46 protein-coding genes are annotated in these 47,493 nt (G+C 45.7%); 42 read left to right on the top strand and 4 right to left on the bottom strand.

The annotated features are described in order from the left end of the window. Nucleotides 1-120 precede the first annotated feature (120 nt). Nucleotides 121-1,323 (bottom strand): cardiolipin synthase, encoded by a 1,203-nt coding sequence (gene cls / locus CU633_RS13860; RefSeq protein WP_180954970.1) that lies wholly within the window; start codon nt 1,321-1,323, stop codon nt 121-123. Nucleotides 1,324-1,575: 252 nt separating this feature from the next. On the opposite strand from cls, the gene CU633_RS13855 reads away from it, so the two are divergent. The 10 genes from CU633_RS13855 (at nt 1,576) to CU633_RS13810 (ending at nt 15,390) form a co-directional block, all read left to right on the top strand. Then, complete coding sequence (locus CU633_RS13855; RefSeq protein ID WP_101661188.1) at nt 1,576-3,687, top strand: 4Fe-4S dicluster domain-containing protein; 2,112 nt, start codon at nt 1,576-1,578, stop codon at nt 3,685-3,687. Between the two features lie 268 nt (nt 3,688-3,955). Next, nucleotides 3,956-5,143 (top strand): acetyl-CoA C-acetyltransferase, encoded by a 1,188-nt coding sequence (locus CU633_RS13850; RefSeq protein WP_101661187.1) that lies wholly within the window; start codon nt 3,956-3,958, stop codon nt 5,141-5,143. Between the two features lie 29 nt (nt 5,144-5,172). Continuing rightward, nucleotides 5,173-6,024 (top strand): 3-hydroxybutyryl-CoA dehydrogenase, encoded by an 852-nt coding sequence (locus CU633_RS13845; RefSeq protein ID WP_101661186.1) that lies wholly within the window; start codon nt 5,173-5,175, stop codon nt 6,022-6,024. Nucleotides 6,025-6,069: 45 nt separating this feature from the next. Continuing rightward, the gene (locus CU633_RS13840; RefSeq protein ID WP_101661185.1) at nt 6,070-7,200 is read left to right on the top strand and encodes an acyl-CoA dehydrogenase; all 1,131 of its coding nucleotides are present in this window, start codon (nt 6,070-6,072) and stop codon (nt 7,198-7,200) included. Nucleotides 7,201-7,215: 15 nt separating this feature from the next. Then, nucleotides 7,216-8,355, top strand: a complete 1,140-nt coding sequence (locus tag CU633_RS13835) for an acyl-CoA dehydrogenase (RefSeq protein ID WP_101661184.1) — start codon at nt 7,216-7,218, stop codon at nt 8,353-8,355. A gap of 114 nt (nt 8,356-8,469) precedes the next feature. After that, on the top strand, nt 8,470-9,093 hold the full coding sequence (locus CU633_RS13830; protein WP_101661192.1) for a TetR/AcrR family transcriptional regulator: 624 nt from the start codon (nt 8,470-8,472) through the stop codon (nt 9,091-9,093). A gap of 2 nt (nt 9,094-9,095) precedes the next feature. Next, nucleotides 9,096-12,359, top strand: a complete 3,264-nt coding sequence (gene icmF / locus CU633_RS13825; RefSeq protein WP_101661183.1) for a fused isobutyryl-CoA mutase/GTPase IcmF — start codon at nt 9,096-9,098, stop codon at nt 12,357-12,359. A gap of 277 nt (nt 12,360-12,636) precedes the next feature. Continuing rightward, on the top strand, nt 12,637-12,852 hold the full coding sequence (locus CU633_RS13820; protein WP_101661182.1) for a hypothetical protein: 216 nt from the start codon (nt 12,637-12,639) through the stop codon (nt 12,850-12,852). Between the two features lie 122 nt (nt 12,853-12,974). After that, nucleotides 12,975-13,559 (top strand): DNA-directed RNA polymerase subunit delta, encoded by a 585-nt coding sequence (gene rpoE / locus CU633_RS13815; RefSeq protein WP_101661181.1) that lies wholly within the window; start codon nt 12,975-12,977, stop codon nt 13,557-13,559. A 238-nt stretch (nt 13,560-13,797) separates the two neighbouring features. Then, on the top strand, nt 13,798-15,390 hold the full coding sequence (locus CU633_RS13810) for a CTP synthase (RefSeq protein ID WP_101661180.1): 1,593 nt from the start codon (nt 13,798-13,800) through the stop codon (nt 15,388-15,390). A gap of 383 nt (nt 15,391-15,773) precedes the next feature. Here CU633_RS13810 and CU633_RS13805 read toward each other — a convergent pair whose 3' ends face one another. Next, a complete protein-coding gene (locus CU633_RS13805) occupies nt 15,774-16,307 on the bottom strand; it encodes a DUF2529 domain-containing protein (protein ID WP_101661179.1) in 534 nt (177 codons plus the stop codon). Nucleotides 16,308-16,548: 241 nt separating this feature from the next. On the opposite strand from CU633_RS13805, the gene CU633_RS13800 reads away from it, so the two are divergent. The 21 genes from CU633_RS13800 (at nt 16,549) to wecB (ending at nt 36,394) form a co-directional block, all read left to right on the top strand. Next, nucleotides 16,549-16,920: a response regulator gene (locus tag CU633_RS13800; protein WP_101661178.1), complete on the top strand. Its 372-nt coding sequence runs from the start codon at nt 16,549-16,551 to the stop codon at nt 16,918-16,920. 265 nt (nt 16,921-17,185) lie between these two features. Then, a complete protein-coding gene (locus CU633_RS13795; protein WP_101661177.1) occupies nt 17,186-18,043 on the top strand; it encodes a class II fructose-bisphosphate aldolase in 858 nt (285 codons plus the stop codon). A gap of 109 nt (nt 18,044-18,152) precedes the next feature. Beyond that, entirely contained in the window at nt 18,153-18,797 is a 645-nt protein-coding gene (gene fsa / locus CU633_RS13790; RefSeq protein ID WP_101661176.1) for a fructose-6-phosphate aldolase, read from the top strand. 348 nt (nt 18,798-19,145) lie between these two features. Further along, nucleotides 19,146-20,432, top strand: coding sequence for a UDP-N-acetylglucosamine 1-carboxyvinyltransferase (locus CU633_RS13785; RefSeq protein WP_101661191.1), 1,287 nt, complete (start codon nt 19,146-19,148; stop codon nt 20,430-20,432). A gap of 41 nt (nt 20,433-20,473) precedes the next feature. Then, nucleotides 20,474-21,439, top strand: a complete 966-nt coding sequence (gene glpX, locus CU633_RS13780; protein ID WP_101661175.1) for a class II fructose-bisphosphatase — start codon at nt 20,474-20,476, stop codon at nt 21,437-21,439. A gap of 412 nt (nt 21,440-21,851) precedes the next feature. Then, entirely contained in the window at nt 21,852-23,117 is a 1,266-nt protein-coding gene (rho, locus tag CU633_RS13775; protein WP_101661174.1) for a transcription termination factor Rho, read from the top strand. Nucleotides 23,118-23,297: 180 nt separating this feature from the next. Continuing rightward, nucleotides 23,298-23,507 (top strand): 50S ribosomal protein L31, encoded by a 210-nt coding sequence (gene rpmE / locus CU633_RS13770; RefSeq protein ID WP_101661173.1) that lies wholly within the window; start codon nt 23,298-23,300, stop codon nt 23,505-23,507. A gap of 162 nt (nt 23,508-23,669) precedes the next feature. After that, nucleotides 23,670-24,290: a thymidine kinase gene (locus CU633_RS13765; RefSeq protein ID WP_101661172.1), complete on the top strand. Its 621-nt coding sequence runs from the start codon at nt 23,670-23,672 to the stop codon at nt 24,288-24,290. Between the two features lie 194 nt (nt 24,291-24,484). Beyond that, nucleotides 24,485-25,558: a peptide chain release factor 1 gene (gene prfA / locus CU633_RS13760; protein ID WP_101661171.1), complete on the top strand. Its 1,074-nt coding sequence runs from the start codon at nt 24,485-24,487 to the stop codon at nt 25,556-25,558. A gap of 1 nt (nt 25,559) precedes the next feature. Continuing rightward, a complete protein-coding gene (gene prmC, locus CU633_RS13755) occupies nt 25,560-26,417 on the top strand; it encodes a peptide chain release factor N(5)-glutamine methyltransferase (RefSeq protein ID WP_101661170.1) in 858 nt (285 codons plus the stop codon). A gap of 191 nt (nt 26,418-26,608) precedes the next feature. Then, complete coding sequence (spoIIR, locus tag CU633_RS13750) at nt 26,609-27,292, top strand: stage II sporulation protein R (RefSeq protein ID WP_101661169.1); 684 nt, start codon at nt 26,609-26,611, stop codon at nt 27,290-27,292. A gap of 178 nt (nt 27,293-27,470) precedes the next feature. Further along, nucleotides 27,471-27,914, top strand: a complete 444-nt coding sequence (locus tag CU633_RS13745) for a hypothetical protein (RefSeq protein ID WP_101661168.1) — start codon at nt 27,471-27,473, stop codon at nt 27,912-27,914. Between the two features lie 181 nt (nt 27,915-28,095). Then, nucleotides 28,096-29,142: an L-threonylcarbamoyladenylate synthase gene (locus CU633_RS13740; RefSeq protein WP_101661167.1), complete on the top strand. Its 1,047-nt coding sequence runs from the start codon at nt 28,096-28,098 to the stop codon at nt 29,140-29,142. Between the two features lie 155 nt (nt 29,143-29,297). Then, on the top strand, nt 29,298-29,813 hold the full coding sequence (locus tag CU633_RS13735) for a manganese efflux pump MntP (protein ID WP_101661190.1): 516 nt from the start codon (nt 29,298-29,300) through the stop codon (nt 29,811-29,813). 116 nt (nt 29,814-29,929) lie between these two features. After that, nucleotides 29,930-30,373 carry a low molecular weight protein arginine phosphatase gene (locus CU633_RS13730; protein ID WP_101661166.1) on the top strand — a complete coding sequence of 148 codons (444 nt, stop codon included), beginning with the start codon at nt 29,930-29,932 and terminating at the stop codon, nt 30,371-30,373. Between the two features lie 21 nt (nt 30,374-30,394). Continuing rightward, nucleotides 30,395-31,690 (top strand): methyl-accepting chemotaxis protein, encoded by a 1,296-nt coding sequence (locus tag CU633_RS13725; RefSeq protein WP_101661165.1) that lies wholly within the window; start codon nt 30,395-30,397, stop codon nt 31,688-31,690. A 154-nt stretch (nt 31,691-31,844) separates the two neighbouring features. Continuing rightward, complete coding sequence (gene rpiB, locus CU633_RS13720) at nt 31,845-32,285, top strand: ribose 5-phosphate isomerase B (RefSeq protein ID WP_101661164.1); 441 nt, start codon at nt 31,845-31,847, stop codon at nt 32,283-32,285. Nucleotides 32,286-32,345: 60 nt separating this feature from the next. Then, nucleotides 32,346-32,915 carry a TIGR01440 family protein gene (locus tag CU633_RS13715; protein WP_101661163.1) on the top strand — a complete coding sequence of 190 codons (570 nt, stop codon included), beginning with the start codon at nt 32,346-32,348 and terminating at the stop codon, nt 32,913-32,915. Between the two features lie 233 nt (nt 32,916-33,148). Then, entirely contained in the window at nt 33,149-34,381 is a 1,233-nt protein-coding gene (gene glyA / locus CU633_RS13710) for a serine hydroxymethyltransferase (RefSeq protein WP_101661162.1), read from the top strand. Nucleotides 34,382-34,597: 216 nt separating this feature from the next. Continuing rightward, on the top strand, nt 34,598-35,227 hold the full coding sequence (upp, locus tag CU633_RS13705; RefSeq protein WP_101661161.1) for a uracil phosphoribosyltransferase: 630 nt from the start codon (nt 34,598-34,600) through the stop codon (nt 35,225-35,227). Nucleotides 35,228-35,245: 18 nt separating this feature from the next. Next, nucleotides 35,246-36,394: a non-hydrolyzing UDP-N-acetylglucosamine 2-epimerase gene (wecB, locus tag CU633_RS13700; protein WP_101661160.1), complete on the top strand. Its 1,149-nt coding sequence runs from the start codon at nt 35,246-35,248 to the stop codon at nt 36,392-36,394. A gap of 72 nt (nt 36,395-36,466) precedes the next feature. Here wecB and CU633_RS22890 read toward each other — a convergent pair whose 3' ends face one another. Both CU633_RS22890 and CU633_RS13695 read right to left on the bottom strand, forming a co-directional pair. Next, nucleotides 36,467-36,604 carry a hypothetical protein gene (locus CU633_RS22890; protein WP_180954969.1) on the bottom strand — a complete coding sequence of 46 codons (138 nt, stop codon included), beginning with the start codon at nt 36,602-36,604 and terminating at the stop codon, nt 36,467-36,469. 62 nt (nt 36,605-36,666) lie between these two features. Continuing rightward, nucleotides 36,667-37,095, bottom strand: coding sequence for a hypothetical protein (locus CU633_RS13695; protein WP_219620957.1), 429 nt, complete (start codon nt 37,093-37,095; stop codon nt 36,667-36,669). 306 nt (nt 37,096-37,401) lie between these two features. Here CU633_RS13695 and CU633_RS13690 point away from each other — a divergent pair, with 306 nt between their 5' ends. From CU633_RS13690 to CU633_RS13640, 11 genes are all read left to right on the top strand, one after another. Further along, complete coding sequence (locus tag CU633_RS13690) at nt 37,402-39,651, top strand: S8 family serine peptidase (protein ID WP_101661189.1); 2,250 nt, start codon at nt 37,402-37,404, stop codon at nt 39,649-39,651. A 251-nt stretch (nt 39,652-39,902) separates the two neighbouring features. Beyond that, on the top strand, nt 39,903-40,124 hold the full coding sequence (locus tag CU633_RS13685; protein ID WP_101661158.1) for an AtpZ/AtpI family protein: 222 nt from the start codon (nt 39,903-39,905) through the stop codon (nt 40,122-40,124). A gap of 6 nt (nt 40,125-40,130) precedes the next feature. Beyond that, nucleotides 40,131-40,520, top strand: a complete 390-nt coding sequence (locus CU633_RS13680) for an ATP synthase subunit I (protein ID WP_101661157.1) — start codon at nt 40,131-40,133, stop codon at nt 40,518-40,520. Between the two features lie 6 nt (nt 40,521-40,526). Then, nucleotides 40,527-41,237: a F0F1 ATP synthase subunit A gene (gene atpB / locus CU633_RS13675; RefSeq protein ID WP_101661156.1), complete on the top strand. Its 711-nt coding sequence runs from the start codon at nt 40,527-40,529 to the stop codon at nt 41,235-41,237. Nucleotides 41,238-41,313: 76 nt separating this feature from the next. Beyond that, entirely contained in the window at nt 41,314-41,526 is a 213-nt protein-coding gene (gene atpE, locus CU633_RS13670; protein ID WP_023613579.1) for a F0F1 ATP synthase subunit C, read from the top strand. Nucleotides 41,527-41,680: 154 nt separating this feature from the next. Beyond that, nucleotides 41,681-42,205, top strand: a complete 525-nt coding sequence (locus CU633_RS13665; protein ID WP_101661155.1) for a F0F1 ATP synthase subunit B — start codon at nt 41,681-41,683, stop codon at nt 42,203-42,205. Next, entirely contained in the window at nt 42,202-42,738 is a 537-nt protein-coding gene (locus CU633_RS13660) for a F0F1 ATP synthase subunit delta (protein ID WP_101661154.1), read from the top strand. Before CU633_RS13665 ends, CU633_RS13660 begins: the two co-directional genes overlap by 4 nt. Nucleotides 42,739-42,762: 24 nt before the next feature. Continuing rightward, nucleotides 42,763-44,271 carry a F0F1 ATP synthase subunit alpha gene (atpA, locus tag CU633_RS13655; RefSeq protein ID WP_101661153.1) on the top strand — a complete coding sequence of 503 codons (1,509 nt, stop codon included), beginning with the start codon at nt 42,763-42,765 and terminating at the stop codon, nt 44,269-44,271. A gap of 128 nt (nt 44,272-44,399) precedes the next feature. After that, entirely contained in the window at nt 44,400-45,257 is an 858-nt protein-coding gene (locus CU633_RS13650) for a F0F1 ATP synthase subunit gamma (RefSeq protein ID WP_101661152.1), read from the top strand. Between the two features lie 94 nt (nt 45,258-45,351). Then, the gene (gene atpD / locus CU633_RS13645) at nt 45,352-46,773 is read left to right on the top strand and encodes a F0F1 ATP synthase subunit beta (protein ID WP_101661151.1); all 1,422 of its coding nucleotides are present in this window, start codon (nt 45,352-45,354) and stop codon (nt 46,771-46,773) included. 22 nt (nt 46,774-46,795) lie between these two features. Further along, entirely contained in the window at nt 46,796-47,203 is a 408-nt protein-coding gene (locus tag CU633_RS13640) for a F0F1 ATP synthase subunit epsilon (protein ID WP_101661150.1), read from the top strand. Nucleotides 47,204-47,493: the final 290 nt, after the last annotated feature.

Raw genomic sequence — 47,493 nt, 5'->3', positions numbered from 1 at the left:
TGGAACACCCTGAAACCCGAGGACAAGAAGACAATATCTAATTCCTGTTTTCTACTCTACTTACTCTCATCATATGTCTGCAATAGACCTGGCATACGCGCAGGATATCAAGCTATCTCATTACAGGAAAAACGAGATCGATTTCGCGGCTTGTTCTTTCATCGACCTCAGAAGATTGGGCGTGTTGAGTTCGCTTAATGCGACTTGTTGGGAATCAAGCAAATCGATTTCAAGGATGTTGCGAACCCTTTCAATAAAAGCGCGGTCAAAGATATAGCAATTGATTTCGTGGTTCAAAAACAAGCTTCTTTGATCGAAATTTGCCGTGCCGATATCGCAAATTTTATCATCGATCATAATGACCTTTGCATGGTAAAACCCCTTCATATAATCATAGATTTCAGCACCTTCCCGGATGAGCCGCCTTAAATACCAAAAAGAAGCTTCTTTTACAAGCAAATGGTCGGTCATGTGCGGAACAATAACCTTCAGCCTTACCCCGCGTTTCAGCGCGTTCAGCAAATCAGCAAAAATCCGTTTACTTGGGATAAAGTAGGGGGTGCCGATAATAATGGTCGACTCTGCCTTATGGATTAAAGCTGAAAAAGTTTCCTCCAAAAAAAATCCTTCTGTCGGAATCACCTGATGGCGGCTTTTACCTTTTTCAAGCTCAGGAAAGTAAATCGGATTATTGAGCAGATCTGTCTTCGTTGCGATGCGCCAATCCTTTAAAAATTCCCTTTGTAAATCCGCTGCTCCCTCTCCGGAAATTTTTAGATGGTAGTCGCGCCATGGGTGCAGCTTTGGATCCTGGTCCATGTACTCTTTTCCGATATTGTAGCCGCCCATATAGCCGGTTTTGCCGTCAATAATCATGATTTTTCGGTGGTTTCGCACCTGGGTACTATAAAAAAGGAATGGCAGTCTTGGGACGTGGCAAAAGGCAAATTTCACATTTGCCCTTTCCAAATCCTGAATAACACGGCGGGAAATCGTCCTGCTTCCCATCCAGTCCAGAAGGAGCCGCACCTCTACTCCGCTCTGCGCCTTGCTTTTCAGGATCGCAAAGAATTCTTTGCTGACCAAATCGACTCTTACGATATAAAAAAGAATATGTATATGATGATTCGCTTTTTTTAGCAGCGAAAAATAATCGGAAAATAATTCGGGTCCGGTTGTAAATATTTGCAGGTTACTTTCCCTCAACGGATAATTTCGTCTCCTGATTTTCGCAAGCTGCGCCCGGCGGCCAAACTGGAAATCAAGGCAAATCCAAACGGCCAGCAAGAAAAGAGCGCCCAATACAGTCAATAAAATTTTCAACGAAATCCGCTCCCCCAGTCATTTCTTTTATATTTTCCCAAAACAAAGCTTCTATGAATGTTTCCTCGACTGGTATTTCAGGGAAATAATCCTTAAGGAATATATAAAAAATATTGACTGAATGCTCATTCATTATATAATGGAACTATAAGATAAATTCAGAAAATTTGATTGTTTAAAAATTTTCATCAAATGGTGTATTGGCGTTTTGCTGATTCCCATCAATTTTCAGGGAAGGGAGCTTATCCGACAATGAATGGGTTGTTGTGGATCAATCTGATTGTTTTCTTATTTGTAACCGCTTACGCTGTCAGTTTGTTTGTATACGTGGTGAAAACCAGGGTTGCTTTTATTAAACTGGGGAAAAAATCCGAGTTTGACAGCCGGGTTAAGGATCGCCTCGAAAACATTTGGGTCAATGTGTTCGGCCAAAAGAAGCTCTTAAAGGATAAAAAGAGCGGTGCGATTCACGTCATGTTCTTTTACGGGTTTTTACTCGTCCAATTTGGCGCGATCGATTTCATCTGGAAGGGGATCAAACCTGGCTCACACCTTCCGCTCGGCCCGCTTTATCCGGGATTTACTTTTTTCCAGGAGCTTGTCACGTTAATGGTGCTAATCGCGGTGGTTTGGGCATTCTACCGCCGTTATGTTGAAAAGCTCGTCCGCCTGAAAAGAGGTTTTAAATCCGGGCTTGTGCTCTTGTTCATTGGCGGCCTTATGCTGTCAGTGCTGATTGGAAACGGGATGAGCATGATCTGGCACGGGCATGATCCTGCCTGGACTGAACCGGTAGCTTCCGTCATTGCGTCAGGCTTCGCTGCAATCGGTAAAACGGCGTCGATCGTCATTTTTTATATTGCATGGTGGATTCATTTATTGTTCCTGCTTGCTTTTCTTGTCTATGTGCCTCAATCAAAGCATGCCCATTTAATCGCCGGACCTGCCAATGTGTACTTCGATCGTCTTGAGGATAAAGGCAAGCTCAAGAAAATTGATTTTGAGGATGAATCGCAGGAGTCATTTGGCGTTGGCAAAATCGAGGATTTCAACCAGCTCCAATTAATCGATTTGTACGCCTGTGTCGAATGCGGCCGCTGTACCAATATGTGCCCGGCAACGGGGACAGGTAAAATGCTGTCGCCGATGGACTTGATTGTCAAGCTCCGCGACCATCTCACCTTCCATGGTGCGGCGGTTACCTCGAAACAGCCATGGGTTCCGACCTTTGCTTTTGCAAATACAAAGGGAAACCAAATCGCGCTTGCTGCAGCTGGGCAGGGGGCGAAGGAGTCGGCTGCAGGACTTGCCTATCAACCAAGCCTGATCGGCGAAGTGATTACCGAAGAAGAAATCTGGGCCTGTACAACGTGCCGCAACTGCGAAGATCAGTGCCCGGTGATGAATGAACATGTCGACAAAATCATCGACCTGCGCCGCTATCTGGTGTTAACCGAGGGAAAAATGGATGCCGATGCACAGCGGGCGATGACGAATATTGAGCGCCAGGGCAACCCATGGGGACTGAACCGCAAAGAGCGCGAGGAATGGCGCGCGGTCCGGAATGATGTCCATGTTCCGACGGTGAAGGAAGTGAAAAAAGCCGGCGAAGAATTTGAATATTTATTCTGGGTCGGTTCAATGGGTTCATACGATAACCGCAGCCAAAAAATTGCCCTTTCGTTTGCGCGGCTTTTAAATGAAGCAGGCGTCAAGTTTGCGATTTTAGGAAACAAGGAGAAAAATTCAGGTGACACGCCGCGCCGTCTTGGCAATGAGTTTTTATTCCAGGAGCTGGCCGCGAAAAATATTGAAGAATTTGAAAAGAACGAAGTGAAAAAGATCGTCACGATCGATCCGCATGCGTATAACATTTTCAAAAATGAGTACCCTGCTTTCGGATTAACCGCCGAGGTTTATCACCATACCGAAGTTTTGGCAAAGCTCGTTGCAGAAGGCAAGCTTGTGCCGCGCTATGAGGTCAACGAAACGATCACCTTCCATGATTCCTGTTATTTAGGCCGTTACAATGATGTGTATGATCCGCCGCGTCAAATTCTCAAATCGATCCCGGGTGTTAAGCTTGTCGAAATGGAACGCAATCGCGAAAACGGCATGTGCTGCGGAGCCGGGGGCGGATTGATGTGGATGGAAGAAGAAACAGGACACCGGATCAATGTTGCCCGTACTGAGCAGGCATTAGCGGTAAATCCGTCCGTAATCAGTTCGGGCTGCCCGTACTGTTTAACGATGATTTCAGATGGGACAAAAGCAAAAGAGGTTGAAGATACAGTGCAGACATATGATGTGGCGGAACTGCTTGAAAAAGCAGTTTGCGGCAGCCAACAAGCACTTGTTTCTTAAAATTGGGGGTGGCCGGGCTTCTGCTGGCGCCCCTCCTTTCCCTGTGACTTTTGTGAATTTTTTATAAAGTATTTTAATTCTTACTATTTTTAAAGTATTATATATTTATAAATAAAGCGCTTACATTCTGATGCAGATGGCGTTTGGGGAGCCCCTTTTTTCTTTCTGGACGGCCTGAGCTGAGCGAGCGTTCAGTCGTTTTCGGCAGGCTCATCTTTTCCGACACCGGTTTATTTTGAAAAATTGATTCATAAAGGAGAGGTTTTGAATGGGGAAAACCGTTATTTTAAGCGGAGTGAGAACACCATTTGGCAAATTTGGCGGAGCTTTGAGCAGTTTTACTGCCTCACAGCTTGGCGGGATTGCTGTCAAGGAAGCGCTGCGGCGTGCTGATGTAAACCCTGAAGAGGTAGAAGAAGTGATTTTAGGAACGGTCCTCCAGGGCGGCCAGGGCCAGCTTCCCTCAAGGCAGGCGGCGCGGCATGCCGGGCTTCCATGGAACGTTAAGACAGAAACGATCAATAAAGTATGTGCATCGGGAATGAGAACTGTCACGCTTGCCGACCAGATGATCCGTGCTGGCGATGAAGAGGTTATCGTCGCAGGTGGAATGGAATCGATGAGCAATGCGCCATATATTTTGCCGAAAGCGCGCTGGGGACTGCGGATGGGTGATGCTTCGGTCAAGGATTTGATGGTCCATGACGGATTAAGCTGCAGCTTTACCGGAGTTCATATGGGCATATACGGAAACAGTACCGCGGAAGAGTTTGAAATTAGCCGCGAGAACCAGGATCAGTGGGCCTATCGAAGCCATCAGCGCGCCATTGCAGCGATTGAAGCAGGAAAACTGGCTGAGGAAATCGTTGCTGTTGAGGTGCCGCAGCGCAAGGGTGATCCACTCGTTATCTCCAGCGACGAGGCCCCGCGCAAGGACACTTCGCTTGAGAAACTGGCGAAACTTTCAGCTGTCTTCGATCCGAATGGCACAATTACAGCCGGTAATGCACCGGGAGTCAATGACGGCGCGGCCGCACTTGTGCTAATGAGTGAGGAGCGGGCAGAGCGGGAGGGCAGGAAAGCAGAGGCATACGTAATTGGCCATGCCGCGGTTGCTGTTGAGGCAAAGGATTTCCCGAAGACACCAGGCCTTGTCATTAATGAAATCTTGCGGAAAACAGGCAAGTCTTTAGAAGAAATCGATTTGTTTGAAATCAATGAAGCCTTTGCCGCGGTTGCGTTGGCGAGCAGCCAAATTGCTAATTTAGACGCGGATAAAGTGAATGTGAACGGCGGGGCTATTGCGCTTGGCCACCCGATCGGTGCGAGCGGAGCGAGGATCATTATCACTTTAATGCATGAACTGAAACGGCGCGGCGGCGGCATCGGAATCGCGGCGATTTGCAGCGGCGGCGGCCAGGGTGATGCTGTGATGATTGAAGTGCCAAAGCAATAATTTTTAAAAATGAACCAGGGGTGTGGCGTATGAATGTTGAAACAATCATGGTGATCGGTGCAGGACAGATGGGCTCAGGTATTGCCCAGGTCTGTGCCCAGGCTGGTTTTAATGTTATTTTGAACGATCTAAAGCGGGAGTTTACAGAGCGGGGCATGGCGGTTATTTTAAAAAATCTTTACAGGCAGGTTGAAAAAGGAAAATTGACGCCAGAGCAAAAAGACGGGATTATTGGCAGGCTTACTTTAACAACGGACCTTCAATATGCAAGCAGGGCGGATCTTATTATTGAAGCAGCCGTGGAAAATCTTGAAGTAAAAACGAAAATTTTTTCACAGCTTGACCAAATTGCTTCTCCAGGGGCGATTCTCGCCAGCAACACGTCCTCTTTGCCAATCACCGAGATTGCGGCAGCTACCAGCCGGCCTGAAAAAGTCATTGGCATGCATTTTATGAATCCTGTGCCGGTGATGAAGCTTGTCGAGATCATTCGTGGCCTGGCAACGTCAGATGAAGTCTATGAAACAATTGAAGCTGTTACGAAAAGGCTCGCCAAAGTTCCCGTTGAGGTCAACGACTTTCCGGGCTTTGTTTCAAACCGGGTATTAATGCCGATGATTAACGAAGCAATCTTCACGTTGTATGAAGGAGTTGCCTCAAAGGAGGCGATCGATGAAGTGATGAAACTTGGGATGAACCATCCGATGGGACCGCTCACCCTTGCCGACTTTATCGGTCTCGATACTTGCTTATACATTATGGAAACATTGCATGAAGGCTTTGGCGATGATAAATACCGCCCTTGCCCGCTCCTGCGCAAATATGTGAAAGCGGGCTGGCTCGGGCGTAAATCGGGCCGGGGCTTCTATATGTATGAATAAAGGCAGGGCTGGATCAGCAGCTTGATCCGGCAGGAGGAGATTAGCGTGAACCTGAGATTTACAGAAGAACAGGAAATGATCAGAAAAATGGTCCGCGATTTTGCCCGCAATGAAATCGCCCCGTTTGTTGAAAAAATGGAACAAGGTGAATTCCCGCGTGAGGTCTTAAAAAAAATGGGCGGGCTTGGCTTAATGGGAATTCCTGTCCCGGAGCAATATGGCGGTGCCGGCATGGATTTCACTTCCTATATTATTGCCATCAATGAAATTTCGAGAATTAGTGCGACGGTTGGAGTGATCTTCTCTGTGCACACTTCCGTCTGCACAAACCCGATTCTTTACTTCGGGTCGGAAGAGCAAAAGAAAAAATATGTAACGAAGCTTGCTTCAGGAGAGTATTTGGGGGCTTTTTGCCTGACTGAGCCAAGTTCGGGCTCGGACGCAAGGAGCCTAAAGTCAAAGGCCGTCAAGGACGGGGAAGATTATATTCTGAACGGCTCAAAGGCATTTATCACAAACGGCGGCGAAGCGGACGTATATATTGTTTTTGCGAGAACGGATGAGAAGGCGGGAAGCAAGGGGATTAGCGCTTTTATCGTTGAAAAGAACAGTCCGGGATTGGTTGTCGGGAAAGACGAACAGAAGATGGGATTGCACGGGTCCCGTACCGTCCAGCTGACGTTTGAGGATATGCGTATTCCAGCCGGAAATGTCCTTGGCAAGCCCGGAGAAGGTTTTAAAATCGCGATGGCCAACCTGAATGCAGGGAGAATCGGGATCGCTGCCCAGGCGCTTGGAATAGCGGAGGCCGCCCTCGAAGCAGCCGTCTCCTATGCCGGGGAACGCCGGCAATTCGGCAAGCCGATCGCCGCCCAGCAAGGGGTTGCCTTTAAACTCGCCGATATGGCGACGAATATTGAAGCGGCCAAACTATTAATCTACCGGGCGGCGCAAATGCGCTCACAAGGCCTGAACTGCGGAAAAGAAGCCTCGATGGCGAAGCTGTTTGCTTCCAAAACGGCAGTCGAAACGGCGATTGAAGCGGTGCAAATTTTTGGCGGCTACGGCTATACCGAAGACTATCCAGTCGAACGATATTTCCGCGATGCAAAAGTTACCGAAATTTACGAGGGCACCAGCGAAATTCAGCGGCTTGTGATCAGCAAAAACTTATAATTGGGGGAGTAACCAATGAATTTTCAGCTCACTGAAGAACATGAAATGATTCGAAAAATGGTCCGGGACTTTGCCAGGAATGAAGTGGCGCCCTCAGCGGCAGAACGGGATGAAGAAGAGCGTTTTGACCGGGAAATATTCGATAAAATGGCCGAGCTCGGCTTAACCGGAATCCCTTGGCCGGAAGAATACGGCGGCATCGGCAGTGACTATCTCGCTTATTGCATCGCTGTTGAAGAACTTTCCCGCGTTTGTGCTTCAACAGGTGTAACTTTATCGGCGCATACGTCACTTGCGGGCTGGCCAATATATAAGTTTGGCACTGAGCAGCAAAAACAGCAGTATTTGCGGCCGCTCGCTGAGGGAAAGAAGATCGGTGCTTACGGACTGACAGAGCCGGCAAGCGGTTCCGATGCGGGCGCTATGAAAACAACGGCCCGCCTTGACGGCGATCACTATGTTTTGAACGGATCGAAAATTTTTATCACCAATGGGGGAATTGCGGATATTTATGTCGTATTTGCGCTGACAGATCCGGCAAGTAAACATAAAGGGACGAGCGGGTTTATCATTGAAAAAGATTTTCCCGGTTTTTCCGTTGGCAAAAAAGAAAAGAAGCTTGGCATTCGCTCTTCGCCAACAACAGAAATCATTTTTGAAGATTGCCGGGTTCCAAAGGAAAACCGGTTAGGCCAGGAAGGGGAAGGCTTCAAAATTGCGATGATGACTCTTGACGGCGGCCGCAACGGGATTGCTGCCCAGGCGGTCGGGATTGCCCAGGGTGCGCTGGATGCAGCAGTTGATTATGCAAAGGAACGCGAGCAGTTTGGAAAACCAATTGCAGCCCAGCAGGGAATCGCCTTTAAGCTGGCCGACATGGCGACGGGTGTTGAAGCAGCGAGACTGTTAACCTACCAGGCAGCATGGCTTGAATCGGCAGGACTTCCATACGGGAAGGAATCTGCGATGTCAAAGCTGTTTGCCGGGGATACAGCGATGAAGGTAACAACAGAAGCGGTTCAAGTTTTTGGCGGCTACGGCTATACGAAAGACTATCCGGTTGAAAGATATATGCGCGATGCAAAAATTACGCAAATTTATGAAGGGACGCAGGAAATCCAAAGGCTGGTGATCTCGCGCCTGCTCACGAAATAACCAGGACCGATTTTAGCTTTTTTGCTTTTGCTGCTCACCAAAAAGAATGTCGGAAATACGGTCTTTCTGCTTTTTTGAAAGAAAAGGAGACAACAAAGGCGGTTGGGAAACGTGATTAACAAACGGGAAGTGCATGCTTCGGTAAAGGATGAACGCCTTGTGATCAAAAGGCGCAACCAAATGATTAAAGGGGCAGTCAGCCTTTTTAAAGAAAAAGGCTTTCATCGTACGACGACAAGGGAGATTGCGAAAGCATCCGGTTTCAGCATCGGCACGTTATACGAATACATCCGCACGAAGGAGGATGTTTTATACCTTGTCTGCGACAGCATTTATGACCAGGTGCGTGACCGGCTGCAAAAAGACCTTGATGACACCGAGGGCACACTCGAGAGCTTAAAGCTGGCAATTGCTCATTATTTCAAGGTCATGGATGAAATGCAGGATGAAGTTCTCGTCATGTACCAGGAAGCAAAATCGCTTTCAAAGGATGCCCTTCCGTATGTATTGAAAAAGGAATTTGAAATGGTTTCAATGTTTGAAGATGTGATCCGGCGGTGTGTCGACAATGGCGAACTTGCTTTATCGGAGAAACAAGTCGAATTCATTGCCCATAGCATCGTCGTCCAAGGGCAAATGTGGGGGTTTCGCCGCTGGGCACTGCAAAAGGTTTATTCTCTTGACGAATATATTGAACTGCAGACGGAGCTACTGTTTAACGGAATACGAGGGGGATGAGGATGAAAACGATTGAAAGGTATAAGCCAAAGCACCATATTCGGTTCGTAACAGCGTCAAGCTTATTTGATGGCCATGATGCTTCAATCAATATTATGCGCCGGATTCTCCAGGCCGGCGGTGCGGAAGTGATTCATCTTGGACACAATCGTTCTGTCGAAGAGGTTGTCAATGCCGCGATCCAGGAGGATGTCCAGGGCATCGCCATTTCATCTTATCAAGGCGGCCATGTCGAATATTTTAAATATATGTACGATCTTTTAAAGGAAAAAGGCTCTTCCCACATCCGCATCTATGGCGGCGGTGGCGGGGTGATTATTCCCCGCGAAATAAAGGAGCTTGAAGATTACGGAATTGCGAGGATTTTTTCTCCCGACGACGGGCGCGAGCTTGGATTGGAAGGCATGATTGATCTGATGCTGAGGGAATGCGATTTCCCGACAGTCCGCGCGGAAGCGGACATTACCGAAAAGCTTCAGGCAGGCGATGCCGCTGCCGTTGCGAAAATGATTACTTTAGCCGAACAGCAAGTCGGCTTGAACGATGAGACGGCTGCCGCTGTTGAATCATTAATGAATAAAGTGAAGTCAATTGCAAAACCGGTACCGGTAGTGGGGATTACCGGGACGGGCGGAGCGGGGAAAAGCTCGCTGACAGACGAATTGATCCGCCGTTTTATCAATGAAATTCCCGGGAAAAGAGTCGCCATCCTCTCTGTCGACCCGACCAAGCAAAAAACAGGCGGGGCCCTCCTTGGTGACCGGATCCGCATGAACGCGATTTTTTCCCCGCGCGTCTACATGAGAAGCTTGGCAACCCGGTCTTCAAAAAATGAACTTTCTTTGGCGATTCAGGATGCGATCGCGGTTGTAAAAGCTGCCGGGTTCGACCTCGTGATTGTCGAGACGAGCGGCATCGGCCAGGGAGATGCCGGGATTGCTGAAATATGCGATCTGTCGATGTATGTGATGACAAGCGAATTCGGGGCGCCGACCCAGCTTGAAAAAATTGATATGATCGATTATGCCGATCTGATTGTCATCAATAAATTTGAGCGCAAAGGTTCAGAGGATGCCCGGCGCCAGGTTCAAAAGCAATACCAGCGCAGCCATAGGCTGTTTGATAAAGAGCTTGATGACATGCCTGTGTACGGCACGATTGCGAGCCAGTTTAACGACCCGGGCACAAACGCTCTATTTGCTGCCTTAATCGACAAGATAAATGAAAAGGCAGGTACAGGATGGTCAACATCTTTTCAAAAAACCGCTCTTGTAGAAAAACAGAATGTGATCATCCCGAATGACCGCCGCTACTATTTGCGGGAAATTTCCGACAAGGTCCGCAATTATCATCAGAAAGCGCGGGAACAAGCCGGGCATGCCCGCAGGCTGTTTCAGCTCGAAGGCGCGATTGCCGCTGTAAAAGAACAGGAACTGAACGAGGAAGTTCTCGCTTCCCTCGAAGCTTTAAGGGCCGATGTAAAAAGGAAGCTGACAGCTGAATCAACAAAAATTCTCGATGGCTGGGAACAGTTAAAACAAAAGTATGCGGCTGACCAATTCGTAACGAAAATCCGCGATAAGGAAATTGTCACTGAATTAAAGACAACGAGCCTCTCCGGACTGGCGATTCCAAAAGTGTCGCTTCCGAAATACAAGGATTATGGCGAGATTTTAAGCTGGGTTTACAGAGAAAATGTTCCCGGATTCTTTCCGTATACCGCCGGTGTTTTTCCTTTCAAGCGGCAGGGGGAGGATCCAAAGCGGCAATTTGCCGGAGAAGGCACACCGGAACGAACAAACCGGCGTTTTCATTATCTTTCAAAGGATGATCCCGCAAAACGATTAAGCACCGCCTTTGATTCGGTGACTCTTTACGGAGAGGATCCGGACTACCGCCCCGATATTTACGGCAAAGTCGGCGAGAGCGGCGTCAGTATTTGCACCCTTGATGATATGAAAAAGCTCTATGCAGGCTTCGACCTGTGTGATCCGTCAACCTCTGTTTCGACGACGATTAACGGTCCGGCCCCGATCATTCTCGCAATGTTCATGAACACAGCGATCGATCAGCAGGTTCAGATGCGCGAGGAAAAGCTCGGGCGCAGCTTGAACGAGGAAGAATATCAGCAAGTAAAGGAATTTGCCTTACAGACAGTCCGGGGAACGGTGCAGGCCGATATTTTAAAAGAAGACCAGGGCCAGAACACGTGCATCTTCTCAACTGAATTTGCCTTAAGGATGATGGGAGACATCCAGCAATATTTTATTGACCATAAAGTCCGCAACTACTATTCCGTGTCGATTTCCGGCTATCATATTGCCGAAGCAGGAGCCAACCCGATTTCACAGCTGGCGTTTACGCTTGCCAACGGCTTTACGTATGTAGAGTACTATTTAAGCCGCGGCATGCATATTGATGATTTTGCACCGAATCTGTCCTTCTTCTTCTCGAACGGGCTCGATCCGGAGTATACCGTGATTGGCCGCGTCGCCCGCCGCATTTGGGCAACCGTGATGCGCGATAAGTATGGAGCAAATGAGAGAAGCCAGAAGCTCAAATACCATATTCAAACGTCGGGCAGGTCTCTCCATGCACAGGAGATTGATTTCAATGACATCCGTACCACATTGCAGGCGTTAATGGCCCTTCATGACAACTGTAATTCGTTGCATACAAATGCTTATGACGAAGCAATTACGACTCCAACTGAAGAATCTGTACGCCGCGCGATGGCGATTCAAATGATTATTACGAAAGAGCATGGCTTAACGAAAAATGAAAATCCGCTCCAGGGTTCGTTTATTATTGAAGAGCTGACAGACCTTGTTGAGGAAGCCGTCTTGCAGGAGTTTGAACGGATCGATGACCGCGGCGGCGTCCTCGGCGCGATGGAAACCCAGTATCAACGCGGAAAGATTCAGGAAGAGTCAATGTATTATGAAATGAAAAAACATTCGGGAGAGCTGCCGATTATCGGGGTCAACACATATTTAAACCCGAATCCACCTTCTGAAGATGAGGTAAACAGCATGGAGCTTGCCAGGGCCACAAAGGAAGAGAAGGAACTGCAAATCCATAATTTGCTGGAGTTCCAGGAACGAAACAGAGCTCATGCTGAAGAGGCCCTTGCCAGGCTGAAAAAGGCCGCTGTCACCGGCGGCAATGTCTTTGCTGAATTGATGGAAACGGTAAAATCAGCGAGTCTCGGCCAAATCACCCACGCTTTATACGAAGTAGGAGGCCAATATCGCCGCAATATGTAACATTCCTTTATAATGGCTTATAGTCCCAGGCTATAAGCCATTTTGTCTGGACGATACGGGCTTGTATTGTGTAACTGCTTTTCCTGCAAAAATTTGGCTCGAAAAATACTTCTATTTATGCTATTCTTTCCGTAAATATCAATATCAAAAAAAGAAATATCATGCCCGCACAACGGAGCTTCGAAAAAATGAATATAAATGATTGCACGATCCTTTATAATCCAGATTGGAGAAATCCGGGAGCCTTCAAAGATGAGATGCAGGATGTGAAAAGATTTTGAGACAGTTCTTTTTAATTGCTTCATTTATTGGTGCACTCGCCGCGTTATATTACCTTTATCAGCGCCAGCTTGGGGCAATTTCTTTTTTCCTTTTATCCATCTTTTTCTTCAGTCTTGCCGTAAATCAGCTTTCAAGGCAGCCGGATCAAAAAAAGGATAACCGGGAAAGAAGAAAGCCGGCCGGTGAAAAAAGTGATGGGAACGGAAGATAGAACTAGCATAAACGTTAAGAATTTGTTTATAATGAAGAATATGTATTTTGGGGAGATCCCATTTCCAATTGCCGTGATCGCTTATATAAGCGTGGGAAATAGAGAAAGGAAGTGTGCGGAAGTTGAGCTTACAACAATACTCAAAAGAACAATTAAAAGAAATGTCATTAATCGAAGCTGCTTACGAGTGGCTGCGTGATCAAAAACAAGCGGTTCCTTTTCAAGATATGATGAAAGAATTGGCTTCCCGTCTTGAGCTTAGTCAAGACGAAGTAAAGACAAGGATTTCACAGTTTTATACCGACTTAAATATAGATGGACGTTTTCTAAGTCTTGGTGACAACCTTTGGGGCCTGCGTATTTGGTATCCTATCGATCAAAGTGAAGAAGAAACAGTCACAACCATTAAGCCTAAAAAGAAAAAGGCTAAAAAGGCTGTCGATGAAGAGGATCTCGATCTTGTTGACTATGATGATGCTGATGATGAAGAGATTGAATATGACGATCTCGACACCTTCGATGATAATGACGATGACGATGAGGACGAAGATTTGCTCGAGGAAGAAGATCTCATAGAAGACGACATAGATGAAGATTTTGATGATGACGATGAAGAACTCCTCGAAACCGAAGATGAGTACGATCTGGATGAAGATGTAGAAGACGACGAAGATGAGTTCGCAGACGAAGACGAGGACTTAAGATAATCATCTTGACTTTTTGAAAAAGGGCTTGTACAATTCTTTTTGGGCTCCTTAAAAAAGGAACGATAAAATTTAGCGATCAAACGCTCCCCTACTGAACTTTGTAGGTGGGGCGTTTTTTATTTTTTTTATCCGGGAATTTTTCCATGAAGGTATAAAAAACTGCTGCAAATTTTTTCGCTAATAAAACCTTTAAATCAAGGTTGATATGCACAAACTGATCAAGAGGGGGCAAACATAGATGACAAAGTATATTTTTGTAACAGGCGGGGTTGTTTCATCGCTTGGAAAAGGAATCACCGCAGCTTCGCTGGGCCGTTTATTAAAAAATCGCGGCCTCAATGTCACGATCCAAAAATTTGATCCTTATATTAACGTGGATCCGGGAACGATGAGTCCGTACCAGCATGGTGAAGTATTCGTCACGGATGACGGCGCCGAGACAGATCTCGACTTAGGCCATTATGAACGTTTTATCGACATTAATCTAAACAAATTCAGCAATGTGACAACAGGAAAAATTTACTCAACTGTTCTGAAAAAAGAACGGCGTGGCGATTACCTCGGCGGAACGGTTCAAGTCATTCCGCATATCACCAATGAGATTAAAGAACGGGTTTTTCGGGCAGGCCGTGAAACAAACGCAGATGTCGTTATTACTGAAATCGGCGGAACAGTTGGTGATATTGAATCGCTTCCGTTTTTAGAAGCAATCCGCCAAATCAAGAGCGATATTGGCCGTGATAACGTCATGTATATCCATTGTACGCTCGTTCCTTATATTAAAGCGGCAGGCGAAATAAAAACAAAGCCAACGCAGCATAGTGTAAAAGAACTTCGCAGCCTTGGAATCCAGCCAAATGTGATTGTCGTTCGTACCGAAATGCCCATTTCGGAAGATATGAAGGATAAAATCGCTTTGTTCTGTGATATCGCACCAAAAGCTGTTATCGAATGCCGTGATGCAGAAACCCTTTATTCTGTGCCTTTAGCACTCCAGGACCAGAAGCTTGATACAATCGTTTGCGAGCATCTAAAGCTCCAATGTGGTGAAGCAGATATGACAGAATGGAAGCAGCTTGTTGACCGGGTTGTCAATCTTTCACGAAAAACAACGATTGCGCTTGTCGGCAAGTATGTCGAACTTCAGGATGCTTATATTTCCGTTGTTGAAGCACTGAAACATGCCGGTTACGCCTTTGATGCCGACGTGCTAATCAAATGGATCAATTCAGAACAAGTAAATTCCGAAAATGTCACTGAGCTTTTGCAGGATGCAGATGGAATTCTCGTTCCTGGTGGTTTTGGTGATCGCGGTATTGACGGTAAATTACTCGCCATCCAATATGCCCGTGAACAAAAAACGCCTTTCCTCGGTATTTGCCTTGGAATGCAGCTGGCTTCCGTAGAATTTGCCCGCAATGTTCTCGGACTCGAAGATGCGCACTCTGCCGAAATTAATCCAAATACAAAACATCCGATTATTGACTTATTGCCGGAACAAAAAGATGTTGAGGACCTCGGCGGGACGTTGCGGCTTGGCTTATATCCTTGTAAACTGACGGAAGGCTCAAAAGCCAATCTTGCCTACCAGGATGAAGTCGTTTACGAACGCCACCGCCATCGTTACGAGTTTAATAACCAGTACCGCCAGGCGATGGAGCAGGCAGGATTTGTGTTCTCCGGGACAAGCCCTGACGGCCGTCTCGTTGAAATTATTGAAATTAACGATCACCCATGGTTTGTGGCATCGCAATTCCATCCGGAATTCACATCAAGACCGACCCGGCCACAGCCTTTATTCCGCGACTTTATTGAAGCATCACTCAAGTAAGAACATAGCTAAAACGAAAACCCTTGAACAGAGAGATGTTCGAGGGTTTTTTTGAATCCAAATGAATGTTTGATTGATTAAACTGTACAAGTTTACATAAAGTGAAACGCTCGGAAATGTATGGTGGGTCGCGTTTCGCTTAATTAATGCCCGCGAACGCTTAATTATTGTTTTTTTCGCTTAAATCAGTAGGTTTTTCGCTTAATTCCGTTCATTTTCCGCTTAATTAATTGGGGCAGATCCTGAGTTCCCCCATTTGGTAGTCCGTTATGTAAACTAAAGAGCTAACAGATGATCATAATTGTGGAGAGCTATCAAATGAAAGCTCCAATCGCGAAATTTTCATCCGGATCATAATTGAATTCCAAACCCCATCACCACAATTACAAAAGCTCATACTCAGCAAGGATCTCTTCATAAGTAAACTTCAAGCCATAGTAGGCGAACAGGGCGGCCATGGCTGCCGGGTATCCGAAACGGTTTCCTTCCTCGTCAGGAAGCAGCGGCTTCACCAGTTTCAAATCGATATGTATATCTGCCAGTGCCGTTAAATCATCGATTGCCCCGGCAACAGCAGTGGAAACGGCTACGAAAGGAACTCTTCGATCCGCAAGCATTTTCGCGCATTGTACCGCATCTTCATCATTTGAAAAGCGGGAGAAAAGCAGTACTCGATCCATATCTTTAATACAATCAATCTCGCTTGCGCCGCTCCATTCCTTCGCTTTTTTAAACGGCTCTGCTCCCTCAGTCGCTTCAGACAGGACAGCTTTCATTTCTTTGCGGCCGTAAATATAAACGAATCCATCGCCAGCAGCCGCCTGTGCCAACAGCCGCGCTCCTTCTTCTATTGAAGGCTCCTGGTCCTGTATTCTTTTAAAAAGCCCGGCTAATTGGGTTGAAAACATTTTTAACACTGCAAACCCTCCCTCGTATTGATAGAAAAAAATCTATGAATGTACAAAAAATCGATGAAAATCCTTCATCCATTATAAGTTTTTTTAAGAAGCGCGTAAAATAAACCGGAAATTAGAACCTGTAACAGGAAAAGACAGGCAGGAATAATCGGGTTGAAAATCGAAATATACGATGGGAGAAATTTTATATAATATTATTTTTGTACACATACAGAAAAATATGTGAAGGGAAGGTGGTTTTATGAAAGGGAAAATATTAATCGTCGATGATCAGTTTGGGATACGCATCCTTTTAAATGAGGTTTTGCAAAAAGAAGGTTATCAGACGTACCAGGCTGCCAACGGTGTCCAGGCTCTTGATATTGTGACGAAGCATTCTCCTGACCTCGTCCTGCTTGACATGAAAATTCCGGGAATGGACGGGATCGAAATTTTAAAGCGAATGAAGGTACTTGACGAAGGAATACGGGTCATCATTATGACCGCCTATGGCGAGCTTGACATGATTCAGGAAGCGAAGGATCTCGGGGCGCTTACTCATTTTGCAAAACCGTTCGATATTGATGACATTCGGGCTGCTGTTAAGAAATATCTTCCAATTATATCAGGCTAGAGCAGGATACTTAACGAAAAATCAAAGTTATCTTTATCGTTGCTAACGCTTGCAATATCTCAAATTTATGACAGTTAATAAAATCTCTGTGGATTAATAGCAATTCTTTTTCCGATTTGGTATTATACAAGGGGAAAATTCCAATGGATCGGGACTCATTGACGCAGAAACTTCCAATGGTACATATTTAATGATAATTGGGGGAAAACGTTAAAATGGGATGCTCTGTAAAATGAAGGCCGATCACCAATAAGGAGGAAGACAAATGCCTTTAGTTTCAATGACCGAAATGCTAAAGAAAGCGAAAGCAGAAGGCTATGCAGTTGGACAATTTAATTTAAATAACCTTGAGTTTACTCAAGCGATTTTGCAAGCCGCCGAAGAAGAAAAGTCACCGGTTATTTTAGGTGTTTCAGAAGGTGCGGGCCGCTATATGGGTGGATTTAAGACTGTCGTCAAAATGGTAGAAGGCTTGATGGAAGACTATAAAATTACCGTGCCGGTTGCGATCCATTTGGATCATGGTTCCAGCTTTGATAAGTGTAAAGAAGCGATTGATGCAGGCTTCACTTCTGTCATGATTGATGCTTCCCACCATCCGTTTGAAGAAAATGTCGAAACAACGATTAAAGTAGTCGAATATGCCCATTCAAAAGGCGTTTCCGTTGAAGCGGAGCTTGGAACTGTTGGCGGGCAGGAAGATGATGTTGTTGCTGATGGTGTCATCTATGCCGATCCTAAAGAATGTGAAGAGCTTGTGAAGCGCACAGGTATTGATTGTCTTGCTCCAGCTTTAGGCTCAGTGCATGGTCCTTACAAAGGGGAACCTAATCTGGGCTTTAAAGAAATGGAAGAAATTGGAAAACTTACAGGAGTGCCTTTAGTCCTTCATGGCGGTACAGGCATTCCAACTAAAGATATTCAAAGATCTATTTCGCTTGGAACCGCAAAAATCAACGTAAATACCGAAAACCAGATCGCCTCTGCGAAAACAGTTCGCGAAGTGTTGGCTGCTGATCCGGATGTATACGATCCGCGCAAATATTTGGGGCCAGCCCGTGAGTCGATTAAACAAACGGTTATCGGCAAAATGCGTGAGTTTGGTTCTTCAAATAAAGCATAATTAAGTTAGATAATTATAGAAATAAAGCGAAAATGAAACCGCCCTGTTAAAGGCGGTTTCAATTCATTTCAATTTGTTTAAAAATTTCGTCGAATGGAGAGGGTTACATATGAAATTTTTTATCGATACGGCTAATATTAATGAAATTCGTGAGGCTCATTCCCTGGGTATTTTAGCAGGAGTGACGACGAACCCGTCTTTAGTAGCGAAAGAGAAAAATGTTTCCTTTCATGACCGGCTTCGGGAAATTACCGGGCTTGTCGAAGGCTCTGTCAGTGCCGAAGTTATCGCTCTTGATGCAGAAGGCATGATCAGGGAAGGCAGGGAGCTGGCGGCGATTGCGCCGAATATTACAGTAAAAGTGCCAATGACTCCCGAGGGGCTTAAAGCCGTCCACGCTTTAACACAGGAGGGTATTAAAACGAATGTTACGTTAATATTCAATGCCAACCAGGCGCTTCTTGCTGCAAGGGCAGGGGCAACCTATGTGTCTCCATTTCTTGGGCGCCTCGATGATATCGGCCATAATGGCCTTGAGCTTATTTCGACGATCGCTGAAATCTTTGCGGTACATGGCCTTGAAACAGAAATCATTGCCGCCTCGATCCGCCACCCTCAGCATGTGACGGAAGCAGCATTAAGAGGGGCGCATATTGCGACGATCCCTTTCAAAGTAATTCTGCAGCTTTGTAAGCACCCGTTAACCGATAAAGGAATTGAAGCGTTCCTGGCAGACTGGAATTCCCGTGCCTGATCCGAACTTTTAAAGCTCTGGGCTTGATTATTGCCGATGCTTAGTGTAAGTTGGATAGGGGAACAGGTAATTTTTTCAAATCACTGTTTTCGTACATGAAAAAGATGATTTCGTGTAAACTATGTACTAAGACAAACTGTCGGAATATGCCTTTCTTTATTGGAAAATAATAGAAAAAATTTCTTTGTAAATTTGCTAAAACAGGCGCAGCTCCCCGCACCTTTTATAAGGCTTTAAAAGCTCCTGGGTTCCCGAAGGAAATTCTGACATATCACAATGAAAGCCTTTATGGGCGGCCTGCTTGATAAGGCCGATCCATTCGGTTTATGGCTTGGAAGGGAGTCGAAAATGGAAAAGCTTAAAATTGCAGGCGGTTATCCGCTAAAAGGGACAGTTCGAATCAGCGGAGCGAAAAACAGTGCTGTCGCTTTGATTCCTGCAGCCATTTTGGCCGATTCAACTGTCTCGATTGAAGGTTTGCCAGATATTTCGGACGTGCAAATTTTAAAAGGGCTTCTTGAAGAGATTGGTGGTACTGTCGAATTTTCCAACAATGAAATGACGGTTGATCCATCATCGATGATCTCGATGCCGCTGCCAAACGGAAAAGTAAAAAAACTTAGAGCTTCGTATTATTTAATGGGAGCGATGCTGGGACGTTTTAAAAAAGCGGTTATCGGGCTTCCGGGCGGATGCCATCTCGGCCCGCGCCCGATCGATCAGCACATCAAAGGGTTTGAAGCACTCGGGGCCAGTGTCACCAATGAACAAGGCGCGATTTACTTGCGGGCGGATGAGCTGCGCGGCGCGCGGATTTACTTGGATGTAGTCAGCGTTGGTGCGACGATTAACATTATGCTGGCAGCCGTTCGCGCGAAAGGCCGGACGATTATTGAGAATGCAGCGAAGGAACCGGAAATTATCGATGTCGCGACATTGCTGACCAATATGGGAGCAAGGATAAAAGGAGCCGGGACGGATGTGATCAGGATTGAAGGAGTTGAAGAGCTTCACGGCTGCCGCCATACGATCATTCCCGACCGCATCGAAGCGGGAACCTATTTAATTCTTGGTGCAGCGGTTGGAGAAGGCATCCTGATCGATAATGTGATTCCGCATCATTTGGAATCAATGATCGCGAAGCTTCGCGAAATGGGCGTCCCGATTGAAGCTGGCGATGACCAGGTGTTTGTCGGGCCTGCTGAAAAATTCAAGGCAGTCGACATTAAAACACTCGTCTATCCTGGTTTCCCGACAGATCTTCAACAGCCGTTTACTTCTTTGCTGACAAGGGCGGAGGGTTCGAGTGTTGTGACGGATACCATTTACGGAGCCCGTTTCAAGCATATTGACGAATTAAGAAGGATGAATGCGAATATTAAAGTTGAAGGACGGTCTGCGATTGTAAACGGCCCTGTCCAGCTGCAAGGTGCCAAAGTGAAGGCAAGCGACCTTCGAGCCGGAGCAGCGCTTGTCATTGCCGGTTTGATGGCAGAAGGAATTACCGAAGTGACCGGGCTTGAACACATCGACAGAGGCTACAGCCATCTGGTTGAGAAGCTGAACGGCCTCGGGGCTACTGTCTGGCGTGAAGGATTAACCGGGGAAGAACTTGAACAATTAAAAAATGCTTAGGCTTAGAGAAATAAACGGGACGAGCGGGAGGAAGAGAACAGATGGAGAGAAGCTTATCAATGGAGCTTATCCGGGTGACCGAAGCAGCTGCACTTGCTTCTGCACGCTGGATGGGCCGCGGGAAAAAAGATGAAGCTGATGATGCGGCAACATCTGCGATGCGGGACGTATTTGATACTGTTCCGATGAAAGGAACCGTCGTAATTGGAGAAGGGGAAATGGATGAAGCCCCGATGCTCTATATCGGTGAAAAGCTGGGAACCGGCTATGGCCCCCGTGTTGATGTCGCAGTCGACCCGCTTGAAGGAACGAATATTGTTGCTTCCGGGGGCTGGAATGCACTTGCCGTTTTAGCCGTAGCCGACCATGGCAATCTTCTTCATGCTCCGGACATGTATATGGACAAAATCGCCGTCGGCCCTGAAGCGGTTGGCCAAATCGATATTAATGCTTCAGTGCTTGATAATTTAAAAGCAGTTGCGAAAGCAAAAAATAAGGATGTTGAAGATGTCGTGGCCACCGTTTTAAATCGTCCGCGCCATGAGCACATTATTGCCCAGCTTCGCGAAGCGGGAGCAAGAATTAAGCTCATCAATGATGGCGATGTAGCAGGAGCGATTAACACGGCATTCGAATCAACCGGTGTCGATATTTTATTCGGGTCCGGGGGGGCTCCGGAGGGAGTGCTCGCAGCCGTTGCCTTAAAATCGCTTGGCGGAGAAATACAGGGAAAGCTTTTGCCGCAAAATGACGCGGAGCTGGAACGGTGTCTCTCAATGGGGCTTGAAGTAAACAAAGTTCTTCGCATGGAAGACCTTGTCAGGGGCGATGATGCGATCTTTGCTGCAACAGGTGTTACTGACGGTGAGCTGTTGCGCGGTGTCCAATTTAAAGGTTCCTACGGTTCTACCCATTCGGTTGTCATGCGAGCAAAATCAGGTACCGTCCGTTTTATTGAAGGACGTCACAGTTTAAAAAAGAAACCTCACTTAGTGATAAAAGGGTAAAATTCCGAGCTTTTCTGCAAACCCTTTCAACCGGCTCCCTGGTTCGCATCGGGACAGGGAGCATCAATTCATTTTCAGAATAAAAATCTTATTGTGGCATTACTTCGAAAGAACATGTCTTTGCTCCCTTCCTCGCAACTTTTTATTCATAAATAAAAAATAAGTTGATTAATTTTCACGAAACAGGGTAAAATAAAGATTGTTTTGGCGAACTATAAATTTATAGTATAAAAGTTTTTGCCAGGTCTGCTATGTGCCCGCGCCTAAAAAAAAGTGATACTTCCTGGTTTAAATTCACTTCTATATGCTTCAAGAAACCCTTCAATAGTCCATCTTCTTCCGTCCATATCTAAAAATTTTTTTCAGAAATTATATGGGGGAACAACCGAAATTAAAAAAGTGTGGTGTATATATGGAATTAACTATTACAAGTTTAGAAAATATGAAATTAAAAGAACTGTATGAGCTTGCCCGTGAATATAAAGTATCCTATTACAGCAAATTAACGAAAAAAGAGCTGATCTTTGCCATTCTTAAAGCGAGGGCCGAACAACAGGGCTATTTCTTTATGGAAGGTGTCCTTGAAATTATTCAATCGGAAGGATTTGGTTTTCTCCGTCCGATTAACTATTCGCCAAGCTCGGAGGATATTTACATCTCGGCATCGCAAATTCGCCGTTTTGATCTCCGAAATGGGGACAAGGTATCCGGGAAAGTCCGTCCTCCAAAGGAGAACGAAAGGTATTTCGGGCTTCTTCATGTAGAGGCTGTCAATGGTGATGATCCAGAAACAGCAAAAGAGCGGGTCCATTTCCCGGCGTTAACACCGCTCTATCCGGACAGGCAAATGAAGGTGGAGACAACGGCAAAAGGCGTGTCGACAAGAATCATGGACCTGATTGCGCCGGTCGGCTTTGGGCAGCGCGGCTTGATTGTGGCTCCGCCAAAAGCGGGTAAAACGATGCTTTTAAAAGAAATCGCCAACAGCATTACCACGAATCATCCAGAAGCAGAACTGATCGTCTTGCTGATTGACGAGCGCCCGGAGGAAGTAACCGATATCGAGCGTTCTGTTGCCGGTGATGTCGTAAGCTCAACTTTTGATGAAGTCCCGGAAAACCATATAAAGGTGGCCGAGCTTGTGCTCGAGCGCGCGATGCGGCTTGTCGAGCATAAACGCGATGTTGTCATCCTAATGGATAGCATTACTCGTTTGGCCCGTGCCTATAACCTTGTGATTCCACCGAGCGGCCGGACCTTGTCCGGTGGTATCGACCCGGCTGCTTTCCACCGTCCAAAACGATTCTTTGGTGCAGCGCGTAACATAGAAGAAGGCGGAAGCCTGACAATCCTGGCGACGGCTCTTGTCGATACCGGCTCACGAATGGATGATGTCATTTATGAGGAATTTAAAGGAACAGGAAATATGGAGCTCCATCTTGACCGGTCTCTTGCTGAAAGACGGATTTTCCCTGCGATCGATATCCGCCGTTCAGGGACAAGGAAAGAGGAGCTGCTGATCCCGAAAGATCACCTCGATAAATTATGGGCGATCCGCAAATCGATGTCGGATTCACCTGACTTTGCAGAGAAATTTTTGCGTAAGCTAAGACAAACGAAATCAAATGAAGAGTTTTTTGCACAGCTTTCTGAAGAAATGAAAGCAAAGCGTTCTTAATTTTTCCAGTATAAGAAAAAGGACGGGGTGGCGCGTTTTTTGCATAAAATCACTTCTTGCAAATTGGCAGCCGCCTTGTTATAATATTATTTGTATGGTTTTTGATTTACGGCTTGGATCATGGAGCCGTAATTATAACTCTGTTTCGAAAGACTCAGGGCGGAAAAGGAGATGAAAAGAATGAAAGCAGGAATTCATCCTAACTATAAAACAGTATTGGTGAAATGCGCTTGCGGAAACGAGTTTGAAACGGGTTCTGTTAAAGACGGAATTCGCGTCGAGACTTGTTCTGAGTGCCACCCATTCTATACAGGTCGTCAAAAGTTTGCTGAAGCAGGCGGACGTGTTGACCGATTCAATAAAAAATACGGCCTTAAGAACCAACAATAAATGTCAAAAACAGGCAAGAGATTTTCAGCGCTTGCCTGTTTTTTATTGTAAAGAATCAGGTATACATAAGAAATAAGATTATTTTTTTAGTAAAAACAAATGCGAACAGTATGGTGCTTTTTAAAGTAACATTTGGCAGGGATAAGGAAGGAGACGCCATTCATGTACGAAATGAGACAGAGCGGATGGGTTGAGGTCGTTTGCGGAAGCATGTTCTCCGGGAAGTCGGAAGAATTAATCCGCCGTGTAAGAAGAGCTCAATTTGCCAAACAAAAAATAGCGGTTTTTAAGCCGAAAATTGATAACCGGTACAGCAGCGAAGAAGTTGTTTCACATAATGGCAACTCCTTTATCGCCATTCCGATTTCAAAATCAACCGAAATATTTCAGCATATTGACGCCGAAGTGGATGTCATCGCCATCGATGAAGTCCAGTTCTTTGACGAAAAGATTGTCGACGTGATCCAGCAGCTTGCCAACAGCGGCTACCGGGTCATTGCAGCCGGTCTCGACCAGGATTTCCGCGGGGAACCGTTCGGGCAAATGCCGGCAATTATGGCGATTGCCGAGCTTGTAACAAAGCTCCAGGCCGTTTGCGCTGTTTGCGGGTCTCCGGCAAGCCGTACACAGCGGTTGATAAACGGAAATCCGGCCTCGTACGATGATCCGGTCATTTTGGTCGGAGCTTCAGAATCATACGAACCGCGCTGCCGCCATCACCACGAAGTTCCGAAATCGTCCAAAGGCGGCCCGTCCCGGCACAAAACAGAAACTTTATCATAGGTCGTCTATTAGTACCCCGCCTGGCTTTTGTTACTGCGGGGTTTTTCGTTTCAGAAGAATTTGGATTGCCCCTTGCTTTTTTTGACTGCCGTTGTTCCCTGTACTATAATTAGACTGTTATAGATTAGTTATGCATGTTATGATCACAGGCTCTGTTCTTGCAAAGAGCATGATGAAAATTGAGGTGAGTAGCTGTGTTTGATCGACTTCAAGCTGTTGAGGACCGCTATGAAAAGCTGAATGAGCTTTTAAGTGATCCTTCAATTGTTAATGATACAAATAAATTACGAGAGTATTCAAAAGAACAATCCGATATTCAAGAGACGGTCGATACGTATCGCGAGTATAAGCAGGTTCGTGAACAATTGCATGATGCAAAGGCGATGCTTGATGAGAAGCTCGACCCGGAAATGCGCGAAATGGTAAAGGAAGAATTATCAGAGCTTGAGCAACAAATGGAGACTCTTGAAGCCCGCTTGAAACTGTTGCTCGTTCCAAAGGACCCGAATGACGACAAAAACGTGATCTTCGAGATTCGCGGTGCGGCAGGCGGAGACGAAGCAGCGTTATTTGCCGGGAACCTTTACCGGATGTACAGCCGTTATGCCGAAGTTCAGGGCTGGAAAACGGAAGTCATTGATGCAAACCCGACCGGTCTTGGTGGTTTCAAAGAAATTATTTTTATAATCAACGGAAAAGGTGCCTACTCGAAATTAAAATTTGAAAACGGGGCGCACCGGGTCCAGCGTGTTCCCGAAACGGAATCCGGCGGCCGGATTCATACGTCAACCGCCACTGTTGCCTGTTTGCCGGAAGCGGAAGAAGTTGAAATTGAACTCCATGATAAAGACATCCGTTTTGATACTTTCGCATCAAGCGGCGCGGGCGGACAGAGCGTAAATACGACGATGTCAGCCGTCCGTTTAACCCATATTCCAACAGGCATTGTTGTTTCCTGCCAGGATGAGAAATCGCAGCATAAAAACAAGGAAAAGGCGATGAAAGTTTTACGTGCCCGTGTCTACGATAAATTTCAGCAGGAAGCCCAGGCAGAATATGATCAGGTGCGTAAATCGGCTGTCGGAACCGGTGACCGTTCAGAGCGGATCCGGACTTACAATTTCCCGCAAAACCGGGTAACCGACCACCGCATCGGCTTAACGATTCAAAAGCTTGACCAGGTGCTTGAGGGCAAGCTTGACGAAATTATTGATGCATTAATTTTAGAAGACCAATCCAAAAAGCTTGAAAGTGCAGGAGAGCTGTAAGATGGCAAAAATATACGAAGCCCTGAACTGGGCTTCTTCTTTTTTAACGAAAAATGGCCGCGAGCAGCACGCGGCAGAATTGCTGCTCCGCCATTATACAGGCATGGACAGGGCCGGGCTGCTTGCCAGCCTCCATTCCGCGCTGCCCGATGAAACGATGCGGTCCTTTCAAGAAGCAGTAGCCCTTCATGTCAAGGGAATGCCCGTGCAATATATTATTGGAAGCGAAGATTTTTACGGGCGCACTTTTCAAGTAAATGAGCATGTTCTTATTCCGCGTCCGGAAACAGAAGAGCTTGTTTTTGAAGCGATAAAGAGAATTAGAAGTCTTTTTAACCAAGAAGATCGTTTAGAGGTTGTCGATGCCGGGACCGGAACAGGAGCGATCGCGATCACAATCAAACTGGAGCTGCCTGCACTAAAGGTGACAGCTTCCGATATATCAGCCGAGGCCCTCAATGTGGCGAAAACCAATGCAAGAAATCTTGGAGCGGATCTTCGGTTCATCCATGGAGACTTGCTGAAACCATTTATCGAAGCAGGGCAGAAATTTGATGTCATTCTTTCTAACCCCCCTTATATACCTTTTCGCGATATGGATGGAATGTCGGAAGTCGTCAAAGATCACGAGCCTCATCTTGCCCTGTTTGCAGGTGATGACGGATTGGATATTTATCGAAGATTTATGACAGAATTGCCCCTGGTTGTAAAAGACAAAGCGCTGATCGGCTTTGAAATCGGTGCCGGCCAGAGCGAAGATGTTTCGGCTTTGTTAAAACAAACCTTTTCTGATGCGGATGTTGACGTTGTTTATGATATTAATGGCAAAGACCGGATCGTTTTTGCTTATATCAGTTAGACCCTTAGCCTTTCGCTGGGGGTCTTTTTGCATCTTTCGCGGATAGAAAAACGGCATTCTTCCACTTATAAATCCTCGATTTTCGTCACGCAGCATTTCTTGCGAATAAACGATTTCACAATTTCTTTTTTAATAGTTTAAGATTCTAACATTTTGTCCACAATGGGGGTAGTGAAGGGACGGTGTTGGAGATGAGAACAAAAACATTGGCGTGGGCTTATATTATGATTTTATCAATAGGTACGCTCCTGAGCTTATATATACCGAAAAATGAAGCGATAGCAAGTGAGGCCATCGTGATTCCAAATGAAGCGATCCGGCTGCGAATTCTTGCCAACTCAGATTCAGAGCAGGACCAGGCAATAAAAAGGCTTGTCCGTGATGCTGTAAATGAAGAGATTTCTGAATGGGTCGCCGATCTCACTTCAATTGAGGAGGCAAGAAGCTTGATTCGCTCCAGGCTTCCGGATATTCAAAAAATCGCCGAACAAGTTGTCGCGCGTGAGAAATCGTCACAACCGGTCAAGGCTGAATTTGACCGGGTCAAATTTCCGACCAAACTATACGGACAATTTCTTTACCCGGCCGGAGAGTATGAAGCGATTCTCATTTCACTGGGCGAAGGAAAAGGAGCGAACTGGTGGTGCGTACTATTTCCGCCCCTATGTTTCCTTGATTTTTCAAACGGTGTTGCCGTAAGTGAAGAAGAAGAGAAGGTAAAGGAAGAGGACGGCGAAAAAACAGGGCAACCGGTAAAGGAAACAGTGGAGAATGTAAAAGACGGCCAGGCCGCGCCCATCTACACAGCAAAAGATGAAGAGCCCGTAGAGGTTAAGTTCTTTGTAAAGGAGCTTTGGGACAAGCTTTTTGAATAAAAACGGGCCATAAAACAACCAGTGTAAATGCTGATAAAAAATTTTATCAGAAAATAGAACGCATGGCGGCAAAGCCAAAAACCCTGATTTAAAATTAGTAGACTTCGCGTTTGCGGGGTCTACTTTTTTATATTCACTCATATTCATAAAAATAGAATAGGAAAAATGAGGTGGAGTAATGGACACAATCGTACGTGGTGCAAATGAACAGGATCTGGCCAGACTATTAACATTTCTCGAAGCTGCCAAACTTGGCACAGAGGGCGTGGCGGCTGCAGTTGATTATTTTTTGCTCGTTGAAGACATGCAAGGCAATTTAAAAGCGATGGTCGGCATTGAGCCTGCCGGTGAAGCGGGGCTGCTGCGCTCCCTTGTGATCAGCGAAGGAATGACAGACAAGGAAATATTGATGCTGTTTGAACAAATGCTCATCTTGGCCAGGGACAAGCAGTTGAAAGAGTTATACTTGGCCACCAATAAACAGGACAGTTTGCTGTTTTTTAACATGCTTGGTTTCACCGCAATTGAGAGAAATGACTTGCCAACGTCTATCCATCAGCTCAAACACGTAAAATACATTCTAAATGTGGATAATTCGCGATTTTTAGCGTTATCCATTTAATCAATGTGGACATATCCACATTTTTATCCACAAAATCACGATGTTTATACACATTTTGTGGATAAAACTTGTGTTCCCCTCCATCTTCTTTTATACTTTCAAAGGTAGCAATTACTAGATTCTGAACCGAGAATGCCGATAAATTGAGAGTATTTTGAGCTGAAATAAAAGGTGGATGAACATGGATACAAAAATTTGGTCAGTGGATAAGTTTGTGAATAATTTAGAGGATTATCCACAGATTTCTGAAGCGGCCGTTTTGTTAAAAGAAAATAAAGTAGTCGCCTTTCCTACTGAAACAGTATATGGGTTGGGCGGAAATGCTGAAAGTGATGCAGCTGTGGCAAAGATTTTCGAAGCAAAAGGAAGGCCGGCTGATAATCCGTTAATTATCCACATTGCAAAAAAGGAGCAACTCGACAGTTTTGTTGACGGAGTTCCTGAAAAAGCCGGGATGTTAATGGATCATTTTTGGCCGGGGCCTTTGACGATTGTTTTCAATAAAAAAGAGGGACAGTTATCCGCTAAAGCAACAGCCGGCCTGCCAACAGTTGCGGTAAGAATGCCGGATCACCCGGTAGCTCTTGCCCTTATAAATAAGGCAGGGCTGCCGATTGCAGCACCGAGCGCAAACCAGTCCGGCAAACCGAGCCCGACGTCGGCGAAGCATGTCCATGATGATTTGAACGGAAGAATAAGCGGCATCATTGACGGCGGGGCGACCGGGGTCGGTGTCGAATCGACTGTGATTGATTGCACCGGGCCGGTCCCGGTTATTTTAAGGCCGGGCGGCGCAACAGTTGAGCAGATCGAAGCTGTAATTGGCAAAGTCCATTTGGATCCGGCCCTGGCAGATCAACAAATGGCACCGAAATCACCGGGCATGAAGTATCAGCATTATGCGCCGGATGCTCCTCTATATCTAGTAGAAGGAAGCCGCCACTTTTTGCAAGAGCTCGTTGATGAGAAAAGGAAACTGGGATTGAAGGCAGGCGTGTTAACCACTGAAGAAAATATCGCTTTTTTTCAAGCTGATGCCGTTCTTGCCTGCGGGAGCCGGGATAAGCCTGAAACGATTGCGAGCGCATTGTATGAAACGCTGAGGGAGTTCAATTCCAGGGATGTTGATGTGATTTTTACAGAAGTTTTTCCGCGGCAAGGCGTTGGCGAAGCTGTCATGAACCGGCTGATGAAGGCGGCTGGGAATCGGCTGATTAAGGAGAAATAACTTGGGGCGCATTCTGAAAAGAGTGCGCTGTTTCATTGACATGTGGGTCTTACAACCAGCTTCTAAATCCCTTTGGACGTGCATATGCTGAAATAGCAAGTCCAAGGGGGCGAACAAAGTTGGCAGTAACTGGAGAGGTTTTTACACTAATCGTCATGGCATTTGCGTTAGGAATGGACGCATTTTCGGTCGGCCTTGGAATGGGCATGTTCAAGCTTCGTCTCAGGCAGATCTTTAAAATAGGAATCACAATCGGTATATTCCATGTGTGGATGCCTCTCGTTGGAATCATTGCAGGCAGATTTTTATCAGAAAAATTTGGTGCAATCGCCGGTTATATCGGCGGATTTCTCCTTGTTATTCTCGGCGTACAGATGATTTTGGCGGTCTTCAAGGATGAAAGAGAGAGCATGATCACCCCTGCGGGCCTCGGGCTGCTCCTTTTTGCTTTAAGCGTCAGTCTTGATAGTTTTTCAGTCGGGTTAACGCTTGGCATTTACGGAGCCAAAACAGCATTAGTGCTAATCTTTTTTGGTGCAGCTGCCACCGTGCTGGCATGGCTCGGCTTATACCTCGGCAGGAAGGCCCAGGGTTTGCTGGGGGCATACAGTGAAGCGCTTGGTGGGAGCATCCTTCTCGCATTTGGCATGAAGCTTCTCTTCTCCTTTTAAGCATACATAATCGACCCGCTGGCACCTTTTAAGGGTGTCTTTTCTCTTTTTTTAAAGCAAGTCTATTGTAATAGGTAATTATGGCTTATAATGTAAATAAAGGAGGCAATTCATCGATGACACGCATTTTATTTGTTTGTACGGGAAATACGTGCCGGAGCCCGATGGCTGAAGCTATTTTAAAAAGCAAATCCATTCCCGGAATTGAGGTACGATCGGCGGGTGTGTTTGCAGGCGTGGGCAGTGCGGCATCACCCAATGCGAAGAAGGTTCTCGAAGAAAATGATATTTTCCACGAGCATCACTCGACGCTTTTAACCAAAGCGGAAGTGGATTGGGCTACATATATTTTAACGATGACCGGAGCGCACAAAGAGTCTGTTATCAGCCAGTTTCCATACGCAGCAAATAAAACGTTTACATTACATGAGTTTGCAGGAAATGATGCCGGCGGCGATATTGCTGATCCATATGGAGGGCCGGTTCATCTTTACCGGCAAACCTATCAAGAAATTCATGAAGCAATTGACAAAATCATTACGCGGCTAAAAAACATTTAACAAAGTTCGGAGGAGAAACCGGTGGAGGAGAAAAAACGCTATAAATTTGGATTAAGGAAAAAGCTTGTCCTGTTTACAACAGCACTGGCGTTTATAACATATACGACCAGTGCGGTATTTATTTATTTTTTATACCCCTATATTAACGAGATGATCGCCATCAGCGAGACGAGCTTTAGTTTTATCACTTTATCTTTAGGAATTATTTGGTCAGGAATTCTTGCATTTATCGCGGCCGGCTTTATTATTAAACCGTTGCAAAAGCTTGAAAAAATCGCGCTGAAAGCGGCCCATGGGGATATTAAGGAAGATGCTGAAGTCTCCAATTCCGATGATGAGATCCGCTCACTTGGAATTGCCTTTAACCACATGCTGTTCAGCTTAAGGGATATGGTGCAAAACATCGAAGGAAATTTCCGGGACACAAATGCGAAGGTGCTGGCTATTTCCAAGGAGTCGTCAGCAGCGGCATTACAAGCCGAAGCGGTTTCCCGGACAATCCGCGAAATCTCGGCAGGTGCTGATAACTCAGCTGTTTCGATCCAGTCTACAGCTGAGTCTGTAGAAGATGTGATCAAAATTGCTGAAGAAGTACAGGAAAAAGCAAAAGCATCCGGACTCGTTTCGCAGGAAATGGTCAATGATTTGCGCGAGTCCAAAGAAGTGATTCATTCCTTAATAACAGGAATCGAAAAGCTTTCTAAAGAGAATCAGCATTCTTTACAAACCGTTAAACGTCTTGAGGAAAATGCAGCAAAGGTGGAACAGATCATCCAGCTTGTCGGGGATATTGCGGCCCAAACCAACTTGCTTGCTTTAAACGCGTCTATTGAAGCAGCCCGTGCCGGTGAGCACGGCAAAGGCTTTGCTGTCGTTGCCGAAGAAGTCAGAAAGCTTGCAGATGAAAGCGGCAAGGCAGTTCAAGGGATTTCTGAATTGATTAAAGACATTCAAGAAGAAGTGCAAAATGTTGTTGAACAAATTTCCGGCCAGGTCAAAACGGCAAACGAAGAAGCGAAAAAAGGAACAAAAACGAATGAAGTGATCGAAGAAATGACCGGCACCGTCAACGAAATGGCGGAAGCGGTTGCAACGATCACCACCCTTGTCGACAAGCAAATGGAAAGTATTCAGCACACTTCGACCCAGTCCCAGGAAGTGGCAGCTATTGCCGAGGAAACTTCCGCGGCTGCCCAGGAAGTAGCCATATCAACCCAGCAGCAGGCAACGGTCATCGCCAATGTCGAAAGCCTGGCGGTAGAGCTTAAAGATCAAGCCGAAAAACTGAAAAGCACGATTACCCGCTTTAAATTATAATTTTGCTGCAAGGCTCCCTGCTCATTTGTTAACAGGGAGCCTTCTGTTCATTTTCCGCTAAAAATATGGCAACAAAAGAGGGGTTTTCTTTATTATTTTTTATCCTTGTGTCAAAATAAAGGAAACAACTGCTTTCAGATGGGGGGATTTTATGATGAAGATTGCGATTGCGTCAGATCATGGCGGAATAAATATTCGCGAAGAAATAAAGAGCTTAATGGATGAACTCGGAATCGAATACGAAGATTTCGGGTGCGAATGCGGCACATCTGTCGATTATCCCGATTACGCACTCCCTGTCGCTGAAAAAGTCGCCAACGGAGAGTTTGACAGGGGTATTTTAATTTGCGGAACCGGCATTGGCATGAGCATCGCTGCCAACAAAGTGAAAGGCATTCGCTGTGCCCTTGTGCACGATGTTTTCAGTGCAAAAATGACAAGGGAGCATAATGACAGCAACATCCTTGCGATGGGGGAACGGGTAATCGGACCAGGTCTGGCCAGAGAGATTGCAAAAACATGGCTGACTGCAGAATTTGCGGGTGGCCGCCATGCAAACCGGATCGGAAAAATTGACGAATATGAAAACAAATAGATAACATCTTGTGGAGCACTTAAAAACTTAAATAAAAGCTTTAGAAAAGGGTGGGCTTTTATGGTGATAGAGGTATGGGAAAAAGATTTAAATAAAATACTGTCAGAATTTAAAGAGCAGACATCGCTAACGGAAAAGAATCTGTTTGTTGTCGGCTGCAGCACGAGTGAAGTGGCGGGCAGACGGATCGGAACGGCCGGAACGGAAGAGACAGCTGCGATGATTTTCCGGCAGATCAAGCTTTTCCAGGAACAGACCGGTGTCCAGCTTGCCTTTCAATGCTGCGAGCATTTAAACCGGGCACTTGTCGTGGAGCGTTCAACTGCAGAAGAAAAAGGTCTGGAAGAAGTAGCGGTTATTCCCGTCCGTTCCGCCGGCGGGGCAATGGCAACATATGCTTTTGACCAGTTTGCTGACCCTGTCATCGTCGAGTATATTAAAGCCGACGCGGGAATCGATATTGGCGATACATTCATCGGCATGCATTTAAAGCCGGTTGCTGTACCAGTCCGGGTTTCCTTAAAGCAGGTGGGCGGCGCACATGTCACCCTTGCGAAAACCCGCCCTAAGTTAATCGGCGGATCCCGGGCCGTATACGAAAAAAATCGGGATGAACAATCATGCCATTAAACGAAAAGCCTTTACCCACTGTAAAGGCTTTTTCCCATAGATGCACAGCTTAAGACTGCAAGCGGTTACTTAAAAAATTTCCCGGTAAATAAGCGAAAATTGGTTTTTTTCCGGTCAACCGCATCTATCTTTTCAAGCGGAAAGCATGTTAGAATATAAAAGAATTTTCAAAATAAGCCGTGTTTGCAGTACATATTTTTACTTAAAGTTCGGTTGATCAAAGGAGGATGACGATGAAGCATTTGGCACAACAGGATGAACAGGTTTTTCAAGCAATACAGGATGAACTCGGGCGGCAGCGGACAAAAATTGAATTAATCGCATCAGAAAATTTCGTCAGTGAGGCGGTCATGGAAGCACAGGGCTCCGTGTTGACAAACAAATACGCAGAGGGTTATCCGGGACGCCGTTACTATGGCGGTTGTGAGCATGTAGACGTTGTCGAAGATTTGGCCCGTGACCGGGCAAAACAAATTTTCGGTGCGGACCATGTCAACGTCCAGCCGCACTCAGGCGCGCAAGCGAATATGGCTGTTTATTTTACAATTTTGGAACACGGTGACACTGTATTGGGAATGAATCTTTCACATGGCGGCCATTTAACGCATGGAAGTCCGGTTAATTTCAGCGGCGTCCAATACAACTTTGTCGAGTACGGTGTTGACGAAAAAACACAGCGCATTGATTATGATGATGTGCTTGCCAAAGCGCGCGAGCATAAGCCGAAGTTGATTGTAGCCGGTGCAAGCGCCTATCCCCGCGAAATTGATTTTAAACGATTCCGGGAGATTGCCGATGAAGTCGGTGCGTACCTGATGGTCGACATGGCCCATATTGCCGGGCTCGTTGCGGCAGGACTGCATTCAAATCCCGTCCCGCATGCACATTTCGTGACCACTACGACTCATAAGACACTGCGCGGTCCTCGCGGCGGCATGATTTTATGCAAAGAAGAGTTCGCCAAGAAAATTGACAAATCCATTTTCCCGGGCATTCAAGGCGGTCCGCTAATGCATGTGATCGCAGCGAAGGCGGTCGCATTCGGTGAAGCGCTGCAGGACAGCTTTCAAGAATACGCAAAAAATATTGTTGAAAATGCGAAGCGTTTAGCGGAAAAGCTGCAAAACGAAGGGCTCGACCTCGTCTCAGGCGGAACCGATAATCATTTGCTGCTATTGGATCTGCGTTCACTCGGGATCACCGGGAAGGTAGCCGAAAAAGTTCTTGACGAAGTCGGGATTACCGTTAATAAAAATACAATTCCGTTTGACCCGGAAAGCCCATTTGTAACAAGCGGAATCCGGATCGGGACAGCAGCGGTTACATCGAGAGGATTTGGCCTCGCTGAAATGGACGAAATAGGCTCGCTTATTGCGTTCACCCTAAAAAATCATGAAGACGCTGAAAAGCTTGAGGAAGCAAAACAACGCGTCCTTAATTTAACTAAAAAATTTCAACTTTATTAAAAAAGAAAGCCCGGTTCTGCGTTTAAAGCAGGGCCGGGCTCTTTTTTTCAAAAGGTGGCCACCAATGCAACCGGGCAATTATGACGTTTCTTTTACAGTTTCCGGCCCGAGTTGCTCAACTTGCGTTTTTTCTGTAAAATTAGACGAAGTGTGTAGAAGGATTTTTAGCTACAGGCGAAACATAAAATGACATTGAGAAGAAAAGGGGAGATTGTTATGGCAAAAGTATATGTTTTTGATCACCCGCTCATTCAACATAAGCTTACATACATTCGTGACAAGGGAACAGGCACAAAGGAATTCCGTGAACTTGTCGATGAGGTCGCCACATTGATGGCGTTTGAAATCACCCGTGACCTGCCTTTGCAGGACATTGAAATTGAGACACCGGTCAATAGGACAACATCAAAAGTTTTATCCGGTAAAAAACTTGGCCTTATTCCGATCTTGCGGGCCGGAATTGGCATGGTCGACGGTATTTTAAAATTGATTCCCGCTGCCAAGGTTGGCCACATTGGCCTGTACCGCGACCCGGAAACATTAAAGCCGGTCGAATATTATGTGAAGCTTCCGAGTGATGTTGAGGAAAGAGATTTTATCGTCGTTGATCCGATGCTTGCAACGGGCGGATCTGCTATTGAAGCCATCAACTCCCTCAAAAAGCGCGGTGCGAAAAATATTAAATTCATGTGTTTAATCGCTGCTCCGGAAGGCGTTGAAGCAGTGAAAAAAGCGCATCCGGACGTCGATATCTATATTGCCGCCCTCGATGAAAAGCTTAACGACCATGGCTATATTGTCCCCGGCTTAGGCGACGCCGGCGACCGTTTGTTTGGAACGAAGTAATCTAAAGAGGTGTAAGTAATGAACCGTCCCATTAAAGTAATGACGATCTTCGGTACAAGGCCCGAAGCAATCAAAATGGCTCCCCTTGTTCTTGAACTGAAAAAGCGGCCCGGGCAGTTTGAATCGGTCGTCACCGTTACAGCCCAGCACCGGGAGATGCTTGATCAAGTTTTAAATATTTTCCAGATTAAACCGGACTATGACCTGAATATCATGAAAGACCGGCAAACCCTTATTGATGTAACAACAAGAGGTTTGGAAGGCCTTGATAAAGTGATGAAGGAAGTGAAGCCGGATATTGTCCTCGTTCACGGCGATACAACAACGACGTTTGTTGCCAGCCTTGCTGCGTTTTACAATCAAATTGTTGTCGGCCATGTTGAAGCCGGCCTGAGAACGTGGAATAAGTACTCGCCTTTTCCTGAAGAAATGAACCGCCAGCTGACAGGAGTGATGGCCGATCTTCATTTTGCTCCTACTGCTAAATCGGCCGAAAACCTGCTCGAAGAAAACAAGCAAGGCGAAAACATATTTGTGACGGGCAATACGGCAATCGATGCCCTGGCAACAACGGTGAAAGAGGAATATCATCATGAGGTTCTCGAAAAGCTTGGCAATGACCGCTTGATTCTTTTGACTGCCCATCGCCGCGAAAATCTTGGCGAACCGATGCGAAATATGTTCAGGGCGATCAAGCGGCTTGTCGAAGAGCAGGCAGATGTGCAGGTTGTCTATCCGGTCCATCTAAATCCTGCCGTCCGCGGAACTGCTGCCGAAATTCTTGGCAATGATCCGCGCATCCACTTAATCGAGCCTCTTGATGTTATTGATTTTCATAATTTCGCTTCAAGAGCCCATTTAATATTAACCGATTCAGGGGGAGTGCAGGAGGAAGCTCCATCTCTCGGTGTTCCGGTTCTCGTCTTGCGGGATACAACCGAGCGGCCGGAAGGAATCGAAGCTGGAACGCTTAAGCTGGCCGGCATTGAAGAAGAACCGATTTATCAGATGGCAACCGAGCTATTAACCGACCCTTCCTCCTATGAAAAAATGGCTAAAGCAATAAACCCGTATGGTGACGGACATGCTTCAGCCCGAATTTGTGACGCAATCCGCTACTATTTCAAGCAAACAACCGAGCGTCCTGCCGATTATAAACCCGAATAAACAAACAAAGGCTGGCCTGAACGATGGGGCCAGCCTAAAAATAAATACAAAAATCCTTCTGGGATTAGAAAGCTATTTTTTATCATTAAAATATTCTTCTGTTACTTGAAGTTGTTTCTTTAAAATTTCTTTCCACAAATGTCCTCTCACTTCTCCCGTACCTCTTGAAACTTTTGTCCTCTTTAAAGTGCCATCATCCATCTGTTTCATAAAATAAATATGATGACCCTTCTGTTTATACTCTTTCCAGCCGTCTCTGCGGCAGAAACGTTCTATTTCTCTTCAACTGGGCATCGGATCAGGGACTTAACTTCTTCGAAAGTATCTTGGACTAAAACATTCATAATATAAGGGAAGTGATCGTGTCTATTAGGAGCTTGAAAATAGGATTTAAAATTATCTTGATACTCATTCGCATAGTCGATTAATTCTTCTGTTAATAAATCAATTGCTTCTTCTTCTGTCTCGCCATTCTCTACTAAATCGAAGCCTTTAAGAGTCGCTGTAACAGAACCATCTTCTTCATGCAGCAGTTCGGCATCAAAAGTAAATGTGGCAAAAGCTGCTTTAAGATGTTCTGAACTAACTGCCACCCACTTATCACGATTTCGTTTAACAAAACGAGGACCTTCTCTAACGATATCATCGTTAAATTGGCTCCAGTGTCTTCGCACATCAGTGGCATTAAGTGTTCCCTGCATGAGCATCTCTCCTTTCACCTCCTATATTAACATATTATGCACATAGTGTACACAATGTACACTTTCTTAAACCCATTTTAGCTTTTTATACTGCAATTTCGTGGCAAAAGGTTGAGCGAAAATAGCGAATTAAAAATAGAGATTTTACCTTTAAACAGATGTCAGATTGCAACAATTAAAGCAAAAAGTCCAACCATTAATTATTTGAAACGAAACAGGACTCCAACAAGTATCATTCCCGACATCTATACCCTGCATAATTCGACCATCCCCGGAAAACTCTATTGAAAAAGGAGCGGGTCAATGATGGTCAGGAAAATGGCCTCGATAATCACTTTCATCTGGTTAATAGCCGCTGCGGCTGCCAGCCAGTCAAAAATACTCGAACATCCACCTATTCCAAAAGACGATCCGGGGCAAACAAACATAGCCATCGTCGTCCTCAAAGACACACAATCAAAACGCGATATCGAAGGATTGTTAGCGAAATTTCCAGACCTGGAGCTCCGCCATATTTTTAAACATACATTGAACGGGTTTTCCGTAAAAGGTGATGTCCATTCCTTTGAAAAGTTAGCGAAACAACAAGCCGTTTCGCTTGTTTCACCAGTCCAGGCGTACACGGTCAACACGGAAGAAAACATTAAAATGATTGGCGGTGAGGCAGTGCGGGGGCTTTTCGATGCGAAAAATGAACGGTTAACCGGGAAAGGAATTACCGTTGGCGTAATTGATACGGGACTGGATTACACTCACCCGGATTTGCGGAGAAATTATCGCGGCGGGAGCGATTTTATTGACGGGGATCATGATCCGATGGAATCGCAAGGCGGACCGCGTCAACGCACGCTGCACGGCACTCACGTTGCGGGGGTGATTGCTGCGAATGGCAGGTTTAAAGGAGTGGCCCCAGAGGCGGAGATCGTCGCCTACCGCGCGCTTGGCCCCGGCGGCGGAGGCACAACTGAGCAAATAATCGCCGCAATTGAGCAAGCAATCAAAGATCGTGTTGATATATTGAACCTGTCACTCGGAAACAATGTGAACGGACCGGACCTCCCCATCAGCCTCGCTTTAAATAAAGCCGTTGAAAATGGGATTACAGCTGTCACCTCTTCAGGCAACTCCGGACCCGGGATATGGACGGTCGGTTCCCCGGGTACAGCATCGAAAGCGATTTCGGTCGGGGCCTCCACTCCGCCGATGAAGATCCCTTATTTATTGCTTGAGGGATCAGCGAAGAAAATCAGGATGGAGCCGATGCAAGGAGCAGATGTTTGGAAGCTGGACCGTTCACTGCAAATGGTGTTTGCCGGTCTCGGCGAGGAAAAGGATCTAAAAAATGCGGCAGGAAAAATAGTACTCCTTGAAAGGGGAAAGCTGACATTTACCGAAAAAGCACGGAATGCCAAAAAGGCGGGTGCGGCCGCAGTGATTATTTATAACAATACAGACGGTCATTTCATTGGAAACCTCGAAGAAAACGTTTCAATTCCAGTCGTTTCTGTTTCGAAAAAAACAGGAATCCAGCTAAAAAAACATCTTGAGAAAAAAGAAATTTATTCACGGGCTATATTAATAGAAGAAAAAGATTTGCTTGCTGAATTCAGTTCAAGGGGACCTGTCACCGATTCATGGGAAATTAAACCGGATATCGTCGCGCCAGGGGTAGCGATCAACAGTACGGTTCCGGGAGGATATCTATCTTTGCAGGGAACAAGTATGGCGGCACCCCATGTCGCCGGAGTTTGCGCGCTCATCAAGCAGGCTCATCCAAACTGGACTCCAGAGCAGATTAAAGCTTCATTACTAAATACGGCAAAAAAACTTTATAACGAGAAAGGCGAAGCATACCGAACATATGAGCAGGGGGCAGGCAGGATTCAGGCGGTTGAAGCGATTAACAATGAAACGCTTGTGATGCCGGGAACAATCCAATTCGGTAAGTTTCAGCTTGCTGAACACTTGCATCGCCATAAGGCATCCTTAACCATTGAAAATACCGGTACAGATGTAAAGAAATATTCTTTTTCGGTTCCGAAAAAAACCCCCGGCATTCATTGGGAGATTCCGCTTTCCTTTGATCTGCTTCCGCATCAAAAGAAAAGAGTGGAGCTCGCCATGCGTGTCGAACCATCGCAATTAAAAGAAAAGATCCAGGATGGGGAACTTATTTTGCGGCAGGGTTCCAAACAAATCAGGATCCCGTATTTATATGTTCTGGAAGAACCAGCGTACCCGAGAATCATGGGCTTTGATTTTGTCATCGGGGATGACAGCCAGTCATACCGCTACGAAGTGTATTTGCCAGGCGGGGCCGAAGAATTCGGAATTGCCATCTTTGATCCTGATCATTATCGCTTTTTAGGATTTCTTGATTGGGAAAGGAACGTAAAAAAGGGCTTGATTCAAAAAGAAGTGAAAGCTGAGCAGCTCCCTGCTGACGGATTATATTTACTGAAAATTTTCGCCAAAAAAGCCGGCAGGGAAGATGTGATCGAGGCCTATATTCAAATTGGAAAAAAAGAATCGCGCAACCTAAGCAGAAATGATTGAAAAAATCAAGAATATTCCGAGGAAAAATTTCGAAAAATGTGTGAACATACCAGATTTTAGCCCTTTCATTTGTGAACTTTTTCACTCCAAATTAATTGACATTGACATAACCCTATTGTATGCTTACAAAGGGTATAAATGATAAGGTTTTCAACACGCTTGTGCAGTTTATTTTTCCACTTCTGCACACTCTAAAATTATTAAAATCGCCCCCGCCAAGTACCATTCTCTGAATGCGAGGATGCGTTGATATGAACCAGAACAACCGTCACCCTTTTAAAGCAATGGCATTAACATCCGCCATTCTATCTCAATTAGCCGGTTCGACATTGATTGGCATCTTCGGGGGAAGATGGCTCGATCGGATGTTTGGCACTGAACCGCTTTTTTTAATTATTGGATTGCTTTTGGGGTTGGCAGCAGGAATTTATGCGATGCTTCGCCTGGTCCGCCACTTCTTTTCAGGAGAATAAACAACCATGCCGGAAATAAATGAAATGTTTGCCAGACAGCGTAAATACATATTTTATTTAATGGCTGTCTATATTCTCGGCTGGGGATTTACTCCTTATCAATCTATTTTTCTTGGATTGGCTTTCGGTACAAGCTTGAGCCTTTACAATCTGTGGCTGATGGCAAGAAAGGTGCGGAAATTCGGGGATGCGGTTTCAGAAGGGAAAAAAGCGGTCTCGCTCGGTTCCTTTTCCCGGCTTGCATCTGCGGCATTTGCCGTAATCATAGCGCTGAGGTATCCCGAGCACTTCCACCTTATCAGTGTAGTTTTGGGATTAATGACATCTTATTTTGTCATGATCATAGATTTTTTTCTTTATTCTTATTATTTACGTAAAAAGCGGGAAAAGAGGTGAATACTGATGCATCATGAAGCTCCATTGCATGAATTTATGGGACTAACCTTCAACTTGGCAAATGTTTTAATGATTACTGTTGCAAGTTTGATTGTTTTTATCATCGCTGTACTTTCCACTCGTACTCTTGCCATGAAGCCTACTGGTATCCAAAACTTTATGGAATGGGTGATGGATTTTGTTAAAAACATCATTAATAGTACGATGGATTGGAAGACGGGCGGGCGGTTCCATATTCTAGGAATCACGTTGCTTATGTATATCTTTGTTTCAAATATGTTGGGTCTTCCATTCTCGGTCGTCATCGACGGCGAACTATGGTGGAAATCGCCAACTGCCGACCCGGTAGTAACACTGACCTTGGCGGTAATGGTAGTGGGCTTAACACATTATTATGGAATTAAGATGAAGGGTGCCAGGGAGTATGGCCGTGAATTTTTAAGGCCAATGCCTTTTTTATTCCCGTTAAAAATCATTGAGGAGTTTGCAAATACTCTTACGCTGGGCCTCCGTCTTTACGGAAACATTTTTGCGGGCGAAATTCTGCTCGGCTTATTGGCAGGAAGCCTTGCAACCGGGGTCGGCGGGCATTTAGCCGCTGTTATTCCAACGCTCGCGTGGCAAGGATTCTCGATTTTTGTCGGTGCGATCCAGGCATTTATTTTTACAATGTTAACAATGGTTTATATGTCTCACAAAGTGAGCCATGACCATTAATATATACCCTGTCCTTTTTATGGACAAAACGTTTAAAACAATTATTTATCGATACATTTAAAGGAGGAACATTAGAATGGGTCTTTTAGCAGCAGCAATTGCAATCGGTTTGGCAGCACTCGGTGCTGGTATTGGTAACGGTCTTATCGTATCTCGTACAGTAGAAGGTATCGCTCGTCAACCAGAAGCCCGCGGTATGCTTCAAACTACTATGTTTATCGGGGTTGCGTTAGTTGAGGCGATTCCTATCATCGCGGTTGTTATTGCGTTTATGGTAATCGGCGGATAATCATCCGTTAACAATAAAGTTCAAAATGGCGAAGATCATTCAATGAAGCCTTCGCCATTCCTTTATGTCCAAAGATTTCTGGAAAACAGATTTATATACAATCAGGCACTTGTTTTTTCTTAACTGAACGACTCTTGAAGGGAGTGAATCGAGGGTGTTAACAAGCAGTTTTGTATTGGGTGCGGCTGCTCATGGCGGTCTTAACCTCGGGGACGTTGTGTTCCAGTTATTGATGTTTATTATATTGTTGGCATTGCTCAAGAAATTTGCATGGGGTCCGCTGATGGGCATTATGCAGCAGCGTGAAGAGCATATTGCAAACGAAATTGAAGCGGCAGAACAAAGCCGTGCAGAATCAAACAAGCTGCTTGAAGAGCAGCGCAGCCTGTTGAAAGAAGCTCGTACAGATGCACAAGGGCTTATTGAAAATGCAAAAAAGCAGGGCGAAGTGCAGCGTGAAGAAATTATTTCACTGGCTCGTACAGAAGCTGAACGCATTAAAGAAGCAGCAAAGATTGAAATTGAGCAGCAAAAAGAAAAAGCTGTTGCAGCTATTCGCGAGCAAGTGGCTTCCTTATCTGTTTTAATTGCTTCCAAAGTAATTGAAAAAGAATTAAGCGCTGAAGACCAGGAAAAGCTCATTAACGAATACATTCAAGAGGCAGGAGAAGAGCGATGAGCAACTCAACTGTAGCAAAACGCTACGCGTTGGCGCTTTTCCAGCTTGCAAAAGAACAACAGCTTCTTGACCAAATGGAACAAGAGCTTCGTGTAGTCAAAGACGTTTTCAGCCATAACCAGGATTTAAATGCGGTTTTAAAATCTCCAAAACTTCCTGTTGAAAAGAAGAAAGAGATTATCAAAGAAACATTTTCTACTGCAAATACGTACGTTTTAAATACACTTATGCTATTGATTGACCGCCACCGCGAAGATCATGTTGCTGACGTGGCGAATTATTTTATCGGACTTGCCAATGACGAAAGAGGAATTGCCGAAGCAAAGGTGTATTCCGTCCGCCCTTTAACAGAGGAGGAACGGGAAGCGATCTCTTCTTCATTTGCGGCAAAAGTCGGAAAAAAATCATTGCAAATTGAAAATATTGTTGATTCCAACCTGCTTGGCGGCATCAAGCTTCGCATCGGAAACCGGATTTTCGATGGCAGCTTGAAAGGGAAGCTGGAGCGTTTGGAACGTCAATTGTTAGGCTAAGATTCGTAGATAGGGGTGAAATTCATGAGCATCAATGCTGAAGAAATCAGTGCGCTGATAAAAAAGCAAATCGAAAACTATCAGTCGGAAATTCATGTGAGTGATGTAGGTACAGTTATCCAAATTGGTGACGGTATCGCTCGTGCTCATGGCCTCGACAATGTCATGGCCGGAGAGCTTGTTGAATTTTCAAACGGCGTTATGGGTATGGCACAAAACCTTGAAGAAAATAACGTCGGTATTATTATTTTAGGACCATATACAGAAATCCGTGAGGGCGACGAGGTTCGCCGTACGGGCCGCATCATGGAGGTTCCGGTAGGCGAAGAGCTAATCGGCCGCGTCGTGAACCCGCTTGGGCAACCAGTTGATGGAATGGGACCGATTAATACAACAAAAACCCGCCCAATTGAGTCCAGAGCACCTGGTGTTATGGATCGTAAATCTGTTCATGAGCCGCTGCAAACCGGTATTAAGGCGATCGATGCCCTCGTGCCAATTGGCCGTGGCCAGCGTGAGTTGATTATCGGGGACCGCCAAACAGGTAAAACATCTGTTGCGATCGATACAATTTTGAACCAAAAAGACCAGGATATGATTTGTATTTATGTAGCAATCGGCCAAAAAGAATCAACCGTACGTAACGCTGTTGAAACTTTGCGCAAGCAAGGTGCCCTTGATTACACAATCGTTGTGACTGCTTCCGCATCACAGCCGGCTCCATTGTTATTCCTTGCTCCTTATGCAGGTGTATCAATGGCTGAAGAATTCATGTATAACGGCAAGCACGTCCTTGTTGTTTATGATGATTTAACAAAGCAAGCGGCAGCATACCGTGAGCTTTCATTGTTACTTCGCCGTCCTCCGGGCCGTGAAGCATACCCGGGAGATGTATTCTACTTGCACTCCCGCTTGCTTGAGCGCGCTGCAAAATTGAGCGATGCAAAAGGTGCCGGTTCAATCACAGCATTGCCATTTATTGAAACACAGGCAGGCGACGTTTCTGCTTATATTCCAACAAACGTAATTTCAATTACGGACGGACAAATCTTCCTTCAGTCAGACCTGTTCTTCTCAGGGGTACGCCCTGCGATCAATGCCGGTCTTTCGGTATCACGTGTAGGTGGATCAGCGCAAATCAAGGCAATGAAAAAGGTTGCCGGTACACTGCGCCTTGACCTCGCCTCTTACCGTGAACTGGAAGCATTTGCCCAGTTCGGTTCCGATCTTGATAAAGCAACACAAGCAAAATTAAATCGCGGTGCCCGCACAGTTGAGGTGTTAAAACAGGATATTAATAAGCCGTTAAAAGTTGAAAAGCAAGTAGCGATTCTATATGCTCTTACACGTGGCTTCTTGGACGATATTCCTGTTGAGGATATTCGTCGTTTCGAATCTGAATTCCATTCCTGGTTGGACCACAACCGCAAAGATTTGTTAGACCATATCGCAACAACAAAAGATCTTCCGGCTGATGACGATATGGCCGCTGCGATCAACGAATTCAAGAAGACATTCGCAGTATCCGAATAAGGAGAATGTTATAAAAGGTGAAAAAAGCTGCCAAGGCAATTTTCACCTCACTTTTGTAACAAACTCTTAAACGCTTAAGCTTCAAATGCTTTAGCCGGACATTCTTTGATAAAGGGTGGTGAGAACCTGTGGCATCATTACGCGATATAAAATCTCGGATTACTTCAACGAAGAAGACGAGCCAAATTACAAAAGCCATGCAAATGGTATCGGCGGCGAAAATGAGCCGTGCGGAAATGAATGCAAAGTCATTTGTTCCCTATATGGAAAAAATCCAGGAAGTTACCGCATCAATCGCGCTGGGAAGCAAGGATGCCTCGCATCCAATGCTGACATCCCGTCCGGTCAAAAAGACAGGATACATTGTGATTACGTCTGACCGCGGACTTGCCGGAGCTTATAACAGCAACATCATACGCCATGTATTCCAAACGATTCAAAATCGCCATCAATCCGCTGATGAATATGCGATCATTGCGATCGGCAGAGTCGGCCGTGACTTTTTTAAGAAGCGCGGCATGAATGTAATCCTCGATATTGTCGGGGTTGCAGACCAGCCTTCTTTTGCAGACATTAACGACATCACAAGCAAAACGGTCGGCATGTTTGCAGATGAAACATTTGATGAATTATATATGTATTACAGCCATTATGTCAGCGCGATTCAACAGGATGTAACGGAGAAGAAGCTTCTCCCGCTAACCGATATTTCCGCATCTGCAAAGCTTACATCCTATGAGTTTGAACCATCCGCTGAAGATATATTGGAAGTGCTGCTGCCCCAGTATGCTGAAAGCTTGATTTACGGTGCGCTTTTAGACAGCAAGGCAAGTGAGCATGCGGCAAGGATGACGGCGATGAGGAGTGCGACAGATAACGCCAATGAGCTTATTAGCTCACTCAGCCTTAGCTACAACCGTGCACGCCAGGCAGCAATCACGCAAGAAATTACCGAAATCGTCGGCGGTGCGGCGGCGTTGGAGTAGCCGCGCTTCACAGTTGGTACTTCCGGCGATCAATAATATAACAGAAACGTCTCAGCTTTAACATTGTCGATAGAGAACGATAGGAGGGAAATACATGAACAAAGGACGCGTTCTTCAAGTTATGGGTCCGGTTGTTGACGTCAAGTTCGAAAGCGGTCAGCTTCCAGAGATTTATAACGCTTTAAAAGTTGTCAATACAGCGCAAAGCGAATCCGAAGTTGACATCAACTTAACTCTTGAAGTAGCCCTTCACTTAGGTGATGATACAGTTCGTGCTATTGCCATGGCTTCTACTGATGGCTTAACACGCGGTGTAGAGGTATTGGATACTGGTGCGCCTATCTCTGTTCCTGTAGGGGACGTAACACTCGGACGTGTATTTAACGTATTGGGTGAAGCGATTGACCTTGACGGGGAACTTCCAACGGACATACGCCGTGATTCAATCCACAGGGAAGCACCTAAATTTGAACAGCTTTCTACAGAGGTTGAAATTCTTGAAACTGGAATTAAAGTAGTAGACCTTCTTGCCCCATATATTAAAGGGGGAAAAATTGGTCTATTCGGTGGAGCCGGTGTAGGCAAAACCGTTTTAATCCAGGAACTGATCAATAACATCGCGCAGGAGCACGGCGGTATTTCCGTATTCGCCGGTGTAGGTGAGCGTACACGTGAAGGTAACGACCTTTATCATGAGATGACTGATTCAGGCGTTATCAAGAAAACAGCGATGGTATTCGGCCAGATGAACGAACCGCCTGGTGCGCGTATGCGTGTTGCCTTAACAGGTTTAACAATGGCTGAGTATTTCCGTGATGACCAGGGACAGGACGTTCTGTTCTTCATGGACAACATCTTCCGTTTCACGCAAGCAGGCTCCGAGGTTTCCGCGCTACTTGGCCGCATGCCTTCCGCCGTTGGTTACCAGCCGACACTTGCAACCGAAATGGGTAAATTGCAGGAGCGTATCACATCTACGAACGTAGGGTCTGTTACGTCCATCCAGGCGATTTATGTGCCAGCCGATGACTATACGGATCCGGCTCCGGCGACAACTTTCGCCCACCTTGATGCAACGACAAACCTTGAGCGTAAGCTTTCTGAAATGGGTATCTACCCTGCGGTGGATCCACTTGCTTCAACTTCCCGTGCCTTAACACCAGAAACGGTCGGGGAAGAGCATTATTCAGTAGCCCGCCAAGTACAGCAAACATTACAGCGTTACAAAGAATTACAGGATATCATTGCGATCCTCGGTATGGATGAGCTTTCTGACGAAGATAAGCTAATCGTGCACCGTGCGCGCCGTATCCAGTTCTTCTTATCACAAAACTTCCACGTTGCTGAACAGTTTACTGGCCAGCCGGGTTCATACGTACCTGTAAAAGAAACGGTAAAAGGCTTCAAGGAAATCCTTGAAGGTAAATATGACCATCTTCCAGAAGATGCATTCCGTCTCGTCGGCAGAATCGAAGAGGTTGTTGAGAATGCAAAACAAATGGGCGTAGAGGTCTAATCACGGACCAGGAGGGTAAAAAATGAAGACGATTAAAGGCAGTGTTGTTACTCCCGATGGACCGGTGTATGAATCAGATGTGGAAATGGTAAGTACAAAGGCTCAAAGCGGCGAGCTCGGTATTCTGCCTGGCCACATTCCCATGGTTGCACCGTTGCAAATTGGCGCTGTTCGATTAAAGAACGGCGGCAAAACGGATTTCGTTGCAGTAAGCGGCGGTTTTCTCGAAGTGCGCCCTGACCAGGTAACGATTCTTGCCCAATCTGCTGAATCCTCTTCAGAGATTGACGTCGATCGTGCTCTAAGAGCGAAGGAACGCGCCGAAGAACGTCTGAATTCTCAAAAACGGGAAGAAATAGACTTCAAACGTGCGCAGCTTGCTCTCCAGCGTGCGATTAACCGTATATCGGTTGCGCAAAGAAAAATATAAAATATCATAAAGTGCCCCAAAAGGATTCTTTTTGGGGCACTTTTTTTGATTTTTCACCTGAAAATTGCTCTTTTCCTCGAAAATAGATGCCCTTCCACACTCCAATCTGCAGTTACGGAAACCCGAAAAAAATATTTAAGCGATAAATCGGGTCATTTAAGCGAAAGAAAACCTTGAATACTTAAGCGGAAACTTTGAGATTTACGAGCGGAACTTGAGATTTACGAGCGGAACTTGAGATTTACGAGCGGAACTCGAGATTTACGAGCGGAACTTGAGATTTACGAGCG

Origin of the sequence: Bacillus sp. V3-13, from assembly GCF_002860165.1 — a bacterium.
Lineage (GTDB): Bacteria > Bacillota > Bacilli > Bacillales > Cytobacillaceae > Bacillus_BJ.
The sequence above is the reverse complement of the archived record's forward strand: the minus strand, read 5'-3'. Positions and strand labels throughout refer to the sequence as shown.

Coding starts and splice junctions, on each gene's coding strand:
- CU633_RS13855 (WP_101661188.1), top strand. CDS start 1,576: ATGAATGGGTTGTTGTGGATCAATCTGATTGTTTTCTTATTTGTAACC.
- CU633_RS13850 (WP_101661187.1), top strand. CDS start 3,956: ATGGGGAAAACCGTTATTTTAAGCGGAGTGAGAACACCATTTGGCAAA.
- CU633_RS13845 (WP_101661186.1), top strand. CDS start 5,173: ATGAATGTTGAAACAATCATGGTGATCGGTGCAGGACAGATGGGCTCA.
- CU633_RS13835 (WP_101661184.1), top strand. CDS start 7,216: ATGAATTTTCAGCTCACTGAAGAACATGAAATGATTCGAAAAATGGTC.
- icmF (WP_101661183.1), top strand. CDS start 9,096: ATGAAAACGATTGAAAGGTATAAGCCAAAGCACCATATTCGGTTCGTA.
- CU633_RS13810 (WP_101661180.1), top strand. CDS start 13,798: ATGACAAAGTATATTTTTGTAACAGGCGGGGTTGTTTCATCGCTTGGA.
- CU633_RS13800 (WP_101661178.1), top strand. CDS start 16,549: ATGAAAGGGAAAATATTAATCGTCGATGATCAGTTTGGGATACGCATC.
- CU633_RS13795 (WP_101661177.1), top strand. CDS start 17,186: ATGCCTTTAGTTTCAATGACCGAAATGCTAAAGAAAGCGAAAGCAGAA.
- fsa (WP_101661176.1), top strand. CDS start 18,153: ATGAAATTTTTTATCGATACGGCTAATATTAATGAAATTCGTGAGGCT.
- CU633_RS13785 (WP_101661191.1), top strand. CDS start 19,146: ATGGAAAAGCTTAAAATTGCAGGCGGTTATCCGCTAAAAGGGACAGTT.
- glpX (WP_101661175.1), top strand. CDS start 20,474: ATGGAGAGAAGCTTATCAATGGAGCTTATCCGGGTGACCGAAGCAGCT.
- rho (WP_101661174.1), top strand. CDS start 21,852: ATGGAATTAACTATTACAAGTTTAGAAAATATGAAATTAAAAGAACTG.
- rpmE (WP_101661173.1), top strand. CDS start 23,298: ATGAAAGCAGGAATTCATCCTAACTATAAAACAGTATTGGTGAAATGC.
- CU633_RS13765 (WP_101661172.1), top strand. CDS start 23,670: ATGTACGAAATGAGACAGAGCGGATGGGTTGAGGTCGTTTGCGGAAGC.
- prmC (WP_101661170.1), top strand. CDS start 25,560: ATGGCAAAAATATACGAAGCCCTGAACTGGGCTTCTTCTTTTTTAACG.
- spoIIR (WP_101661169.1), top strand. CDS start 26,609: ATGAGAACAAAAACATTGGCGTGGGCTTATATTATGATTTTATCAATA.
- CU633_RS13745 (WP_101661168.1), top strand. CDS start 27,471: ATGGACACAATCGTACGTGGTGCAAATGAACAGGATCTGGCCAGACTA.
- CU633_RS13740 (WP_101661167.1), top strand. CDS start 28,096: ATGGATACAAAAATTTGGTCAGTGGATAAGTTTGTGAATAATTTAGAG.
- CU633_RS13735 (WP_101661190.1), top strand. CDS start 29,298: ATGGCATTTGCGTTAGGAATGGACGCATTTTCGGTCGGCCTTGGAATG.
- CU633_RS13730 (WP_101661166.1), top strand. CDS start 29,930: ATGACACGCATTTTATTTGTTTGTACGGGAAATACGTGCCGGAGCCCG.
- rpiB (WP_101661164.1), top strand. CDS start 31,845: ATGAAGATTGCGATTGCGTCAGATCATGGCGGAATAAATATTCGCGAA.
- CU633_RS13715 (WP_101661163.1), top strand. CDS start 32,346: ATGGTGATAGAGGTATGGGAAAAAGATTTAAATAAAATACTGTCAGAA.
- glyA (WP_101661162.1), top strand. CDS start 33,149: ATGAAGCATTTGGCACAACAGGATGAACAGGTTTTTCAAGCAATACAG.
- upp (WP_101661161.1), top strand. CDS start 34,598: ATGGCAAAAGTATATGTTTTTGATCACCCGCTCATTCAACATAAGCTT.
- wecB (WP_101661160.1), top strand. CDS start 35,246: ATGAACCGTCCCATTAAAGTAATGACGATCTTCGGTACAAGGCCCGAA.
- CU633_RS22890 (WP_180954969.1), bottom strand. CDS start 36,604: ATGAAACAGATGGATGATGGCACTTTAAAGAGGACAAAAGTTTCAAGA.
- CU633_RS13695 (WP_219620957.1), bottom strand. CDS start 37,095: ATGCAGGGAACACTTAATGCCACTGATGTGCGAAGACACTGGAGCCAA.
- CU633_RS13690 (WP_101661189.1), top strand. CDS start 37,402: ATGGTCAGGAAAATGGCCTCGATAATCACTTTCATCTGGTTAATAGCC.
- CU633_RS13685 (WP_101661158.1), top strand. CDS start 39,903: ATGAACCAGAACAACCGTCACCCTTTTAAAGCAATGGCATTAACATCC.
- CU633_RS13680 (WP_101661157.1), top strand. CDS start 40,131: ATGCCGGAAATAAATGAAATGTTTGCCAGACAGCGTAAATACATATTT.
- atpB (WP_101661156.1), top strand. CDS start 40,527: ATGCATCATGAAGCTCCATTGCATGAATTTATGGGACTAACCTTCAAC.
- atpE (WP_023613579.1), top strand. CDS start 41,314: ATGGGTCTTTTAGCAGCAGCAATTGCAATCGGTTTGGCAGCACTCGGT.
- CU633_RS13660 (WP_101661154.1), top strand. CDS start 42,202: ATGAGCAACTCAACTGTAGCAAAACGCTACGCGTTGGCGCTTTTCCAG.
- atpA (WP_101661153.1), top strand. CDS start 42,763: ATGAGCATCAATGCTGAAGAAATCAGTGCGCTGATAAAAAAGCAAATC.
- atpD (WP_101661151.1), top strand. CDS start 45,352: ATGAACAAAGGACGCGTTCTTCAAGTTATGGGTCCGGTTGTTGACGTC.
- CU633_RS13640 (WP_101661150.1), top strand. CDS start 46,796: ATGAAGACGATTAAAGGCAGTGTTGTTACTCCCGATGGACCGGTGTAT.